We start from the raw sequence: 54,602 nt of genomic DNA on the forward strand, positions 1-54,602 counted from the left end.
CGCGCCGGTGCCGTCGGCGGCTGGCGCCTGGCGCGGACGGTGATGACGCATCTGATCGCCACCGGCGCGGTGGCGGCCGGGGACGACCTGATCCACACGATGGCGGGGGGCGGCATCCTGGCCAAGCTGTCGCGCCGTTTCGGCGAAGGTTTGGTGAACGGCGCGCTGACCGCCCGCGTGGGCATCGCCGCGATGGAGGTCTGCCGTCCGCTGCCGTTCCTGTCCCAGCCCCGGCCCAAGGTCGGAAACCTGGTCAGCCGCGCGCTGACCGGCCTGTTTTCGAACGATGACGCCCGCTAGTCCAGCGCCAGCTTGTATCCGACATGTGACGGGACGAACCCCAGCCCGTCATAGAACCGGTGCGCATCCGTGCGCGACCGGTCCGTCGTCAGCTGCACCAACGCGCAGCCCCGTGCCCGGCATTCCGCGATGGCCCAGTCCATCATCGCCCGGCCCAGGCCCGCGCCGCGATGGCTGCGGACGACACGCACCGCCTCGATCTGGCCACGCAGCGCGCCGCCGCGCGCCAGCCCCGGGATGAAGGTCAGTTGCAGGGTGCCGACCACCCGGTCCCCGTCCTGCGCCACGGCCAGCATCTGTGCCGGATCGGCGTCGATCAGGTCGAAGGCCGCACGATACCGGGCGGCATCCGCCGGGTCCTCTCGCCCGGCGCCCAACTGATCGTCGGCCAGCAGGGCAAGGATCGCGGGCAGGTCGGCCGCGGTGGCGCGGCGGAACGCGGTCACGGGGCCTCGGCCGGCAGGTCGGGCGCGTCTTCGGTGGGGGCCATGTCGGTCGATCCCTGGTCGGCCTCGATCAGGCGATTGTCCTGCCATTCGCCCGACGCGATCTGGCCGGTGGCATAGCGCATGACGCCCTGCCCCTGGCGCTTGCCCGCGGCAAAGGTGCCCTCGTACCGGTCGCCGTTGCCATAGGTCGCGACGCCGGTGCCGTCGATCTCTCCCGCCTTCCAGCCGCCTTCATAGATGAACCCGTCGGGCGTGGTCAGGCGACCCTGGCCCTCGCGCAGCCCGTCCACGAAGCTGCCGGTATAGACCGTGCCGTCGGGATAGGTGGCCTGCCCCTCGCCGTGGCGCTGGCCGTCCTTCCAGGCACCGGAATAGACATAGCCGTCGGGATAGGACATGCGCCCCTGCCCGTCGTTGCGCGCGTTGCGAAAGCCCCCCTCATAGACCATGCCGTTGGCATAGCTGGCCTTGCCCTCGCCCTCGATCACGCCCTCGGACCACTGGCCCTCGTAGGTCGAGCCGTCGGCATAGGTGATCTTGCCGGTGCCGTCGGGCCGGTCGGCGCGCATCTGGCCCAGATAGACGGACCCGTCGGGATAGGTGATCTGGCCGCGGCCCTCCATGCGGCCTTCGGACCATTCGCCGACATAGACATAGCCGTCCGCGCCGGTGAACGTGCCTTGGCCGTGGCGGCGGTCATCGGCGAAATCGCCGTCATAGACGTCGCCGTTGGCATAGGTCGCGACACCCTTGCCCTGCCGACGCCCGCCCTGCATCTGGCCCTCGTACCGGTCGCCCGTCGGCTGGACCAGAACCCCCGACCCGGACATCTGACCCGCTGCCCAGACCCCTTCGTAGGTCAGCCCGTCCGACATCACCAGCTTGCCCTGTCCCGCGCGCTGGCCGGCCAGCATCGCGCCCTCGTAGGTGGCGCCGTCGGGATAGGTGATCTTGCCCTGCCCCTCCTTGACGCCGGCGTTCCAGTCGCCCTCGTAGCGATAGCCGTTGGCCTGGGTCAGCACGCCCTGCCCCTGATGCAGGCCGCTGACGAACTGGCCCTCGTAGACGGACCCGTTGGCATAGCGGGCGACGCCCTGCCCGGTGATCTCTCCCTCGGCCCAGGCGCCTTCGTAGGTGCCGCCGTCGGCATAGGTGATCTTGCCCTGGGCATGCGGCTTGCCGCCCGTGAACTGGCCCTCATAGACGGACCCGTTGGGAAACGCGGCGCGGCCCTGGCCCATGATCTGGCCCTCGACCCAGTCCCCCTCGTAGCGATAGCCGTTGGGCAGGACATAGCTGCCCTGGCCGTGCTGCAGCCCGTTGCGGAAGGTGCCTTCGTAGACGCCGCCATCGTCGTACTGCTTGGTGATGACCTGAGCGGCCGCAGGGCCTGCCCAGATCGCCAATGCCAAGGCCGTTCCGATTGCCGCTTTCATCGCCTGTCGCCCCTTACGGTGTTTTGCCGCAGGTTTACCCCGGAAGGCACCCATGCGCAAAGGCCGACTTTTCCTTGGCCGGGCGATCCTCTATCCAAGGGGCCACACAACCGGGGTGCCCGTGATGACCGACCGTTTCCGCCTGACCATCGGGCAGCTGAACGCCACCGTGGGCGACCTGGACGGCAATGCCGCCCGCGCGCGCGATGCCTGGGAACAGGCGCGCGATGCAGGCGCCGACATGCTGGCCCTGCCAGAGATGTTCATCACCGGATACCAGACCCAGGACCTGGTGCTGAAGCCCGCCTTCACCGCCCAGGCCGAGGATGCGATCATGGCCCTTGGCACGTCGCTGACGGGCGGCCCCGCCATCGGCATCGGCGGGCCGTGGCGCGACGGCGACCGTCTTTACAACGCGTGGTGGGTGTTCCGGGACGGGGCGCTGGTGGCGCGCGTGCTGAAGCATCACCTGCCCTACAAGCAGCTGTTCGACGAATTGCGCCTGTTCGACAGCGGCCCGATCAGCGGCCCCTATCCGGTTGGCGCGGCCCGCATCGGCAGCCCGATCTGCGAGGACAGCTGGTACCCGGACGTGGCCGAGACGCTGGCCGAGACCGGGGCCGAGATCCTGGTCGTGCCGAACGGCAGCCCCTATCACCGCGACAAGCTGGACCTGCGCATGGGCCATATGGTCGGCCGCGTGGTCGAGACGGGCCTGCCCCTGGTCTATGTGAACATGGTCGGCGGCCAGGACGACCAGATCTATGACGGGGCGAGCTTCGTTCTGAACCCCGGCGGCCACAAGGTCGTGCAGCTGCCCGCCTTCCAGGAGGCGGTGGTGCATGTCGATTTCACCCATGGCCCAGACGGCTGGCGCGCCGAACCGGGCGTGATGGCGCCCCAGCCCGACGCGTGGGAACAGGATTACCATGCGATGATGCTGGGCCTGCGCGACTATCTGCGCAAGTCGGGGTTCCGCAAGGTGCTGCTGGGCATGTCGGGGGGCATCGACAGCGCCCTGGTCGCCACCATCGCCTGCGACGCGATCGGGCCGGAAAACGTGCGCTGCGTGATGCTGCCGTCGGAATACACCTCCCAGGCCAGCCTTGAGGATGCGGCCGATTGCGCGACGCGGCTTGGCGCGCGGCTGGACACCGTGCGCATCGACGGGGCGCGCGACGCGGTGGGGGATGCGCTGGCGCATCTGATGGAGGGCACCCAGCCCGACATCACCGAGGAGAACATCCAGTCCCGCCTGCGCGGCGTGATGCTGATGGCGCTGTCCAACAAGTTCAACGAGATGCTGCTGACCACCGGCAACAAGTCCGAGGTCGCGGTGGGCTATGCCACCATCTATGGCGACATGGCGGGCGGCTATAACCCGATCAAGGACCTCTACAAGACGCGGGTGTTCGAAACCTGCCGCTGGCGGAATGCCAACCATCGCGACTGGATGATGGGCGCGCCCGGAGAGGTGATCCCCCAGCGGATCATCACCAAGCCGCCGTCGGCCGAACTGCGCCCCGATCAGCGCGACGACGACAGCCTGCCGCCCTATGAGGTACTGGACGCGATCCTGGACGGGCTGGTGGAACAGGATCTGTCGCTGGCCGACCTGGTCGCGCGGGGGTTCGATGCGGACACGGTGCGGCAGGTGGAAAAGCTGCTCTATGTCAGCGAATGGAAGCGGTATCAGGCCGCACCGGGGCCACGCATCTCGACCCGCGCCTTCTGGCTGGACCGCCGCTATCCGCTGGTGAACCGCTGGCGCGACCGGCTGTAGATTTCAGAACTCCAGCCAGGTGCCCAGCCGGACGGCCTGTTCGGACGGGCCGGACAGGGGATTGACCATGCCCAGTTCCACCTTGACCGGGCCGGGCACGTCGAAGACCAGCGACGACATCAGACGGGCGGAATATTCCTCGTCCTGGGGGTGCTCCAGCCACAGGCTGTTGATGACCATCAGCCCGTCGCGCGGACGCAGGCCCAGGGTCACGTCGGTCTTGATCACCCGTTCGGCGGTCAGGAAGCTGGCGGCAAAGGACGGGCGCATGGGCGCGCGCGGGTCCGGCGCGCTGCCGGTCATCTTGGCCAGCACCTGCGCGGTGATCCAGCCCCGGTCGAAACCGCGCCCCCAGGACAGCGCGCCCTGGACCACCGGCAGGGTAAGGTCGTTCCGCCGGATCACCCCCGCGCCCGATTGCATCGCAAAGCGGTTTGGCCCCTGACCGTCGTCCAGCGCGCGTTGCAGCCACAGGACGGCACTGGTCTCCGCCTGGTCGGCGCGGCCCAGCTCCATCCCCAGCGTGGTGCGCGGCGTCAGCCCGTATTCGGCATAGGCCGAGGCATAGCTGCTGCCCGCGCGATTGCGTTCCCCCGACAGCGACAGGAAGGTCCGCCCGGCCTCGCGCGGCCAGGGCCCGGCCTGCACCGCGGCGGGCAGCATCAGCGCCAGGAACAGGACAAGTCTGATCATCGGCCGGCCCTTTCATGCCACGGGTCGCACCAGATCTGGCACAACCCGCGCGTGCGGGCGAGAGGGAAACGATCCGTCAGGGGATCTCGATCTTGCCTACCAGGGGAACGTCGTCCTGGGGACCGACGGTGTGGCGCTCGATCATGCGGTGGACCAACGGGTCGGTGTCGCCTTTGTGCAGCGCGCGCAGGGCCACTGCGACCTCGGCATCCGACTTGGTGCGGCGCAGGTTGTGGCGGACATATTCGTCCCAGGTCGCGATGTGATAGCTTTCGCTCCACTGGTCGGGATGTTCCAGATCGCGCAGCAGCGACCAGTTGCGCGCCCCGTCCCGCCTGCGGATGTTGCGCCGCCGCTGCATCAGGCGCAGGAATTCCGGCACATCGGCTTGGTCGATGCGGTAATCGACCATCACCATGATCGGCCCCGACCGCCCCCGCAGGTCCAGCATCAGCGCGGGCTCGCGGAAGCGGTTCACCGGATCCAGATCGACCGCCCCGAATTCGGGCGCCCGCAGCCAGAACCCGATGGCAGCCCCCAGCAGCAGCACACCCCCGGCGGCCGTCAGCGCCGCATCCAGGCCCTGCGTGCCCGCCACCATGCCCCAGATCCAGGCGCCCGCCGCCATGCCGCCGAAGGTCGCCATCTGGTAAAGCGCCAGCGCGCGGGCCACGACCCAGCGCGGCGTGGACAGCTGCACCGTCACGTTGAACAGCGACAGCGCCAGCACCCAGGACGCCCCCGCAGGCAGCATCGCCGCCGCGTGCAGCCAGACCGACTGCGTCTGGCCCAGGACCAAGGCCGAGACCGCAAAGCCCGCAAAGGCCATGCGCACGACGTTCTCGTTGTTCAGCCGGGCGCGGATGCGGGGGTTCAGCAGCGCCCCGCCGATCGCGCCGACGCCATAGCATCCCAGCAGGCCGCCAAACAGCAGCGACCCCCCCTCGGGGTGGCTTTTGGCGACCAGCGGCAGCAGCGCCAGCACGGCGATGGCGGCAAAGCCGAACAGCGCGCCGCGCGACATCACCCGCAGCAGGTTGGGCGACAGCGCGACATAGCGCAGGCCCGCCCCCATCGCGGCCATGAACGGCTCTGGCGTGGTGACGCGCGGCGCCAGCTTGGGCTTCCATTGCGACATCGCCCCCAGCAGCGGCAGATAGCTGATGGCATTGACCGCAAAGGCAGCCGACGCGCCCAGCGTGGCCACGATCAGGCCGCCCGCCGCGGGCCCCACGCTGCGCATCAGGTTGAAGCCCACGGAGTTCAGGCTGACCGCCGCGGGCAGGTCCTTCCGGTCGACCAGATCGCCCATGCTGGCCTGCCAGGGCGGGTTATAGACCGCCTGCCCCGCCCCAAGCAGGAAGGTGAAGCCCAGCAGCAGCCACGGCGTCAGCCCCCCCGTCCAGGCTACCGCGGCCAGGGCCAGCGACACCACCGCCATGAAGATGAGCGCGCCCATCAGCAGCGTCTTGCGGTCAAAGATGTCGGCCAGCGCCCCCGCCCCGATCGCCAGCAGCATGATCGGCAGCGTGTTCGAGGCCTGCACCAGCGCGATAAGCGTGGCGCTGTCGGTCAGCTGGGTCATCAGCCAGGCCGCGCCCACGGCCTGCACCAGGCCGCCGAAATTCGACACCAGCGTCGCGCTCCACAGCAGGCGAAAGTCGCGATAGCCCAGCGGCGCCAGCGCGCCGGTCCGGGCGGGGACGGTGGTGGGGTCTGTCGAAGGGGTCACGGATCGGCCTTTCCAGCGGCGGGCATCGCGGTCAGCCTAGGCGGGCACCCGCGAACCCGCAACGCCGGCGCCCGCCCGATCGCCGCAAAGTTTTCGCCTGCACATGAAACCCGAAGACACGCCAAGTTGTTCATTAGGCGCATAAAGGTGATCCACCTGACGCCGTAGCGCCACAGAGATCGGGCGCAGACGCGGCACGGACCCCGTCGAGGGTGGCTCGGGGTTGACGCGGATCGGCGGGCGGCCTCATGGAAGAACATGCGAATCGCGCCCGCCTTGCGGCGCAACAGAACAGATGCTGCCTCGGAACCGCCTCTGCCGGCGCGACCGACGATGAACAAGGAACAAGCAACGATGCGCCTCGCTTCCCTTTTCGCGGCGCTGGCCCTGGGGCTGGCGGCCTGCGGTCCCTCGCAAGAGACCACGACCCCCACCGCCCAGCAGCCGGTCGAGATCCCCGAGATCTACAAGGCCCGCACCGACCGCGGCCCGGACGGAGAGCCGATTCCTATCGCAGCCGTCCGCGCTGCCTATCTGAACGACCGCAACACCCGCCAGCTGGTGTCCTATAACGGCACCGAGGCCCCCGGCACCATCGTCGTCGACCCCTATGCGCGCGTCCTCTATCACGTGCAGCCCGGCGGCCAGGCGATGCGGTACGGCGTGGCGGTGGGGCGCGCGGGCCTGACCTTCGAAGGTCGCGCCACGATCGCGCGCAAGGCGGCCTGGCCCAGCTGGCGCCCGACCGACAACATGCTGCGGACCGAACCCCAGCTTTACGGCCAGTTCGCGGGCGGCCTGCCCGGCGGCATGCAGAACCCCCTGGGGTCGCGCGCGCTGTACCTGTACCAGGGCAGCGTCGACACCTATTACCGCATCCACGGCACGCTGGACCCCTCGTCCATCGGCAAGGCCACGTCGGCGGGCTGCATCCGGATGTTCAACCAGGACGTCATCGACCTGTTCGAACAGATCCCCACGGGAACCGAGGTGATCGTCCGTTCGCAGGCCGAAAGCGTCGCGATGGAAGGCCCGATGCAGGAAACGCCCGAAGGCTATGTCGTGCCCGCCGCCGCGGTGCAACCGACGGCCGACCCGGCCGTGACCGCGCAGGTCGCATCCGCGCCGATGCAAACCGCGATGGTCGCATCCGCACCGGTCGAATCTGCCGTGCCGACGGGGTTCACCGATCCCTATGCCGCAATGACGGCGGTTCCGGCCGCGACCTCGGTCCAGCCGTCGCTGGTCAGCGATCCGTTCGCCACCGATGCGGGCTTCGTCTCGCCGGTCGAAAGCGCCGTGCCCTCGCGGTAACGGGGCGGCCACGCCTGCGAAAAGATCAGGGGGCTCCGGTTGCGACCGGGGCCCTTTCCAATTGCAAATGCGCCGATTCCTGCGCACAGTCCTGCCGAACACATCATCCGTCCGCCAAGGGTCCCGCGAATGCCGAATTATGCCAAGCGCGAACAGGAACTGCTCAACCCCGATCAACTGACGCTGGCCGAACAGAGCCGCCATCCCGCGCTTGGGGCGCTGGACGATGCGGCGTTGCTGACGCTGATCGACGCGCTGCGCGCCGCCCGCGCCGAGGCGACGACCGCCGAGGGCGACCCGGCCCCGGCCGAGATGCTGCGCGCGGCCCTGCGCCGGACCGACATGGAACGCCGCAAGCGCCGCCTTGCCGCGCCCGGCACCCCCTCCGCCGCGCCGGCGGCGGCCAAGGCGGCGGCCAAACCTGCCGGTGCCAAGCCCGCGACCGCCAAGCGCAAGCAGGCGACCGTGCCGCGCACCCCCGCCGACCGCAAGTCCGCCGAGACGCGCAAGACGGACCTGCGGACCGAACCGCACCGCATTCCCAAGCGCGGTGCAAAGGCCGCGCCCGCCCCGGCCGACGCCGTGGCAGAGCCCGCGACCACCGCGACTGCAGGCGACGACAAGGCGCAGAAATCCGCCAAGCAGGCGGCCCGCAAGGCCCAGAAGGATGCCGCCAAGGCCGTCGAGAAGGAAGCCGCCAAGGCCGCCCGCAAGGCGGAGCGCCAAGCCGCCAAGCAGGCCCAGAAGGCCGAGGCTAAAGCCGCCAAGGCCGCCGAGAAGGAGGCCGCCAAGACCGCGCGCCGCGCCGCGCGCAAGGCCGAACGTCAGGCCGAGACCCCCGAGGCCAAGGCCGCGCGCAAAAGCGCCAAGCCCGCCAAGGACAAGCCCGCAAAGGCGAAGTCGGTCGACACCAAGCCCGCCAAGAAATCCAAGTCGAAGAAGTCCAAGTGATCGTCCGCCCGCGCACCGGGCGCGGGCAGATGAACGGCCCGTCGCGATGATGACCCTTTTCAGACATCTTGGTGCCGCCGTCGTGGCGCTGTGCTGCGTGGCCGCGCCCCTGTCCGCGCGCCCCGCCATCGACGCCGCCCAGGGCCTGCCCCCGCCCCGCACGTCCGAAGACCTGCGCTGCAGCGATGACGGGCGCGACTGCATCGCGCGCGACAGCTATGCCGCGGATGTCTGCAAGCTGATCGAACGCAATGCCGCCGATCACGGCCTCGACCCGGCCTTCCTGGCGCGCCTGCTGTGGAAGGAGAGCCGGTTCGAACCTTCTGCCGTCAGCCCGGCGGGCGCGCTTGGCATCGCGCAGTTCATGCCGGGCACGGCCGATCTGTATTGGCTGGACGATCCGTTCAACCCGGCCCAGGCCATTTCCAAGGCCGCGTGGTATCTGGGCCAGCTGCGCGACCGGTTCGGCAATATCGGCCTGGCCGCCGTCGCCTATAACGGCGGAGAGAACCGCGCGGCGCGGTTCATCGCGCAGGCCACGACCCTGCCCTATGAGACGGTCGACTATGTCGAATCGATCACCGGGTTCAGCGCGCATCGCTGGCGCGACAACCCCCCGCCCCAGCAGGAGGTCAAGCTGGCCTTGGCCGACGACCAGGCCTTTCGCCCGGCCTGCGAACGGATGGCCGGCGACCGGTCGCTGCGCGAGTTCAACACCCAGCCCCCGGCGATGCCCTGGGGCGTGGTCGTGGCCAGCCATCCCAGCCAGGCGGGCGCGGCCCAGCAGGTCGCGCGGCTGAACCGCACCCTGCGTCCGATCCTGACCGACGGGGCGCGGGTGGGCTATGTCCGCAAGCGGCTGAACAGCATGCCGCGCGCCGTCTTCACCGCGCAGGTCGGCTATTCGTCGCGCGACGAGGCCACGCGGTTCTGCAACCGGTTCAAGTCGCTTGGCGGGCGCTGCATCGTGCTGAAGAACTGATCACAGAAAGCTTTGTGGGTCGATGTCCACGGACAGGCGCATGTTCGAGGGCAGCTTGACCCCCGCCAGCCAATCGGCGATCGCCGCCTGCAGCGGCGCCTGACGCGGCGCGCGGATCAGCATGCGCATGCGGTGGCGTCCCCGCACCCGCGCGATGGGCGCAGGCGCCGGCCCCCACAGTTCGGCCCCGACCTCGGCCAGGGGGGTGGCCAGACCGGCCAGATGGCGCGCGAAATCGGCAACCGTGCCCAGGTCCGGATGGGACAGGATGATCCCCGCCAGCCGGCCAAAGGGCGGCATGCCCGCCGCCTGACGGCCCGCGGCCTCGGCATCCCAGAACGTCTCGTCCTGGCCCGACAGGATGGCGCGGATCACCGCATGGTCGGGCTGGTGCGTCTGCAGAAGCGCAACCCCCGGCGCCGCCCCCGACTGCCGCCCGGCCCGCCCGGCCACCTGGCGCATCAGCTGAAAGCTGCGCTCCGCCGCGCGCAGATCGGCCCCCTGCAGGCCCAGATCGGCATCGACCACGCCGACCAGCGTCAGACGCGGAAAATTGTGTCCCTTGGCCACGATCTGCGTGCCGATGATGATGTCGGTATCGCCTTCCGATATCTGGGCGATCGTCTCCTTGAGCGCGCGGGCGGAATGGAACAGGTCCGACGACAGCACGGTGGCCTTGGCGTCGGGGAACCGTGCCGCGACCTCCTCGGCGATGCGTTCGACGCCGGGGCCGATGGGGGCCAGCTTGCCCTCGACCCCGCAGCTGGGACAGGCGGTGGGGATGGGGCGCGTCTCTCCGCATTGGTGGCAGACCAGGCGGTTCTGGAACCGGTGCTCGACCATCCGCGCATCGCATTGATGACAGCCGATCTGCTCCCCGCAGGCGCGGCAGACGGTGACCGGCGCAAACCCGCGCCGGTTCAGGAAGATCAGGGATTGCTCACCCTTGGCCAGCCGGTCGGTCACCGCCTGCGCCAGCGTCGGAGAGATCCAGCGCCCCTGCTCCATCGCCTCGGCGCGCAGGTCGATGGCGGCCATCTGCGGCAGCTCGGCCTCGCCATAGCGGGATCGCAGGTCCAGGCGTGCGTATTTCCCGGTCGCGGCGTTCACCCAGCTTTCCAAAGACGGCGTGGCCGAGGCCAGCACCACCTGCGCGCGGTTGATGGAGGCGCGCAGCACCGCCATGTCGCGGGCGCTGTAATAGACGACGTCCTCCTGCTTGTAGCTGCCGTCATGCTCCTCATCGACGACGATCAGGCCCAGATCGGCAAAGGGCAGGAACAGCGCCGAACGCGCGCCCACGACCAGCCCGACCTGACCGCGCCCGGCCATGTGCCACAGCCGGCGGCGTTCGGTGCGGGTGATGCCGCTGTGCCATTCGCCGGGCCGCGCGCCGAACCGCGCCTCGACCCGGTCCAGAAATTCGGCCGACAACGCGATTTCCGGCAACAGGACCAGTGCTTGCCGCCCCTGCGCCAGGCATTCGGCCACGGCCTCCAGATACACCTCGGTCTTGCCCGACCCGGTGACCCCGCGCAGCAGCGTGGTGCCGTAACCGCCCGCCCGGATCGCGCCGCGCAGCGTGTCGGACGCCGCCTGCTGATCGGGGGCCAGGGGTTTGCCCGGCCGCGTGGGGTCCAGCGCGGGATAGGGCAGATCGCGCGGTGCCTCGATCTCGGCCAGGGCACCGCTGGCGACCAGGCCCTTGACCACCGAGGTGCCGACCGCCGCCAGCTGCGCCAGTTCCGAGGCCGCGAAACTGGCCCCGCCGTGATCGGCCATGACCTGCAGCACGCGGGTCCGCGCCTCGGTCGCGCGGCCGGGCTGGCCGGTGCCCGGCACGATGATCCGCCGCGCGGCGGGCGGCTGGTCGATGTCGGGCGCGCGGGTGGCCATGCGCAGCATCAGCGGCAGCGGCGTCAGCGTGTATTCCGCCGCCCGTGTCAGGAAATCCAGGAACCGCGCGTCGAAGGGCTGTGCGTCCAGCACGCGGGCGACGGCGCGCAGCTTGGCCAGGTCGAAATCGCCCTTGCCCGGCCCCCAGACCAGCCCAAGCACCCGGCGCGGCCCCAGGGGCACCAGCACCAGCTGTCCCTGGCGCACGCCCTCGTCGGGCGCCAGATAGTCCAGCACGCCGACCGTCTCGGCGGTCAGCACCGCGATGCGGGCGCGGGGGGGGAAGAATTCTGGCGGGGTCATGATGGCGCGATAAAGACGGGGCCGCGCGCCGGTTGCAAGCCCCCGCATGGGTTGTGCCCCTTCCCGCCCGCCCCCATCTGCAGTATCACCCAGACAAACGCACCCTGAGGAGACGCGCCATGAAATTCTTTGTCGACACCGCCGATATCGCCGCGATCAAGGAGCTGAACGACCTGGGCATGGTCGATGGCGTCACCACCAACCCGTCGCTGATCCTGAAGTCGGGCCGTGCCATCGCCGAGGTCACGGCCGAGATCTGCGCCATGGTCGAGGGTCCCGTCAGTGCCGAGGTCGTGGCCGAGAAGGCCGGCGACATGATCGCCGAAGGCCGCCACCTGGCCAAGATCGCGCCGAACGTCTGCATCAAGGTGCCGCTGACCTGGGACGGCCTGAAGGCCTGCCGCGTGCTGTCGGACGAGGGCCACAAGCTGAACGTCACGCTGTGCTTCAGCCCGGCCCAGGCGATCCTGGCCGCCAAGGCAGGTGCGACCTTCATCAGCCCGTTCATCGGGCGCCTGGACGACATCCATCTGGACGGCATGGACCTGATCGCCGACATCCGCGAGATCTATGACAACTACGGCTACGAGACCGAGATCCTGGCGGCATCGATCCGCACGGTGAACCACATCGTGGACGCGGCCAAGATCGGCGCCGACGTGATCACCGCGCCGCCCTCGGTCATCAAGTCGATGGCGAACCACATCTTGACCGACAAGGGTCTGGCGCAGTTCAACGCGGACTGGGCCCAGACCGGCCAGAAGATCCTCTGATCCGCGCCCCCCGGAGAGACCCGCATGACCGACGCGCTGGACCCTGAAACCCGCGACCGGCTGCTGGCCGATCCGGGCGCGATCCTGGCCGACCGGGACCTGATGCGGGCCCTGGTCGCCGCACGCGAGGCCGAGGTCGGCGACAACGTCATCGACATCCGCGGCCGCGCGATGCAGGCGCTGGAGACCCGGCTGGACCGTCTGGAATCCACGCATGAAAGCGTGATCGCCGCCGCCTATGACAACCAGTCCGGCATGGCGGTGATCCACCGTGCCGTCCTGGGCCTCTTGGAGACGGCCGACCTGGCCGACTTCATCGCCGCCCTGCAGACCGACATCGCCCCCCTGCTGCGCATCGAGACGCTGCGCCTTGTGGTCGAGGACGATCCCGCCCTGGACCTGCCGCGCGATGCGGTGGCGGTCCCGCACGGCACCATCGACCGCATCCTGACCGCCGGGCGACGGGCGCCGCGTGGCGACGACATCGTGTTGCGCGCGGCCCTGGTGGTGACCCGCCCCCTGCATGGCCGCACCATCGCGTCCGAGGCGTTGCTGCCCCTGGACCTGGGTCCGGCGCGGCCGCGCACGGTGCTGCTGATGGGCAGCAGCGATCCGACGCGGTTCATGCCCGCGCATGGCACCGACCTGCTGCGGTTCTTCGGCCAGGTGTTCCGCATGGCCCTGCTGGCGCGGTTGCCCGGATGATGGCCCCGGCCACGGCCGACGCCCTGAACCGCTGGCTGGAGACCGAGGCCGCGGCCCGCGACCGGTCCGACCATACGGTGACCGCATACCGCGCCGATCTGGTCGCGTTCCTGCAGTTCATCGCGGCCCATTGGGGCGAACCCGTCCCCCCCGCGGCCCTGGCCCGCCTGCGCCAGGCCGACATGCGCGCATTCGCGGCGTCCGAACGCGGCCGGGGTCTGGGCGCGCGGTCGCTGGCGCGACGCATGTCCGGGGTGCGGTCGTTCCTGCGCTGGATCTCGGACCGCGAGGGGCTGGACCTGTCCGCCGCCCTGTCGACCCGCAGCCCGAAATACAGCCGCAGCCTGCCACGGCCGCTGACCCCCCTGCAGGCCCAGGACACGCTGGACCGCGTGGCCGATCACGCGACCCCCTGGGTGGGCGCGCGCGACCTGGCGGTGCTGACCCTGCTGTGGGGATCGGGGCTGCGCATCTCCGAGGCGCTGGCGCTGGAGGGTACGGACTGGCCCTTTCCGGAAGGGCTGATCATCCGCGGCAAGGGCGGGCGCGAACGGCAGGTGCCGGTCCTGCCGGTGGCCCGCGACGCGATCGCGGCCTATCTGCGCCTGTGCCCCTGGGGGCACCGCACCGACGCGCCGCTGTTTCGCGGCATCCGCGGCGGCCGCCTGACCGCCAGCGCGGTCGAGGGCGCGATGCGCCAGGCCCGCGCGGCCATCGGCCTGCCGGCCAGCGCGACGCCCCATGCCCTGCGCCACAGCTTTGCCACGCATCTTCTGTCCGCGGGCGGCGATCTGCGCACGATCCAGGAACTTTTGGGCCATGCCAGCCTGTCGACCACCCAGGTCTATACCGGGGTGGACGACGCGCGGCTGATGGCCGTCTATCGCGCCGCGCACCCGCGCGGTTGAACCCCGGCGCGCCCGCAGGCGTTTGCCCCATCATCCACCAACGAGGCCCCGATGACCGATCACGCCATCTTTCACCGCCCCCTGGGGGCCACCCCGCCCGCCGGCTATGACCAGGCGATCTTCGGCATGGGCTGCTATTGGGGGGTGGAGCGGTTGTTCTGGAAACAGAATGGCGTCTGGCTGACCGAGGTCGGCTTTGCCGGTGGCGACGTCCAGAACCCCACCTATGATCAGGTCAAGCGCGGCGACACCGGCCATGCCGAGGTCGTGCGCGTGATCTATGACAGCTCGCTGATCAGCTATGATCACCTGCTGCAGCTGTTCTGGGAAAACCACGACCCCACGCAGGGGGACCGGCAGGGCAACGACGTGGGCAACCAGTATCGCAGCCTGATCATGACCTTCACCGACCTGCAGGAATCGGCGGCCGAGGCGTCCAAGATCGACTATGACAACCGTCTGGCCGTGCAGGGCATGGACAAGATCACCACGCAGATCGTCCCCGCCGGCCCCTTCTGGCCCGCGCACGAGGCGCATCAGCAATATCTGGAAAAGAACCCCGACGGTTATTGCGGCCTGAAGGGTACCGGCGTACAGGCCAGCATTCCCAACCCGGATCCGATCTGATGGCCACCTATACCGCGCTGACCCACCTGCCCGGCCGCGAAGCCGCCGAAGACCTGGCGCTTGCCTGCGAGGACCTGACCCCCGAACCCGTCGGCACCGGCGTCTTCGAGATCGAGGACGGCAGCGAACGGTGGGAGGTGGGCGCCTATTTCACCGAAGCCCCTGACGAGATCGCGCTGGCGATCCTGGCCGCCGCCTATGGCGCGCAGCCCTTTGCGGTGTCCGAACTGCCCGATGTCGATTGGGTTGCCCATGTCAAACGCGAACTGACCCCCGTCCGCGCGGGCCGGTTCTTCGTGCATGGCAGCCACGATGTCGACCAGATCCCCGAAGGTGTCGAGGCGCTGTGGATCGAGGCCGCGATGGCCTTCGGCACCGGGCATCACAACACCACCAAGGGCTGCCTCGAGGCGCTGGACCGCCTGGCCTCCGACGGGTTCAAGGCGACGCGCATCGCCGATATCGGCTGCGGCACGGCGGTCTTGGCGATGGCCGCGGCACGGCTGTGGCACGTCACGGTCCTGGCCAGCGACATCGACCCGGTCGCCGTCGACACCGCCGCCGCCAACGTGATCGCCAATGGCCTGGACGGTCGCGTGGAATGCGTCGAGGCGGCGGGGTTCGACCACCCGATGCTGGAACGTGCGGCACCCTATGACCTGGTGCTGGCCAACATCCTCAAGCAGCCGCTCATCGATCTGGCGCCCGACATGGCGCGCCATGTCGCCAAGGACGGCCGCATCGTGATGTCGGGCATCCTGACCACCCAGGCGGATGAGGTCACCGCCGCGTATCAGGCCGTGGGCTTTGCCCCCGACCGGCGCGACGACATGGGCGACTGGACCACGCTGGTGATGATCCGGGGCTGACCCTGCGCCACCATCAGGACATGAAAAAACCCCCGCGAGCATTCCGCTTTCGGGGGTTCGTTCGTCAATGCTGGCAGCAAGCCTTAGAAGCCGCGCGCAACCCGCTCGATGTCGCCGCGGCACAGACCGATATCGTCCAGCTCGCGGTCCGACAGGCGGCCCAGTTCGCGACGCGTCATGCGGGTTTCCCGCCAGGACGCGATCAGCGACGTGATTTGCGCCACGACGTTGCCCACGCCTCCGACAGCCACGCTGCGGTTCGTTTCGATCGTCGACATCAGTTCACCTGTTTTCACTTTGCCCGGTCAGCGGGCACATTTCGGATAGACAGGAGATAGTTTCGGCAGCCCGCGAACGGTAGCCGCAAAACCGGCAACCCCGCTATGCGCTTTTCGCAACAGGTTGGCGTGTTTCTGTCGCAAAAAGGTCACGAAGGGACGCAAATCGAACCCCTTCGTCTGCCTGTTGGTTAACGCCAGTCGCCCAGGGCCGATTGCCACAGCGCCAGCGCGGCCACCGCCGCCGTATCGGCGCGCAGGATTCGCGGCCCCAGGCTGACCGGCGTGACGAAGGGCAGGCGCGCCAGCCGCGCGCGTTCGGTGGCGGAAAACCCGCCCTCGGGGCCGATCAGGATGGCCCAGGGGCCCTGCGGCAGCCCCGCCAGCGTCGCGGCTGGCCCGGCGCGGGATTCGTCCGCCCACAGGATGCGCCGCGCCGGGTCCCACCCGTCCAGCACGCGCGACAGCGGGGCCAGGTCGGCCACCGGGGGCACGAAGGTGCCGCCGCATTGTTCCGCGGCCTCGATCGCGTGCGCCTGCAGGCGGTCCTGGCGGATGCGGTCGGAATTGGTGTGGTCGGTCTGCACGGGCATGATGCGCGCCGCGCCCATCTCGGCCGCCTTCTCGACGATGAAGTCGGTGCGGGCCTTCTTGATGGGCGCGAAGATCAGCCACAGGTCCGGCGGGTCCTGCTGGATCGAGGTCTGCGCGACCACCGACAGGCTGCCGCCGCGCTTGCCGGCATCCAGCAGGGTCGCCTGCCATTCGCCGTCGCGCCCGTTGAAGACCGACACCGCGTCGCCCTGCCGCAGGCGCATGACGCCCGACAGGTAATGCGCCTGCGCGCCGTCCACGGGAACGGGTTGTCCTGCAACCAACGGGTGATCTATGAACAGTCTGATCTTAGCCATGATGGGCGCGACGCTATGCAAAGCCGGACAGAAAGGCCAGACGCCGTCTTTGACGCGCCCCCGGACAACTGGGTGGACCGCTTTGCGCCGGTGCGCACGCGGCCCTGGCTGCGGCTTAGCCGGGCGGACCGGCCCATCGGGACATGGCTGCTGATGCTGCCCTGCTGGTGGGGGATCGGGCTTGCGATGATGGCGGACGGGCCGCGGCTTTTCGATCTGTGGATCGCGCTGGCCTGCGCCATCGGCGCCTTCGTCATGCGCGGCGCGGGCTGCACCTGGAACGACATCACCGACCGCGACATCGATGCGCAGGTGGCGCGGACCCGGTCGCGGCCCCTGCCCTCGGGGCAGGTCAGCCTGCGCGGCGCCTATCTGTGGCTGGGGGCGCAGGGGCTGGTCGGACTGGTGATCCTGCTGACGCTGGGCCGGGCGGCGGTGTGGATGGGGGTCGCGTCGCTGGCGCTGGTGGCGATCTATCCCTTTGCCAAGCGTTTCACCTGGTGGCCGCAGTTGTTCCTGGGCTTTGCCTTCAACTGGGGCGTCATGCTGGCCTATGCCGCGCATATGGGCCGGGTCGATCCGGCGCCGGTGGTGGCCTGGCTGGGCGCGATCGCCTGGACGATCTTCTATGACACCATCTATGCCCATCAGGATGCCGATGACGACGCGCTGATCGGGGTGAAATCCACCGCCCGGCTGTTCGGTGACCGCAGCCCCGCGATTCTGGCGGGTTTTGCGCTGGTGACGGTGGCGGTTCTGGCCGTGGCCGTCGCGCTGACGGGTCGCAATCTGTTGATGGGCTGGGCCGGTGTGCTGGCCCTGGGGCTGCACCTGACGTGGCAGCTGCGGAATTTCCAGCCGGATCAGGGCGCTGTCTGCCTGCGTCTGTTCCGGTCGAACCGCGATGCTGGGCTGATTCTTGCGCTGTTTCTTGCCATTGCGGGGCTGGCATGATTGCGCCACCGCCCCCCTGTCGCTAGACGTTGCAAGCTTGCAACAGCACAAGGTTTTTCCGATGGCCCGACGCCGCCGCCTTTCGACATCCCTGGCCACCATCATCGTGTTGGCCGGCGCGGGCGGATTGTCCTGGATGGGGGCCGAGGCCGCAGCGACCTTCGTCGAGGATCGCGCCGCGCGCGATGTGACGCAGGCCCTGCAGGCCGCGGGCCATGACTGGGCGCAGGTGGCGACCGACGGGCTGCGCGTCCGCCTGACCGGCACCGCCCCGTCCGAGGTCGAGCGGTTCCGTGCGGTGACCCAGGCCGGCACCGCCGTCGACGCCACGCGCATCCTGGACGAGATGACCGTCGCCTCGGTCGAGGCGATGACGCCCCCCGATTTCAAGGTCGAGCTGCTGAAGGGCGAACAGGGCCTGTCGCTGATCGGGCTGGTTCCTGCCGCCACCGACCGCGACGCGATCCTGCGTGGACTGCGCCCGGCGGGCCAGCAGGTGACCGACCTGCTGGAGGCCGCGGACCACCCCGTCCCCGACGGCTGGACCGAGGCGCTGCGCTTCGGCCTGCAGGCCGCCCAGATGACCGCTCAGGCCAAGATCTCGATCGCGCCGGGACAGGTGCAGGTGGCGGCGTTGGCCGCCGACCGCGAGGATCAGGGCCGGCTGGAACAGGCGCTGCGCCGGGCCGCACCGCCGCAGGTCGCGCTGGACCTGCAGATCACCGCGCCGCGTCCGGTGATCGCGCCCTTCACGCTGCGGTTCGTGATGGATGATGACGGCGGCCGCTTCGACGCCTGCGCGGCCAGCGACGATGCGGGGCGCGACCGGATCGTGCAGGCGGCCCGCGATGCCGGCATGCAGAGGGTGCCGACCTGCACCCTGGGCCTGGGCGCCCCATCCGACGATTGGGCCGAGGCCGCCGCCGCCGCCATCGCCGCCGTGGGGCAACTGGGCCAGGGCCAGGTGACGCTGTCGGATGCGGACGTGGCGCTGGTGGTGCCTGCATCGGTGACGCGCCAGCGGTTCGACCAGGTCGCCGGCCGCCTGGAACAGGCGCTGCCCCCAACCTATCGGCTGCAGGCCCAGCATGAAAAGGCGGCCGCCCAGGCCGCGCCCATCGAATTCCAGGCCACGTTGCCGCCCTCGGGCAGCCTGTCGATGCGCGGACGCATCGCGGATGCGCAGATGCAGCAGGCCGTGGACAGCTTTGCGCGGTCACGCTTTGACGTGGCGCAAAGCGGTCTGCGGACCGATCCGTCGGTTCCCGGCGGCTGGACCGTCCGCGTGATCGCGGGACTGGAGGCGATGGGCGCGCTGCACGCGGGCCAGGTCCGCGTGACCCCCGACATGATCGAGCTGACGGGCGTGTCGGGCGATCCGCGCGCCAGCGACCGGGCCGCGGCGCTGCTGTCGGAACGGCTTGGCCCGGGCGCGCGCTATCGCCTGGCGATCAGCTATGACCGCCGCATGGACGAGGCCCTGGGCCTGCCCGACGGAGAGGAATGCGTCGCGCGTCTGAACATCATCATGTCCGAGAGCGAGATCGGCTTTGAGCCCAGCCGCTCGTCGATCGCCGGCGATCCGGGGCCGACGATGGAGCGGTTCGTCCGCGCCATGGCCGATTGCAGCGATTTTCAGATCGAGGCCGGCGGCCATACCGACTCTCAGGGTTCGGAGGCGTTCAACGCCGAACTGTCGCGATCGCGCGCGCAGGCCATCGTCTCGGCGATGGCCGATGCCGGGATCAGCGTGGCGAACATGTCGGCCCGCGGCTATGGCGAAAGCCGCCCCGTCGCCACCAACCAGACCGAGGAAGGCCGCGAGATCAACCGCCGGATCGAGTTCCGCCTGCTGTCGCCGCACCCTCTGGATGCCGACACCATCCCCGCCCCGGTCACCATCGCCGGCGTCACCGGCGCCGAGGTCGACCCGGACCCCGCCGAGGATCTGACCCAAGGCCCGCGCCTGCCGCCGATGCAGGGGCCGCAGCTGCCCGACCAGGCGGCGCAGATGCAGGGCCCGCAACTGCCCCACAGCCGTGCCGCGTCCGGGATGGTGCCGATGACCGTGGGCGTCGCGGAACAGTTCCAGACGCTGGACGAACGCGAGGAAAACCTTAGGGTGCCCGTGCTGACGCCCGATGACGACACCCCCCGCCCCGGCCCGCGTCCCGACAGCGTCGCAGAGCAGGCAGGCGCGCAAGACGAAGCGACAGACGAATGAACAGATCCGAATTCATAGCCGTGACCGCCCTGATTCTGTTCGGGGCCTTCGTGCTGGGCTGGATCGCCAGCTGGCTGGTCCATCGCGTCGCCCGCCCTGCCCGTGCCGACATGTCCGAGCTGGACCGCATGGCCCAGCAGCTGCACGAGGTCGAGGAAGAGCGCGACGAGGCCGTGGCCGCCCTGGCCGAACGCGAGGCGGCGCTGACCACCCGCTTGGCGGGCACGCAGGCCGAATTGCGCGATGCGATGGACGGCCTGCGCGACAGCCGCAACGAGGTCGAGGACCTGCGCGACTACATCGAGCAGGCACTGGCGCGTCGCTGACGCGCCAGCCCGCCCGGATCAGATGCCGGCGTCGATGATGGCGCGGGCCAGGACCGGCACCGTGTCGCGGTTCAGACCCGCGATGTTCAGGCGCGAATCGCCCACCATGTAGATGGCCGCATCGGTCTTCAGGCGCTGCACCTGTTCGGGCGTCGCGCCAAGGCGCGAGAACATGCCGCGGTGATGGCGGATAAAGTCGAACCGGTCGCTGCCCGACAGATCGCGCAGTTCGGCCGCCAGCTGGTCGCGCAGGCCCAGCATCGTGTTGCGGACCTCCTCCAGTTCCGCCGCCCAATCGGCGCGCAGCGCGTCGTTTATCAGGATGGTGCTGACAATGCGCGCGCCATGGTCCGGCGGGAACGAGAAGTTCTGGCGGTTCAGGAAGGCCATCGACCCCTGCGCCAGGTCGCGGCCCTTGGTGGTGTCGGCCAGCGCGATCAGGATGCCGGTGCGTTCCCGGTAGATGCCGAAGTTCTTGGAACACGACGCCGCGATCAGCACCTCGGGCAGGCTGCGGGCGACAAGGCGCGTGGCCTCGGCATCCGCGTCCAGCCCGTCACCAAAGCCCTGATAGGCCAGGTCGATCAGCGGGATCGCGCCCGATTTCTGCAGGATCGCCACGACCTCGGACCATTGCTCCAGGGTCAGGTTCGCCCCGGTCGGGTTGTGGCAGCAGCCGTGCAGCAGGACCACATCGCCCTTGCCTGCCTGCGCGATGTCCGCCTTCATGCCGTCGAAATCGACGCCGCGGGTTTCCGCGTCGAAATAGCGGTATTCGGTATAGGGCAGGCCCATGAAGGCCATGATCGACAGGTGGTTCGGCCATGTCGGATTCGACACGAAGACCCGCACACCCGGATTAGCCAGCCGCGCCAGTTCCAGCGCCTGACGGATGGCACCCGTGCCGCCCACGGAGGCGACCGAGGCCAGACGGTCGGCGGGCAGATCGCCCAGCACCATCGTGGCCAGCGCGTTGCGATAGTCGGGTTCGCCCGCCAGTCCGGTATAGGCCTTGGTGGTCTGGCTCTCCCAGATGCGCTGTTCGGCGGCCTTCACGGCGCGCATGACCGGGGTGACGCCCTGCGGGTCCTTGTAGACGCCCACGCCCAGGTCGATCTTGCCCTGTCGGGTGTCGGCCTTGAACTCCTCGATCAGCATCAGGATCTTGTCGGGGCTTTGGGCTTTCAAGTCGGTCAGCATCAGGCGTCTCCGGTTGCGATGTTCAGGTCGGCGAAGCTGCCCCATTCGGTCCAGCTGCCGTCGTAAAGCGAATGGTCGCGATGGCCCGCTCGCTCCAGCGCGAAGGACAGCACCGCCGCCGTCACGCCGCTGCCGCAGGTAGTGATGACCGGCTTGGACAGGTCGATGCCCGCCTCGGCAAAGGCCACGCGGATCGCGCCGGGGTCGATCATCGTGCCGTCGGCGTTGAACAGGCGCCCGAAGGGCAGGTTGCGCGAACCGGGGATGTGGCCGGCGCGCAGGCCGGGGCGCGGCTCGGGCACCTCGCCGCGGAACCGCTTGGGGCTGCGCGCATCGACGATCTGCGGGTCGCCCAGCTTGCTGGCCGCGGCGACCTGGGTCACGTCGCGCACCAGGCCCGCCTGGCGCTGGACGGTGATGTGGCGGTCGCGCATGACGGGGGGCATGTCCTCGGTCGGGCGGCCCTCGGCGCGCCACTTAGGCAGGCCGCCATCCAGCACGGCCACGTCGGATTTGCCCATCAGGCGGAAGGTCCACCAGACGCGAAAGGCGCTGCGCACGTCGGAATTGTCATAGATGACCACCTGATGCCCGTCGCCCACGCCCATCGCGCGCAGGCGGCTGATGAACATCTCGGGCGGGGGGGCCATGTGCGGCAGGGCGGAGCGCTTGTCGCTGATCGCGTCGATGTCGAAGAAGCGCGCGGCAGGGATGTGGCCCGCGTCGTATTCGGCCCGTGCGTCGCGGCCCGTGGCGGGCATGTGCCAGCTGGCGTCGATGATGCGCAGGTCGGGATCTGACAGATGCGCCGCCAGCCAGTCGGTCGAGACCAGTGTCTTCGGATCGTCCATCGCCGTCCCCCTTGGCTTGTGCCGCCCCGATCTACAGGCCGGGGGCCAGGGCTGCAATGGCCTATCCCTGCTTCAGCAGGCGCGCCTTTTGACGATTCCAGTCGCGGGCGGCGCTGGTTTCGCGCTTGTCGTGGTTCTTCTTGCCCTTGGCGACGGCGATCTTCAGCTTCACGATGCCGCGGTGGTTGAAATACATCACCAGCGGAACCAGCGTCATGCCCTCGCGCGCGGTGGCCTGCCACAGGCGGGCCAGCTCGCGCGATTTCACCAGCAGCTTGCGGCGGCGCCGCTCCTCGTGGCCGAAGACGCCGGCCCGCGACAGGGCCGCGATATAGCCGTTGATCAGCCACAGCTCTCCGCCCTCGACCGAGGCATAGCTTTCGGCGATGTTCGACTGGCCCACGCGCAGGGACTTGACCTCGGATCCGGTCAGCATGATCCCCACCTCGAGATCGCTCTCGATGGCATAGTCGTACCGGGCCCGCCGGTTCTCGGCGATCACCTTGTAGTTCTTGCTGTCGTCATCCTTGGCCATGGCAGGTCAGATAGGCGCGGCGGGTGCATCTGTAAAGGCATGCGTTGCGCGATGGCCGTGCCCTGCGCTAGGTCTGTCGCGGGGGGGGGACATGCTGGGTCAGATTGCGTTCGGATCGGTGCTGATGGTGATCAGCGTGCTGATGGCCGCCTTGGCCATCTGGGCGCTGGAGACGGCATTCTCACGCAATGCCCGCTGGCTGGCCCGTGCGCCCCATCGGCCCAAGCTGGCTTTGGTGATCGTCGCGACCAGCCTGGCGGTGCTGGCGATGGTCACGGCGTCGGTCTGGCTGTGGGCGGTGGCGTTCCACCAGATAGGCGTCTTCGCCACCTTCGAGGAGGCGATGTACTTCACCTTGGTCACCTTCACCACGCTTGGCTATGGCGATGTGCTGATGCCCCAGGACTGGCGCATCCTGGGCGGGCTGGCGGCGGCCAACGGGCTGTTGCACTTTGGCTTGATGACGGCATTCATGGTCGAGGCGTTGCGCCATGTCCGCGTGCGCCAGATCGAATTCACGGAAGGGTAGCCGATGCGGCATGGCGGTCAGATCTTGGTGCAGGCGCTGCGCGCCAACGGCGTCACGCGGGTGTTCTCGGTTCCGGGCGAAAGCTTCCTGGCGGCCCTGGACGGGCTGGTGGACAGCGGCATCCGCAACATCGTCTGCCGCCACGAAGGCGGCGCGGCCATGATGGCCGAGGCCACCGGCAAGCTGACCGGCAGGCCCGGCGTGGCCTTCGTCACCCGCGGACCGGGGGCCACGAACGCCAGCGCCGGCGTGCATGTCGCCCGCCAGGACAGCACCCCCATGATCCTGTTCGTGGGCCAGATCGCGCGCGGCGACCAGGACCGCGAGGCCTTTCAGGAGGTCGATTACCGCGCCATGTTCGCGCCCTTGGCGAAATGGGTGGCCCAGATCGACGCGACCGACCGCATCGCCGAATACGCGGCCCGCGCCTTTCACGTGGCGATGTCGGGCCGACCCGGTCCCGTGGTCCTGGCCCTGCCAGAGGACATGCTGTCCGCCCAGGCCGACATTCCCGACCTGGCCCCCGCCCCGGCCCCGCTGTCTTATGTCGCGCCGCAATCGGTAGAGGCCGTGGCCGACGCCCTGGCGACGGCACGGCGTCCGCTTGTCGTCGCTGGCGGCAGCCAGTGGTCGCAGGACGCGGCCGAGGACCTGGCCCGCTTTGCCGCCGCCTGGGATCTGCCTGTGGCCGTGCCCTTCCGCCGCCAGGACCGCATGGACAACCGTCTGCCCCATTACGTGGGCGACCTGGGCGTCGGCATGAACTCCGCGCTGGCCGCGGCGCTGCGCGAGGCGGACGTGATCCTGTCGCTTGGCTCGCGCTTGGGGGACACGCTGACCGGGGGCTACAGCGCGATGGACCCGGTGCGTCCCCATGCCCGCGTGATCATGGTCCATCCCGACCCCGACCAGCTGGGCACGCTGTGGCGGGCCGATCCGGGCCTGGTCGCCGATCCACGCCGCGTGGTGGCCGCGCTGGCCGACCTGCCCGCCCCCACGACGCGCTGGTCCGATTGGCGGGCCCGGCTGCGCGCGTCCTATGATGACTGGCAGACCCCGCGCCCCACGCCCGGCGCGCTGCGGCTGGAACAGGTGGTGGGCTGGCTGGCGCAGAACCTGCCGGCCAACGCGATCGTCACCAACGGCGCGGGGAACTATGCCAGCTTCCTGCACCGCTATTACCGCTGGCGCTGCCACGGCACGCAGCTGGCGCCCACGTCGGGGTCGATGGGATACGGCCTGCCCGCGGCCATCGCCGCCAGCCTGACCCATCCCGACCGGACCGTGGTCTGCCTGGCGGGGGACGGCTGCCTGCAGATGACCGTGAACGAGTTGTCGACCGCTGCCCAGTACGGCGCGACGCCCATCGTCATCGTGGCCAACAACGGCCGCTATGGCACGATCCGGATGCATCAGGAGCGCCACTATCCGGGGCGCGTGTCGGGCACCGACCTGTTCAATCCCGACCTGCCCGACCTGGTCCGCGCCTATGGCGGCCATGGCGAGCTGGTCGAGCGGGACGAGGATTTCGCCCCCGCCTTTGAACGCGCCCGCCTGTCGGGCCGCGTGTCCGTGATCGAATTGCGGCTGGACCCCGAGGCGCTGACCCCTGGCGCGACCCTGACCCAGACGCGCGACGCGGCGCTCAGGGCGCGGGCATGATCCGGGGCCCGCGCAACCGGATCACCGACGTGGCCGGGCTGCGCGTGGGCCACGCCCAGGACGACGCCCTGCGGTCCGGTGTCACCGTGCTGACCGGCGATGCGCCCTTTGCGGCCAGTGTCCACGTGATGGGCGGCGCGCCCGGGACGCGGGAAACCGACCTGCTGGCGCCCGACAAGCTGGTGGGCGGGGTCGATGCGCTGGTGCTGGCCGGCGGGTCGGCCTTCGGCCTTGCGGCCTGCGACGGGGTGATGGCGGCGCTGCACCGGGCGGGGCGCGGCTTTGCCGTGGGCCCGGCGCGGGTGCCGATCGTGCCGGGCGCGATCGTGTTCGACCTGTTGAACGGCGGCGACAAGGGATGGGACGCCAATCCCTATCCCGCGCTTGGCGCCGCGGCTTGGACCGCGGCGGGGGTGGATTGCGCGATGGGATCGGTGGGCGCGGGCACCGGTGCGCTGACCGGCACGCTGAAGGGCGGGGTCGGGTCGGCATCCGCGGTGCTGCAGGGTGGGGCCACCGTCGGCGCGCTGGTCGTGGTGAACGCGCTTGGGCAGGCGACCGTGGGCGACAGCCGCCATTTCTGGGCAGCCCCGTGGGAGCTGGAGGCCGAGTTCGGCGGCATGGGCCTGCCCGCGCGCTTTTCCGCCGCCCATGAACCCGCCCCGGCCAAGCGCCTTGGCGAGGCCACGACCATCGCCATCGTCGCGACCGATGCCGCGCTGGACAAGGCCGGGCTGCAGCGCATGGCGACCGGCGCGCATGACGGCCTGGCCCGCGCCTTGGTGCCCAGCCACACGCCGCTGGACGGCGATCTGGTCTTTGCGGTGTCCGCGGGCGCACGGCCCCTGGCGGACCCCGTCGGCGATGCGTTCGTCCTGGGCCATGCGGCGGCCTGCGTGCTGGCGCGTGCCGTGGCGCATGGCGTGCACAGCGCCGCGGCGCGGCCGGGTGACCTGCAACCCAGCTGGCAACAGCGGTTCGGATAGAAAAAGGGCGGCGCGACCAGCGCACCGCCCCCGAGAGATCGCCAAGAGGGACAGCTTAGCGATTGCAGGCCGAACGCCAAACCCCGCCCCCGGTTGCGACGCCCGCTTCACGTTTCCGTCATCGTCGGCACCGACCGGCCCCGCGGCGGCTTTGACTTTGCCGCGCCGGGCATGTTCACATGCCGCAACCGAAATGCACCCCGAGGACGCCATGACCAAGCCGACCGATCTGAAAAGCCTTCTTCGCGACCCCTCGCTGTTGGAAACCCGTGCGTTCGTGGGCGGCGAATGGGTCGACGCCGATGACGGCGCCACGTTCGAGGTCACCAACCCCGCCCGCGGCGACGTCATCGCCCATGTGGCCGATCTGGGCCGGGCCGAGACTGCCCGCGCCATCGATGCCGCCGCGGCGGCGATGAAGGACTGGGCCGCGCGCACGGCCAAGGACCGCGCCCAGGTCATGCGCAAATGGTTCGACCTGATGATGGCCAACCAGGACGACCTGGGCACCATCCTGACCGCCGAACAGGGCAAGCCCCTGGCCGAGGCCAAGGGCGAGATCGCCTATGGCGCCAGCTTCATCGAATGGTTCGGAGAGGAGGCCAAGCGCGTCTATGGCGAGACCATCCCCGGCCACCAGGCCGACAAGCGCATCAGCGTCATCCGCCAGCCCATCGGGGTCGTCGGCTCGATCACGCCCTGGAACTTTCCGAACGCGATGATCGCGCGCAAGGCCGGGCCCGCGCTGGCCGTCGGCTGCGGCTTCGTCGCGCGGCCCGCAGCCGAGACGCCCCTGTCGGCGCTGGCCATGGCAGTGCTGGGCGAACGGGCGGGCCTGCCCAAGGGCATCCTGTCGGTCGTCCCGTCGTCGCGCGCCAGCGACATCGGCAAGGAGTTCTGCGAGAACCACCTGGTCCGTAAGCTGACATTCACCGGTTCGACCGAGGTGGGTCGCGTGCTGCTGCGCCAGGCCGCCGACCAGGTGATGAAATGCAGCATGGAGCTGGGCGGCAATGCGCCCTTCATCGTCTTCGACGACGCCGATCTGGACGCCGCGGTCGAGGGCGCCATGGCGTCCAAGTTCCGCAACAACGGCCAGACCTGCGTCTGTGCCAACCGCATCTATGTCCAGGCCGGGGTCTATGACGCCTTTGCCGACAAGCTGAAGGCCGCGGTCGAGAAGCTGCGCGTGGGCGATGGGCTGACTGAGGGGACCACCACCGGCCCGCTGATCAATCAGAAGGCCGTCGACAAGGTCGAGGAGCATATCCGTGACATCACCCAGGGCGGAGGCCAGGTCCTGACCGGCGGCAAGCGCAAGGACGGCCTGTTCTTCGAGCCGACCATCGTCACCGGTGTCACCCGCGACATGAAGGTCGCGACCGAGGAGACCTTCGGCCCGCTGGCGCCGCTGTTCCGCTTCGACACCGAGGATCAGGCGGTTGCCGCCGCCAACGATACCATCTTCGGTCTGGCCGCCTATTTCTATGCCCGCGACATCGGCCGCGTCACCCGCGTCCAGGAGTCGCTGGAATACGGTATTGTCGGCGTGAACACCGGCATCATCTCGACCGAGGTGGCACCCTTCGGTGGCGTCAAGCAGTCCGGCCTGGGCCGCGAGGGCAGCCATCACGGATTGGAGGACTATCTGGAGATGAAGTATATCTGCCTCTCGGTCTGACATTTTCGAAGACGTCTTGGAACCGGGGGCCGGAGGCCACGTTGCGCTCACAGAAGGCGCCGACCGTCAGGGTCGGCCGGGACAATCAAGGAGAATGGCATGGGCTGGCTTGCAGCTATCATCGTCGGGGGCATTGCCGGTTGGCTTGCTGAAAAGTTCATGAAGTCCAACATGGGCCTCCTGATGAACATCATCCTGGGCATCGTGGGCGCGGTGCTGTTCAACTTCATCTTCGGCTCGCTTCTGGGCCTCTATGCGGCCGGTGCAAGCTTCAGCTTCGCCTATCTGCTGGCAGGCTTCGTGGGTGCATGTATCCTGATCGCCATCGCACGTGCGGTGCGCGGCCGCGCCTGACACTCAGGCGTTTGCAGAAAGGGCCGTGTCGGGGAAACCCGGCGCGGCCTTTTTCATGCGATCGTTGTTGCGGGCGGGCAGCTGCGTGTCCATCCCAAGACAAAAGGCCGGGCGATTGCCCGGCCTTTTTCATCCTCTGCGGTACCAATCAGCGGCGCGACTTGCCGTGATCGTCCTCGTCGTCACCCTCGTCATCCGTGTCGGGCAGGTTGAAGAACGTGTCCTTGTCCAGCTCCCGCTCGGGCTTGTCCTCGTCGCGCGACAGGCTGAAGTTCTCCAGCCCGGCGATCGCGCTGGGCAGGCGCGGCTCCTCGGACATGGACAGCGATGTCTCGGTGCTGACCAGCTTGCGACGCTCGTCGTCGGTCATCACGCCACCTTCGGCGGCCTTCTTCTTGGCGGCCTTCTGGACAGCCGCGTCCAGTTCGGTCTGCCGGCACAGGCCCAGGGCGACCGGGTCGATCGGCTGGATGTTCTGGCTGTTCCAGTGCGTCCGCTCGCGGATCGACGCGATCGTGGGCTTGGTCGTGCCGACCAGCTTGGCGATCTGCGCATCGGCCAGCTCCGGGTGGAACTTGACCAGCCACAGGATCGCCGCGGGACGGTCCTGCCGCTTGGACAGCGGCGTATAGCGCGGCCCGCGGCGCTTTTCCTCGCCGTCGGCGGCGGGGTTGTGCTTCAGGCGCATGCGATAGATCGGGCTCGCCTCGGCGCGCTTGATCTCTTCGGGGTCCAGCTGGTTCGAGGCGACGGGGTCATAGCCCTTGACGCCCGCGGCCACGTCGCCATCGGCGATGCCCTGGACCTCAAGCTCGTGCAGACCGCAGAAATCGCCGATCTGCTTGAAGCTGAGCGTCGTGTTGTCGACCAGCCAGACGGCGGTGGCCTTGGCCATCAGCGGCTTGCTCATGTCAGTCTCCTTCGCGTGTCTCTTGGTCCCGAACATGGGGGCGAGGGCCGGAAAAACGGCTTCGGCTTGCGCCATTCCTCGTTTTCGGGGGGAATTGGCAGGTCGTATACCGATTCCGGAGGCCGGGGAAAAGAGGATTCGCACGTTTGCCGGTGCATGCCGGCGCGGGCGTCGCTATTGTCGCAGGATGCGCATCCTGTTCCTGACCCTCGCGGTCCTGCTGCCCCCCTTGCCCCTTGCCGCCCGCGACGTCGCGGGGCAGTTCGATTATTACGTGCTGGCGCTGTCCTGGCAGCCGACCTGGTGCAGCACGACGGGCGACGACCGCGACGCCCCCGAATGCCGCGACGGCACGGCACGCGACTTTTCGGTCCACGGATTGTGGCCGCAATACGAACGCGGCTGGCCGCAGGACTGCACGACGCCCGAACGCGATCCGTCGCGCCGCGAAAGCGCCGCGATGGCCGACGTGATGGGGTCCGGCGGGCTGGCGTGGTATCAGTGGAAAAAGCACGGCCGCTGCAGCGGGCTGTCTGCCGCGGGCTATTACGACGCGACCCGGCAGGCGGCAGAGGGCATCGTCATCCCGCCGGTGCTGGATGATCTGGCCCGCGACGTCGCGGCCCCGCCCGCGGTGATCGAGGAAGCCTTCCTGGAGGCCAATCCCGACCTGGATGCCGACGGCGTCACCATCGCCTGCCGCGACGGCGCCCTGACCGAGGTGCGGATCTGCCTGACCCGCGACCTGGAACCCCGGACCTGTGCGCCCGACGCGCGCCGCGACTGCAACGCGCCCCGCCTGCTGATCGAGGCCGTGCGCTAGCCCGCGACCTTCAGGACGATCTTGCCGATATGGTCGCTGCTTTCCATCCGGCGATGGGCGTCGGCCGCGTCGGCCAGCGCAAACTCGCTGTCGATGGTGACGGCGACCGACCCGGCGGCGATCATCGGCCACAGCCGCTTGCGGATCTGGTCGGCGATCTCGGCCTTGGCGACGTCGGATTGCGGGCGCAGGGTGGACCCGGTGATCGTCAGGCGGTTCACCATGATCTGGGCAAAGTTCAGCTCGACCTTGGGGCCTTCCAGAAAGGCGATCATCACCAGCCGCCCGTCCTGGGCCAGCGTCTTGATGTTGCGGGGGATGTAGCTGCCCCCGACCATGTCCAGGATCAGGTCCGCACCACCCGCCTCGGCCAGCACCTTGGTGAAATCCTGGCTGCGATAATTGATGGCGGTGGCGCCAAGCGCGGTGATGGCCGCGCATTTGTCGTCGCTGCCTGCGGTGGCAAAGACGCGCGCGCCCAGGGCGTGGGCGATCTGGATGGCCATCATGCCGATGCCGGAGGTTCCGCCATGGACCAGAAAGCGGTCGCCCCCGGTCAGCCCACCGCGCTGGACGACGTTCGACCAGACGGTGAAGGCGGTTTCGGGCAGGCACGCCCCGTCGCGCAGCGACAGGCCCTTGGGGATGCGCAGCGCGTGATCGGCGTGGCACACCGCGTATTCCGCATATCCGCCGCCGGGCAGCAGGGCGCAGACCTGTTCGCCCTTGCGCCAGCGCGTGACACCCGCGCCAAGGCCCACGATCTCGCCCGAGGCCTCCAGCCCGGGCAGGTCGGACGCGCCCGGCGGCGGGGCATAGCTGCCCGATCGCTGCAGCACGTCGGGACGGTTCACGCCGGCATAGGCGATCTTGATCAGGATCTGGTCATGGCAGGGAACCGGCACGGGCCGGGTCGTGGCGCGCAGCTGATCGGCGGCGCCGGGGCCTGCGATCTCGATGGCGGTCATCTGGTCGGGGAACATGGAGTCGTCCTTATCGGGTCTTGCCGGGCAGCGCCCGGTCGCGGGGCGCACGGATCCAGCCCAGGGCCGCATCGGCCAGCCTGGAGGCGCCGGGCAGGCTGCGCAGGCGCGCCTTGACGGTCTCGACCGACATCACGCCGTCGATGCGGCGGTCGATGAAGGCGCGGGTGTCGGCGCGGCCCTCGGACTCGTCGCCCAGCCAAAACAGCACCGTGGCCGAGATCACCGCCGTCAGCGTCGCGCGTTTCGAATACCAGTTCACGTCCTGCGACCGATCGCCCAGGGCGGTCCAGATCACGTCCGCGGTCTCCCAGACCAGCCGCGCGGCCAGGGCGGCATTCTGCGGCAACGCCAGCGTCGCGGCCCCGGCGCGGACCAGTTCGGGGTCCGACAGCTCCAGCCGCTGCCACAGGGCCTGGGCCACGCGGTCGCGGAACCGCCCCTCCAGCGGAGTGGCGGCCAAGGCCTCGCGCAGCGCCCGGTCGGCACGGCGGTGATAGGCGGCGGCCAGTCCGGCGCCGCCCTGCGGGAAATGCACCCGGATCAGGGCCGCATCCATGCCGATGTCGCGCGCACCCGCGGTTAGCGCCCGCTCGTTCATCCCCTCGAAGGGGACATGGACCAATGCGGCATCCAGCAGCGCGTCTCGGTCGGTGTTGGTCATGCATACCTCGTCTGGACATTTGCGCCCGCCCCTGTTAGGGGGACGCTTCCTGCAATCTATCAACTCTAACCTAGGAAGGTGGTGACAACCACATGCAGGTCAATGTTCGCGACAACAACGTCGAACAGGCGCTCCGTGCTCTGAAGAAGAAACTTCAGCGCGAAGGTGTCTTCCGCGAAATGAAGCTCAAGCAGCATTTCGAGAAGCCGTCGGTCAAGAAAGCCCGTGAAAAGGCCGAGGCCGTTCGCCGCGCCCGCAAGCTGGCCCGTAAAAAGGCACAGCGCGAAGGCGCGCTGTAAGACGACGCGATCTTGTGTCATTTGAAAACCCCCGCGGCGCCATGCCGCGGGGGTTTTCTTTCGTGCTGCGTCAATCCGGGACGCGATCAGCCGTTGCTGTCCGAACCGCCGTTGGAACCGCCGTCTGATCCACCATCGGAACCGCCGTCTGATCCACCATCGGAACCGCTGTCTGATCCGCCGTCGGAACCACTGTCCGAACCGCCATCCGAACCGCCATCCGAATCACCGCCGTCGGATCCACCGTCCGTGCCGCCATCAGACGCGCCGCCGTCGGCGCCATCGTCCGAACCGCCATCCGCGGCACCGTCATCACCGGCCCCGCCATCCATGCCGTCATCACCGGCACCGTCATCCGTGGCGCCATCATCGGTCGATCCGTCATCGGTCGCGCCGCCGTCCACGGCGCCTGCCGTGCCGACGGGCGCCGCGCCGGAATCATCGCCTGCCGAGGATGTCTCGGGGTCGGCACGCGTCTCTACACCATTCACCGAGACGAGCCGCCCGTTGGCGGTGCTGTAGACCAGCTCGGTCGGCACGCCGGCGCGCTGTGCGGTCACCGTCAGGATGGGTCCCTCGCGCTGGATGTAGATGTCGGAATAGCCCTGGTCGGACAGGGTGTCGGCGATGGCCTCATAATTCTCCAGGCTTTCCAGCCGCGGATAGTCGCTTTCCGAGACGAAGCCGCCGGACGGCGATTCCTCCAGCGCGTCATCGGGGACGATGACGGTCGATTCGGGGGTCTCGATCACGGTGGTCTGTGCGATCGCGGTCGTGGCCATCAGGCTGGCTGCGGCGATCTGGCCACCGACCAGCAGGGCCTTGAACGGAGTCTTCAGCATCGTGCGTCTCCTGTTGTCTGTCTGGCGGCATAACGCGCATCCGGGCCCGCAGGGTTCCCTGAACGCCGATCAGACGGGAATCGCGGTGGTCCGGAACACCGTGCGCAGGGCAAAGCTGGAATGCATCTGGGCAACTCCCGGCAGGCGCGACAGGTGCTGACGGTGGATGCGGGCGAAGTCGTCCGTATCCTCGACCACGATCTTCAGCAGATAGTCGGCCGTGCCTGCCATCAGGTGGCATTCCAGCACGTTCGGGATGGTGCGCACGCCGCGTTCGAAGGTGTCCAAGACCTCGTCCGCCTGACCCGACAGGGTGATCTCGACGAAGACCGTCGTCTGGCGGCGCAGGGCGCGCGCATCCAGCAGCGCGACATAGCCCGAGATGACACCGGCCTCCTCCAGCCGCTGAACGCGCCTGTGGCAGGCGGACGGGGACAGATGCACCCGCATCGCCAGCTCGGCATTGCTGATTCGTCCCTCGGTCTGGAGCAGGGACAGGATTCGTCGGTCTATTGCGTCAAGATCGGCCATGCCGGCAGAATCTTCGAAGACCGGTCCCGATGCCAGCGGTTTCTTCGCCGATCATCCGTCTATCGGGGGAATGTTCGCAGCACCTTGCGGGCCGAACGGGGCATCATCGGACCACAGCTCTGGGAGGAGAGACCATGAAGATCGGATGCCCCACCGAAATCAAGCCGCAGGAATTCCGCGTCGGCCTGACCCCCGCTGCCGCCGCCGAGGCCGTGCTGCGCGGCCATGACGTGCTGGTCCAGTCCGGCGCGGGCCTGGGCGCGGGATTCGCGGACCAGAACTACGTCGATGCCGGCGCCACGATCGCCCCCGACGCGGCGACGGTGTTCGCCGAGGCCGAACTGATCATCAAGGTCAAGGAGCCGCAGGCCGCCGAACGCAAGATGCTGGCCCGTGGCCAGATCCTGTTCACCTATCTGCACCTGGCGCCCGATCCGGACCAGACCCGCGACCTGCTGGACAGCGGCGTGACCGCCATCGCCTATGAGACGGTGACCGACGCGCGCGGCGGCCTGCCCCTGCTGGCCCCGATGTCCGAGGTCGCCGGTCGCCTCGCCCCGCAGGTCGGCGCATGGGCGCTGCAAAAGGCCAATGGCGGCCGCGGCATGCTGATGGGCGGCGTGCCCGGCGTGCGGCCTGCGAATGTCGTGGTGATCGGCGGCGGCGTGGTGGGCACCGCGGCGGCGCGCGTGGCGGTCGGCATGGGGGCCAACGTGACGGTCATGGACCGGTCGGTGCCGCGCCTGTCCTATCTGGACGACATCTTCATGGGCCGCCTGACCACCCAGTTCGCCAGCGCCGCGGCCACGGCCGAGGCGATCCGCACGGCCGACATGGTGATCGGCGCAGTCCTGATCCCCGGCGCCGCCGCACCAAAGCTGATCAGCCGCGACCAGCTGTCGACCATGCCGCAGGGCGCCGTTCTGGTCGACGTGGCGATCGATCAGGGCGGTTGCTTCGAGACGTCGCGCGCCACCACGCACCAGGACCCCATCTATGACGTCGACGGGATCGTGCATTACTGCGTGGCGAACATGCCGGGCGCGGTGGCCCGCACCAGCACGCAGGCGCTTGGCAACGTGACCATGCCGCATCTGCTGGCCTTGGCCGACAAGGGCTGGCGCCGCGCGCTGACCGATGACGCGCATCTGCGCGCCGGGCTGTCGGTCCACGAGGGCCAGCTGACCTCGCCCCCGGTGGGCGAGGCCCTGGGCCTGGACGCCGTCACCCCGGCATCGGTGCTGGGGCTGTAGGCGTCAGGCGGGGCTGGCGCGGTCGGCCAGCAGGTCGCGGATCTGCGCCAGCAGCTCTTCTTGGGTGGGGCCGGCCGGGGGGGTCTCCTTGGCCTCCTCCTTGCGCATCGCGGCGCGCTGCAGGCGGTTCACGCCCTTGACCAGCAGGAACACCGCCCAGGCCACGATCAGGAAGTTCAGCACCGCCATCGCGAAGGCGCCATAGGCAAAGATCGCCGCCCCGGAATCGCGGGCGGCGGCCAGGCTGGCCCCGTCGGCCACGTTGCCGGACAGGACGACGTACTTGTCGGTGAAATCGATCCCGCCGGTCATCAACCCCAGGATCGGGTTGATCAGGTCGACGACCAGCGAATTGACGATGCCCGTGAAGGCCGCGCCGATGATGATGCCCACGGCAAGGTCGATGACGTTGCCGCGGGCGATGAAAGTCTTGAATTCCTGAATCATGACACACTGTCCCCGTGCTGCGCGTCAATTCCGCGCCCGCCGATCCTGCGACCATGCCGGACGAAAATCAATCGCGTGCGTGCAGGGCCCGCGCGGGGCCCTGCGGGGCGATGCGTCACTGGGCCGGGGCGGCCTCGGCCAGCTTGGTGTCGATGATTTCCTTCATGCTGTCCCAGGGCTGGTTCGACACCTTCTCTCCGCCGATGATGAAGGTCGGGGTGGCCTCGACCTCGTCGGCGGTGGCGTTCGTCTGGAACGTGGCGATCAGCTGTTCGACCTTGGCGGTGTCCTCCCAGCAGGCGGTCATCTGTTCCTCGGTCATCCCGGCCTTCAGGCCGATGCGGCGCAGGTTCGTCGCGATCTCGTCGCCCGAACCGCCGGCCAGCCACTGTTCCTGTTCGTCGAACAGCATCCCGGACACGGGGAAGAACTTGTCGTCGCCACCGCAGCGCGCCAGGATTCCGGCCCACAGGCCCGGTTGGTCGAAATAGACGTCGCGCTGCACGAAGCGGACCTTGCCGGTGTCGATGTATTCCGCCTTGAGCTGCGGATAGACGTTGGCGTGGAAATTCGCGCAATGCCCGCAGGTGAAGCTGGCGTATTCGACGATGGTCAGGGGCGCGTCCTCGGCGCCCTGAGCGATGTCGGGCAGGGTTTCGGGGGTCGCGGCGGCGTCCTGCGCAAAGGCGGGGGCGGCCAGGGTCATCGCGACGGCGGTTGCGGCAAATCGCAGAAACATGGAAAGTCCTTTCAGGTCGTGCATGTCATGTCAGGTCCGGCGGCTGGCGACGTTCATCGCCAGTTGCGCCATGGCCTGGGCAAGGGTCGGATCGGAAAACTGCTGCCCCACCCCCCGGGCCTGCGCCACGATCGCGGGATCGGGCGCGCGGTCCGGGCGGGGCGCATGGGAAAAGGCCGCCTGCCCTTCGGCAAAGCCGGTTGCGGCGGTCTGCGTCAGGGTGATGCGGCTGACGGCGTTATAGCCGTAGCAGGCGTTGACGCGGTCGCGCAGCCGGGGCAGCTGCATCTCGACCATGGGCGCCATGGGGCCGGTGGTCAGCAGCGTCAGCGTGGCACCAAAGCCTGTGCGGGCGTGACTGATGCGGACCGGACGGGTGACGGGGGCCAGCTGCGGGCCCGCGATCTCGGCCCAGTTGGTCAGCAGGCGGGTGACCGCAAATCCCCGCCCCTCGGCCGCCTTCTGGACGCGGTCGGCCAGCAGGGTGGCCGCCGCCTGAAAGCCGCGGCTGCGACGACGGATCCTGGTCTTTGGGGCGTCGGACGGGTGGGCCATGGGCGCCTTTGCTGCTATCACCCGGCCATTCTTAGCCAGCCATCCCCCCGGATGAAAGCGCGCCCTTTTGCAAAGGCCCACATAATTGCGTGAAAGCAAGGTGATCGCCCCCGACCTGCTGGACTGGTACGACCGCCATGCCCGCAGCCTGCCCTGGCGGGTGCCCCCCGGCGGCGGCCCTGCCGACCCCTATCGCGTCTGGCTGTCCGAGGTGATGCTGCAGCAGACTACCGTCGCGGCGGTCAAGGCGTATTTCCTGCGGTTCACCGCGCTGTGGCCGACGGTCCAGGACCTTGCGGCGGCCGATGACGCGCAGGTGATGGCCGAATGGGCAGGATTGGGATACTACGCCCGCGCCCGAAACCTGCTGGCCTGCGCCCGTGTGGTGGCGGCGCGGGGCGGCTTTCCCGACACGCGCGACGGGTTGTCCGCGCTGCCGGGGATCGGGGCCTATACATCGGCCGCGATCGCCTCGATCGCTTTCGACCGGGTGGAAACCGTGGTGGACGGCAATGTCGAACGCGTGGTGTCGCGGCTGTTCGCAGTCCAGACACCCCTGCCCCGCGCGAAACCGGAACTGGTGGCGCTGGCCGACGGGCTGACACCGCAGTCCCGCCCGGGCGATTACGCGCAGGCGATGATGGACCTAGGCGCGACCATCTGCACGCCCCGCAGCCCCGCCTGCGTCATCTGCCCCGTCCAGGCCCAGTGCGACGCCCGCGCCCAGGGGATCGCGGCCGAACTGCCCCGCAAGACCCCCAAGGCCGCCAAGCCCACGCGTCAGGGCGTGGTCTGGCTGGCGCGCCAGGGCGATGCGCTTGTGCTGGAACACCGCCCGCCCAAGGGGCTGCTGGGCGGCACGCTGGCCTTTCCGTCGGCCCAATGGGACGGGCGCGACATGCCCCCACCTGGCCCCGCCGACTGGCGCGACCTTGGCGCCGTGCGCCATGTCTTCACGCATTTCACGCTGGATCTGACCGTGCTGCTGGGCGATTTGACGGGCAATCCCACGCGCGGGGAACTGGTCCCCCTGCGGCAGATCGACCGCGACGCCCTGCCGGGGCTGATGCGCAAGGCCTGGGATATGGCGCAGCCGCATCTTCAGGGGTAGCATCGCGGCATGAGCCATGCCCCCCTGCCCGCCGCGGCGCCCTTCTGGCTGTCCGTCGCCCTGATCCCCCTGGTCGCGCTGGCGGCCTGGGGGGGCGGGATGTGGTGGCTGATCGTGCCGATCTATGCCTGGTACCTGACCACGGTACTGGACCGCGTGCTGGGCCTGAACGAGGCCAATCCCGACCCGGACACTGCCACCGACCAGCTGTTCTGGCACCGCGCCGTGACGCTGATCTGGTTCCCGCTGCAGGCGGCCACGATCCTGGCCTGCCTGTGGGTTGCGGGGCGCACGGACCACCTGTCGGGGTGGGAATCGCTTGGGCTGTTCTTTGCCATCGGTGTCATGTCGGGCAGCGTCGGCATCGTCTATGCGCATGAACTGCTGCACCAGAAGACGCCGGCCGAACGCTGGCTGGGTGATCTGCTGCTGGCGTCGGTTCTTTATTCGCATTTCCGCACCGAGCATCTGCTGGTGCATCACAGCTGGGTATCGACCCCGCGCGACGTTGTCTCGGCCCGCTACAACGAAAGCTTCCACCGCTTCTTTGCCCGCGTCCTGATCGACGGCCCCCGCAGCGCGTGGCGGGCCGAGACGCGGCTCCTGGCCCGCGCGGGCCGCAGCCCTTGGGACCGCCGCAACCCCTTCTGGCGTTACGGCGTGCTGCAGGGGGCGATGCTGGGGCTGGCCATGGCCGTGGGCGGCTGGACCGGGCTGGGGCTGTTCCTGTTCCAGGCGCTGATCGCCGTCTGGCAGCTGGAGCTGACGAATTACGTCGAACATTACGGGCTGTCGCGCAAGCATCTGGGGGACGGCCGCTATGAACCCGTCCGCCCGCGCCACAGCTGGAACGCCAGCCACACCGCGACCAACTGGCTGCTGATCAACCTGCAGCGCCATTCCGACCATCATACAAAGCCCGACCGCCGCTTTCCGCTGCTGCAGACCTATGGTGCGGACGAGGCGCCGCAGCTGCCGATGGGCTATCCGGCGATGACGCTGCTGGCGATGGTCCCGCCGCTGTGGCGGCGGCGCATGAACCCCCGCGTGCGCGCCTGGCGGCGCCAGTTCTATCCAGAGATCACCGACTGGACCGACTATAACCGCGGCACCCTGCCCCTGCCCCGCAACGCGCTGTAGCGCGCATGCCGCAGGGGCCGGCAAATATCGCTAAAAGGCTGCGCAGCTTGTTCCGGGCGCAACCTTGCATTGTGTGCACAAAATGGAAAAATGTCCCAAGCCGTAACAGGGACCGACCGGAATGAACGACGATTCGATGCTGATGCACAGCGATGCGCAGCCCTATCACTTCGCCGCGGGCGACAGTCTGGGCTATCTTCTGTACCGCAGCGTGGCCCGTCCCGGCATGCAACGCGACGACCTGGAACGCATCCTGCATCATGCGCGCGACCGCAACCGGGCGGCGGGGCTGACCGGATGCCTGCACCACGAGGACGGGCTGTTCTTCCAATGGGTCGAGGGGCCGCGCTTTCGCCTGTTCCGGCTGATCGACGTGCTGCGCGAGGATGACCGCCACCTGAACTTCACGGTGCTGGACCAGGGCCCGCTGCAACAGCGCCTGTTCAGCGATTGGGAGATGCGGTTTTCCGACCGCGAGGCCGCATCGCTGCTGGAATGGCTGGCCGAACGGCGCGACCGTGCCGGGTCCGACCAGGACGACGCCGAAAGCATCGCGGCCTTCATGCGGTCGATGAACGGCTGACGGATGAAAATTCCCCGCCATGCGGACATGGCGGGGCAAGGTGGTTCCGGCCGCGCGCATGGCGCGGGGGGAACGGGCGAAGGGTGAAGCTCAGTTGGGCCGGGGGGCGTCGCCCTCCATCTCGGCACGGATCTGCTGGCGCAGAATGTCCAGCGGGATCATCTTGCCCTCGCGCCGGAAATGCCAATAGGTCCAGCCGTTGCAGCTGGGCGCGCCTTCCAGCGCGGCGCCGACCTGGTGGATCGATCCCTTGACGTCGTTGCCGATCAGTGACCCATCGGCGCGGACCTTGGCCTTGTGGCGGTTACCGATCGAGAACAACTCCTCTCCGGGGCGCAGCATGCCGCGTTCGATGACCTGCCCAAAGGGGATGCGCACCTCGGCGCGCTTGGCGCGGGTGGTGGCGATGGCGTCGGCATCCAGCCGGCGGACGCGCGACAGGCGGCGGCCCGCGACCTCGCGATAGGCCTCCTCGCGCTCGATCCCGATATAGTCGCGGCCCAGCATCTTGGCGACCGCACCGGTGGTGCCGGTGCCGAAGAACGGGTCCAGCACCACGTCGCCGGGGTTGGTCGTGCCCAGGATCACCCGGTGCAGCAGCGATTCCGGCTTTTGCGTCGGATGGGCCTTGTCGCCGGCCGCGTCCTTCAGCCGCTCGCCGCCGTTGCAGATCGGCAGCACCCAGTCGCTGCGCATCTGGACGCCCTCGTTCAGCGACTTCAGCGCCTCGTAGTTGAACGTGTATTTCGAGCTTTCCGACTTTGCCGCCCAGATCAGCGTCTCATGCGCGTTGGTCAGGCGCTTGCCGCGAAAGTTCGGCATCGGGTTCGACTTGCGCCAGATCACGTCGTTCATGATCCAGAACTGCTGGTTCTGCAGTTCGGCGCCGACGCGGAAGATGTTGTGATAGCTGCCGATCACCCAGATCGCGCCGTTCGGCTTCAGCAGGCGGCGGGCGGCGGCAAGCCAGTCGCGGGTGAAGGCATCATAGGTGGCAAAGCTGGAAAACTGGTCCCAGTGATCGTCCACCGCATCGACCAGGCTGTTGTCGGGGCGATGCAGGTCGCCCTTCAGCTGCAAGTTATAGGGCGGATCGGCAAAGATCAGGTCCACGCTGCCCGCGGGCAGGCTGTTCATGATCTCGATGCAATCCCCACCCAGAATCTGGTTCAGCGGTAATGGCCGCGCGGAATCCGCGCGCTGGTCCTTGGTTTTCGTCATGCTCTGCCTTCGGGAAATGCCGGCTTTTGCCGGTCTGGTATGTCCCCAAAGATGATTTAGATGCGAATCGCCGTCAATTTCTTTTTCGAATCAGTCACTTACCAAAGGGGCTTTACACAAGATGTTGTGGACTGGCCTGAACGACCGCCTATGATGTGGGGTTATCCCCAGATCTAGCAGGGCGCGTTTGTGGCCTGGCGTGGGGTATCCGGCATTCACGTCCCAGCCATATCCGGGGTGCTGTTGCGCCAAATCCACCATGATGCGATCGCGCAACACCTTGGCCACGATCGAGGCCGCAGCGATCGACAGGCAGCGCGCATCGCCCTTGACCACCGCCTGCGCAGGCAGGGTCAGATCGCGGGGCAGCATGTTGCCGTCGATCAGCACGTGGCAGGGCGGCTGGCGCAGCCCGGCCAGGGCGCGGCACATCGCGACATGGCTGGCGCGCAGGATGTTCAGGGCGTCGATCTCGACCGGATCGACATGGGCCACGGACCAGTCGCAATGCGCCATGATCCAGGCGGCCAGCGCGTCGCGCCGCGCGGCGGTCAGCTTCTTGCTGTCGTTCAGGCCGTCAGGGATGTTCTGCGGGTCCAGCACCACGGCCGCCGCGGTGACGGGGCCGGCCAGCGGCCCGCGCCCGGCCTCGTCCACGCCCGCCACGCGACGCGCGCCCCCGGCCATGGCCAGGGTCTCGACGCTGTAATCGGGGGTCATGCGGTGATCCGCACCGCGGGGATGGTCACTTCCTCTAGGTTCGTGCCGGGCCCCTCGCGGTCCACGACCAGGAAATCGGCCGGCTGGTCCAAGGGCGTCAGCACGCCGTGCCAGGTTCCCGCATGCAGGTTCACGCCGGTATGCGCCGGGACCAGGAACGCCCGCAGGGCGCCGGGTCGGCCGTCGTCATCGGGTGCGACCACCGACAGCCACGGCCGGTCGCCAAGCGGCATGAACGCCTGCGACCCAAGCGAGTGACGTTCCAGCAGCGTGCAGTCATAGGGCAGGCTGACGGCCTGGCTGCGAAAAAGGGAAATGATCGCCTCTCCGCCGCCGCGTTCGACGGTGGCCAGGGCATGGTGGCGTTCGCAGCGGCCCGCATTGATCATGCGGTCGGGCGTCGCGCGCGGGGTCAGCACCTCGCCGAAGGGGGCGAAGGCGGCGGCGGTCAGGGGTTCGATGCGGATCGTGCTCATGGCGGTGTTCTAGCGCGCCGCAGCCAGCCCGTCGAGGATCAGACGCATCATGTCCGCCCGTGCGGCGGGGTCGCGCAGATGCGCGGCCTCGGCGCGCGCGGCACGGGACATGGCACGGCAGGCGTCGGGATGGGCGCAGGCCCAGGCCAGCTTGTCCTCCAGGTCGGTCAGGTGGCGCGCGACGGGGATGAAATGCTCCCAAGGCCGGAAGCGCCCCGAATAGAACACCTGCCAGCCGTCATCCTCGGCCAGCAGCACGCCGTTCTGATCCAGCCCGGAGATGAAGTTCGACCCGTGGTCATACCCCGACAGGCACAGCTGATAGCGATAGGCCCGAAAGTCGCGCGGCCCCATGCGCGGGCGGCAATAGGGCGCGATCAGCGGGTCGTCGGCGTGCTGCCGGAAACCGTGCGCCATGACGATGCCCACATCGAAATCGGGATGATCGTGAAACCGGCGGACAAAGGCCATGCGGTTGGTGCGGCACAGGCCCTGCCATGCGGCCTCGCGATCCGCGGGGGTGGCGGCTTGGGCCAACCGCTGCAGCCAGACATGGCTGGCGGGGCCAGGCTTGACCCCATCGCGCATTTCCGACCCCGAGATCATGCCGCGCCACACCAGCCGGTCCTGCTTGTCGCCCCAGGGGATATCGTCGTCGTGCGCGGCGGGATCGAACCCCGGCAGGCCGATCGCGTGCTGGTCCGGCAGGGGCCACAGGACCGCGTTCACCGCCCCCGCCCGGCGGTTGTGGCACAGGACCGGACGATCCAGGGGCGCGCCCTGGGGGCTGCCGAACCAGCGGCTGTCCTCCATGTCGATCCAGACCGGATCGCGGCGGTCCAGCGCCAGGATGTCGTTGATCACCCCCTCGGCCCGGATCAGCTTGAAGGGACGCCCCTCGCGCGCCAGGGCCAGAGGGCGGTGGCCGGGGGGTGTCAGAAGGGTGAACTGCCGCGGCGCGCCCGCAGCGTCGGTCACCGCGCCGCTGCCCGACAGGGTGCCATCCCAACGGCAGGCAAATCCCGACAGCCCCTGCGCGCCGCCTGCCGCACCGCGGTCCAGGCCCGCAAGACAGAAGCGCGCGACATCCTGCGCCCAGCCCGGCGGTGCCTTGGGCATCGGCGGCGGGTCCACGACGGGGTCCGGGACGGGCCAGCGGTCGGGCCAGTGGTCGGGCAGCCCCCGGTCCAGCGCCAGCATCGGCCGCAGCCGTGCAGCCAGATCCGCGGGGGTGCTGTCGGTCAGGTCCAGCGTGATCAGCCGCCTGTCTTCCGCGAACAGGGCGCGCGTCGCATCCAGATGCGCTTGCATCCCTTCGGGCCAGCGATGGCGGGGCGGGATGGTCAGCAGGAACAGCGCGTCGGGCAGACGGTCGCGCAGAAAGGCGATGCAGCGCCAGGCCTGCAATGTCGGGCGCCAATGGGGCCGGTCGCGGTACAGCCCCGTGATCAGCCGCGCGTTGGGCCAGCCGCGCAGGGGCTGCGTCCCCTGCCCCATCGCATAGACGATGTCCGCAGCCAGGCGCCCGCCGTCATGGCAGACCGCGCGATGGCCGTTGGCCTGAAACATCCGCACCAGCGCCGCATCGATGGGGCCGTCGGGGCCGACATGGATGACGACCGGGTGGCCCATCTCAGCCCAGGCTGCGGCGCGGCAGCAGGATCGTCAGCAACCCCAGCACCGGCAGGACCGAACACAGCAGGAAGACCGACCGGATCCCCTGCGCATCCGCCAGCACCCCAAGCGCCGCGGCCGAGATCCCGCCCATGCCGAACGAGAAGCCGAAGAACAGCCCCGCGATCATGCCGGTGCGGCCCGGCACCAGCTCCTGCGCAAAGACCACGATGGCCGGAAAGGCCGATGCCAGCACCAGCCCGATCAGCACGGCCAGCACGCCCGTCGGCACCAGCCCCACATGCGGCAGCGCCAGCGTCAGCGGCAGCGCGCCCAGGATCGACACCCAGATCACCGTCAGCGGCCCGACCCTGTCGCCGATGATCCCGCCCAGCATGACGCCCGCCGCCATGCCCGCCAGGAACAGGAACAGCATGATCTGTGCGCCCTGGGTCGACAGGCCGAACTTGTCGATCGTGAAAAAGGTGAAGTAGCTGCTCATCGAGGCGCTGTAGATGTTCTTGGTGAAGACCAGCACCGCCAGCACCGCGATGGCGCGGATCACCGTCGCGCGCGGCAGGCGCAGGGTACGGTCGGGGGTGGCGGTGCTGGCGCGGCGCCGATCCTCGGCCCAGCTGCCGACCTGCCACAGGATCGCGGCACCCAGGGCGGCCGCGACTGCGAACCAGGCCACGGCCGGACGGCCCAGCGGCACCACGATGAACGCGGCCAGCAGCGGCCCCAGCGCCTGCCCGCCATTGCCGCCCAGCTGGAACAGCGACTGCGCGGTGCCGAACCGCCCCCCCGACGCGGTCCGCGCCACGCGCGAGCTTTCAGGATGGAACACAGCCGATCCGATGCCGATCAGCATCGCCCCCGACAAAAGCCAGGCATAGCCCTCGGCCATGCCCAGCATCAGCACGCCGCACAGCGTCGAGGCCATGCCGAAGGGCAGCGACCGCGGCTGCGGGTGGCGGTCGGTGGCCATCCCGATCAGCGGCTGCAGCAGCGACGCGGTGACCTGGAAGGCCAGCGTCATCACGCCGATCTGGGCATAGGACAGGTCGAACTCGACCTGCAGCAGCGGATAGATGGCCGCCAGCATCGACTGCATCACGTCGTTGATCATGTGGCACAGGCTGATCGCCATCAGCACGCCCCAGGATGTCAGCGTCGCGGGTCCGGGTGTCACCGAGGGATGGGTGGTCGAGCGCATCGAAAATCCGCCATCATGCTTGCACGATCTGCATTTATCAGACATCCTGCGAAAGGAAAGCGTCGCGCGCCCGTCCGCCCGGGGTTTTTCCCCGGCCCGCGGCCAGCCGGGATGTCGCATGGCGAATTGGACAGCTTCCATTCTTGTGCGTATCATTTATCAAATCGGGACAGGTATATGTCACGAGTTCTTCAAAATGGCCAAGTTGTCCCAAGGTTCGTCCGTTACGATCCGCTCTTCCGGCGTCGACGCCGAACGGCGGCGACTCAACACATGGCAGGCGATCCGCGCGGATGTGCTGGGCCGGATCAGATCGGGCGAATGGCCGCCGGGCAGCCTGATCCCCACCGAACAGATGCTGTCGATCGAGATGGGCTGCGCGCGCGCCACGGTGAACCGTGCCCTGCGTGAGTTGGCAGACAGCGGCATCATCCAGCGCCGCCGCAAGGTGGGCACCCGCGTGACAGCCACCACGTCCCGCCGCACGACCCTGTCGCTGCCGGTCCTGCGCGACGAGATCGAATCGCTTGGGGCGCGCTATGCCTATCAGATGACCGAATGCCTGCCCTGCAACCCCAGCCCCGCCGCCATGCAGGCGCTGCAGGTCGATGCCGACGACATGATGCTGCTGGTCAAGTCGCGCTATCTGGCCGACGACCGCCCGCATTGCTGCGAGGCGATCTGGCTGAACCCCCGCGCGCTGGCCCTGCCCGATTTCCACCTGTTCGCGCATGAACCGCCGCAGGAATGGCTGGCCCGCAGCCTGCCCGTCACGCAAAGCCGCTTTTCGATCCTGGCCGAAGGGGCCAGCGGGTCCTGCGCGGTGAACCTGACCATCGATCCGGGCACGCCGGTGATGACGATCGAGCGGGTCAACACGCTGGATTCGCTGCCTGTGTCGTTTGCCCGCCAGTTCTATCCGCCGATGCACCGCCTGGTGTTGGACGACTAAAGACCCAACAGGTCCGCGAAATGCGCGACAAGGCGGTGCTTGAGCACCTTGCCCGTCGCCGCCGCGGGCAGCGCGCCCGTCAGGATGATCCGCGTGGGCCGCTTGTAGGCCGACAGCCGCGCCGCCGCATGGGCCGCCAGCGCATCGGCCGTCACCGCATCCGGCGAAATCAGCTGACAGAAGGCCAGGATATCCTCGTCGCCCCCCTCGCGCGCGCGGCCGATCACGGCGGTCTGCAACACGGCGGGGTGGTCGTTCAGCGCGGCCTCGACCTCGGGCGGATAGACGTTGAAGCCGCCGCGGATGATCAGCTCCTTGCAGCGGCCGACGATGTGCAGCCGCCCCTGCGCGTCGATCCGGCCCAGATCGCCGGTGCGCATCCAGCCGTCCCGCAGCACCTGCGCCGTACCCTCCGCATTGCGGAAATAGCCGCGCATGATGTGCGGACCCCGCGTCAGCACCTCTCCGGTGCCGGGTTCGCGGCCGATCGTCTCGTCCAGCGCGATCTGGACCCCCGGCAGCGGGTGGCCCGCCGACGGGTCCGGGTCGCCGATGGCGCTGTTCGTGACGGTCACCCCCGCCGTGGTCTCGGTCATGCCGTAACCGTTCTGCAGCGCGATGCCATAGAACGCCTCGGCCCGCCGCTTCCAGTCGGGGTCCAGGGGCGCCGCGCCGCTGCTGACATAGCGCAGGGGGCGGGCCAGACGCTCCAGCCCCTGGGCGCGCGCCTCGGCCATGATGGCCGCGTGCATCTGCGGAACGGCGGGCAGGACGGTCACGTCCGATTGCAGCGCGGCCAGCGTCTGCGCGGCGGAAAAGCGCGGCTCCAGCCGGATATGCGCGCCCGTGGCCAGCCCCGCGGCCAGCATCGAGGTCAGCCCGAAGACATGCGTCAGCGGCAGAACGCCCCAGATGACGTCATCCGCCTGCATCCCCCGCAACCGGGCCGAGCTTTCCCCGCCAAAGATCAGGTTCCCGTGGGTCAGCATCACCCCCTTGGGCGTGCCCGTCGTGCCGGTGGTGTAGAGGATCACCGCCGTCATCGCGTTTTGCGGCTCGACCTGCTCCGGCACGGCGTCGAACGGCCCCGCGACATGCAGTGCCGCCCCGGCCAGCGTGACGGCGCGTGCATCGCCAGCATGGACACGCGCGGGTTCGCTGACATCGGACAGGAACAGGGTCAGGCGCGGTTCGGTATGGGCCGCGATCTTGGCCAGCTCCGGCGCGGTCATGCGCGCGTTCACGGGCACCAGCACCGCGTCCATGCGGCTGGCGGCCAGCAGCAGGACCGGCACCGGGGCCGCATTCTCGGCCACCACCAGCAGCCGGTCGCCGGGGCACAGGCCCATCGCCGCCAGATCCGCCTGCGTCCGCCGGACCAGATCGTCCAGCGCGGCATAGGTCAGGGTGCGTCCTGTCCCGTCGGTCAGGGCCGGACGGTCGGGATGGGCCGCGCGGGCGGCGTCGAACAGCTGGTGGATACGGGTCATGAATCCTCGCGAAGGCGGCGGAAATCGGGGGGGCGCTTGGCCAGGAAGGCGGTGATGCCCTCGGCCGCCTCGCGCGAGGCCAAGGCCGTGGCCATCGCATCGCGTTCGGCGGTCAGCTGCGCCTCCAGCAGGGTGGCGCGGGCGCCGGTCAGCAGATGCTTGATCGCGGCCTGCGCCTCGGCGGGCCCTGCGGCCAGGCGGTCGGCCAGGGCCATGGCGGCCATGATGGCCTCTCCGGGCTCGGTCAGTTCCTGGATGACGCCCAGAGCGTGCAGGCGTTCGGCGCCCACGGGCTGACCGGTCAGAGCCATGGCCGCGGCCATCTGCGGCGGCAGGCAGGCGGTCAGCGCCGCGGTCAGCCCGCCATCGGGCACCAGCCCGGCATTCACATAGGCCGCCGTATAGCGCGCATCGCGGGCTGACACGATCATGTCGCAGGCCAAAGCCAGTGACAGGCCCGCGCCGGCGGCGCCCCCCTCGACCACGGCGATGACCGGGCGGGGGCAGGCCACGACCGCGCGCATCAGGTCATTCAGCGCGTCGATGCGGGCGCGGCGCTGATCCTCGGACATCTCCTGCGCCTTGATCAGCATGGTCAGATCGCCGCCCGCGCAGAAGAAATCGCCTTCGCCCATGATCAGCACGGCGCCGATGCGGGGGTTGTCGGTCGCCAGCTCCAGCGCGCGGTGCAGGCCCTTGTAGAAATCGGGCGTCAGTGCGTTGCGGCGGGCGGCGTTGCGGTTCTCGACCACCAGGCGGTCGCCCAGGTCGCTGATTTCGCAATGCGGATTGGTGAGGTCGGTCATGGGGCGGCCCTTGTCTTGCGGAAGACGCCGGTCGCGGTGGCGATCAGCGTGCCGTCCTCATGCCGCAAGGCGCCCTCGATGAACAGGGTGGCGCGCCCGCCGCCCGTCACACGGCCCGTGGCGGTCACGCGCCCCGGATGGCCCGGGGCCAGATAATTCACCGTCAGCGACAGCGTGGTGAAGGGATGGCGGCCCGTGGCATCGACCGTCAGGCTGCCCGTGGCCCCCATCGCGCTGTCCAGAAGGGTCGCGGCCAGCCCGCCATGCAGGATGCCCTGACGGTTCAGATGGCGGTCGTCCAGATCCAGCCAGCAGACCGCCCCCGCCCGGCAGCCCACGTCCAGGACATAGCCGATCAGGGACTGGGTGCCGGTTTCGCCGTGGATCAGGGTCATGCGAAGGCGGGCTCGCCGCGCGCGAAGCGCTCCAGGTGGAAATCCGCGTCGCCCATGGCTGTGTCGGCGGCCAGCAGGCGGCGGATCATGCCGCCAAGCGCGTATTCCTCGGTCATGCCAATGCCGCCATGCAGCTGCACCGATTCTTCGGCCACCAGCCGCGCGACCCGGCCCAGGGTGACCTTGCAGGCCTGCAGGTGCCGGGCGCGCAGCGGCGCCTCGGCATCCAGATGGCCCGCGAAATTGGTGACGGCGGACCGCGCCTGTTCGACCTCGACGGACAGGTCGGCGGCGCGATGCGCTAAGGCCTGGAACGCGATCAGCGGCTGGCCGAACTGCTTGCGGGTGCGCAGATAGTCCAGCGTCAGATCGACCGCCGCGCTCAGCGTGCCCAAGGCATAGGCCGCATGGGCCAGGACGCCGCGCGCCAGCACCACGTCGAAATCGGCCAAGGCCCCAAGCCGCGTGGCGGGGGTGGCGTCAAAGATCAGGTCGGCGCCGCGCTGATCGTCCATCAGCGGATAGGGGCGGACGGTCAGCCCCGTCGCGTCGGGCGCGACCAACCACAGCGCATCGGCGGTGGTGACGACGATCGCCGCCGCGCCTTCGGCCCCCGCCACCATGGTCTTGCGCCCGGTCAGGCGGTCGCCATCGACACTGATCGCCACGCCACGGTCGTAACGCGTGCCGGGTTCGGCATCGGCAAACGCGATCGTGGCCCCGTCGTCAGCAGGCTGGCCCGCCTGCGCCAGGGCCGCGGCCCCGATCATCGTGCCGATCAGCGGCAGGGACGCGCCCGCCCGGCCCAGGGCCTCGAAAATCAGCGCCACGGCGGCGCCCGATCCGTCGAAACCGCCCTCGGCCTCGGTCAGCAGGGCCTGGGGGACGCCGGCCTCCTGCAGGGCGGGCATCAGCGCCTCGCCGGAATGGCGGGCCAGGATGCCGCGCAGGCTGTCCTGCAGCATGCGGTGGTCGTCGGAAAGCTGAAAGTCCATGGGCTTATCCTTTCGCCAGCGCGCCGGAAATGATGCTGCGCTGGACCTCGTTTGAGCCGCCATAGATCGACAGCTTGCGGTTGTTCAGCCAGGTGGCGCTGGCGGCCAGGGCCTCGTCGGCACCCTCGGGGCCTTCGTTCCCCTCAAGCGTCAGGGCCATGGCCTGCCCGCCATAGGCGCGCCGGGTCAGCGCATCCAGGCGCTGGCGGATCTGGGTGCCCTTGATCTTGAGCATGCTGCTCTCGATGCCGGGCGCCTGGCCCTGGGCCGCCGCCGACAGCATGCGCAGGTTGGTGGTGGACATGGCCATCAACTCGATCTCGACCCCCGCCATCTCGGCGGCGAACAGCGGATCGTCGGACAGGGGCTGGCCGCGATGACGCTGCGCCTTGGCCACACGTTTCAGGTTGTCCAGCGCGGCGGTGGCAAAGCCCACGCCCGCGATGTTCGTGCGTTCATGCGTCAGCAGGTACTTGGCATAGGTCCAGCCCTGGTTCTCCTCGCCGACCAGATTGGCGGCGGGCACGCGGACATTGTCGAACCAGACCTCGTTCACCTCGGCCGTGCTGTCCAGCAGGACGATGGGGCGCACGGTGACGCCCGGCGTCTCCATGTCAATGAGCAGGAAGCTGATGCCCTCCTGCTTCTTGCCCGTCGCATTGGTGCGCACCAGGCAGAAGATCATGTTGGCGTGCTGGCCAAGCGTGGTCCAGGTCTTCTGGCCGTTGACGACATAATGGTCGCCATCGCGCACGGCCTCGCAGCGCAGGCTGGCCAGGTCCGACCCGGCGCCGGGTTCGGAATAGCCCTGGCACCACCAGTCGTCGCCGTTCAGGATGCGGGGCAGCCAATAGTCCTGCTGCGCCTTGCTGCCGAACTTCTGCAGGACCGGCCCCAGCATGGCGATGCCGAAGGGCACGATGCGCGGCGCATGGGCGCGGGCCGATTCCTCCTCGAAGATGTGGCGCTGGATCGCGGTCCAGCCCGCGCCGCCGAACTCGCGGGGCCAGTTCCCGGCCAGCCAGCCGCGCGATTGGAGTTTCGCGTGCCAGCCCTCCATTTCGGCCTTGGTCAGGTCGTGATGGAGCCGCACCTTGCGGGCAAGCGCGGGGTCCAGCTCGGCCTTCAGAAAGGCGCGGATGTCGTCGCGGAAGGCGGTTTCCTCGGGGGTAAAGCTCATGTCCATCAGAAGATCTCCAGAAGTCCGGCGGCGCCCTGGCCACCGCCCACGCACATGGTGACGACGCCCCATTTGGCGCCCCGGCGGCGGCCTTCGCGCAGCAGATGGCCCGCGGTGCGCGCGCCGGTCATGCCGAAGGGATGGCCGATGGAAATGGCCCCGCCGTTCACGTTGTATTTCGCCGGGTCGATGCCAAGCGTGTCGCGGCTGTACAGGCACTGGCTGGCGAAGGCCTCGTTCAGCTCCCACAGGTCGATGTCGTCCACCGTCAGCCCGTGGCGCTCCAGCAGGCGCGGCACGGCAAAGACCGGGCCGATGCCCATCTCGTCGGGCGCGCAGCCCGCGACGGCAAAGCCGCGGAAGGCGCCAAGCGGCTCCAGGTTCAGCGACGCCGCCAGGTCGGCCTCCATGACCAGCAGCGCCGCGGCCCCGTCGGACAGCTGGGACGCGTTGCCCGCCGTGATGAACTGGCCCGCGCCGCGCACCGGCTCCAGCTTGGCCAGCGCCTCCAGCGTGGTGCCGGGGCGGTTGCCCTCGTCGGCGGCGATGGTGACCTCGCGGTCGGCGGTCTCGCCGGTCGCCTTGTCGGTGACGGACATGGTGACCGTCATCGGGATGATCTCGTCGTCGAAAATGCCGGCGGCCTGCGCCGCGGCCGTGCGGGCCTGGGATTCGACGGCATAGGCATCCTGCGCCTCGCGGCTGACGCCATAGCGGGCTGCCACGATGTCGGCGGTCTCGATCATGGTCATGTAGAGGTCGGGGCGGTTCGCCTCGATCCAGGCCTCGCGCGAATGGCGCACGGGCGGCTGGACCATCGAGATGCTCTCGACCCCGCCGACCAGCACGGCGCGCGCCCCCTCATGGGCGACCATCTGCGCGCCCTGCGCCAGCGCCTGCAGGCCCGAGGCGCAGAAGCGGTTGACCGTGGCGCCCGCGATGCTGTCGGGCAGGCCCGCGCGGATCACCGCCTGACGGGCGATGTTGCCGCCCGTCGCGGCCTCGGGATAGCCGCAGCCCCAGATGCTGTCCTCGATCAGCGCGGGGTCGATGCCCGCACGCTCGACCACGGCGCGGGCGGTGGCGCCGGCCAGCACGGCCCCGTGGGTCTGGTTGAAGGCGCCGCGTTTCGCGCGCCCGATGGCGGTGCGGGCGGTCGAGACGATCACGGGCTGTTTCATGCGGAGGTTCCTTGGTTCAGGTCGGCAAAGCCGCGGCCGTCGGCCACCAGTTCGGCCAGAAGCGGCGCGGGCTGCCAGAAATGGTCGTCGTCTTCGGCAAAGCGGCGGATGTCGGCCAGGATGCGGTCCAGCCCGTGGGCGTCGGCCCAGTGCATCGGCCCGCCCCGCCAGCGCGGAAAGCCGTATCCGTTCAGCATCACCACATCGACGTCCAGCGGTCGCAGCGCGGTGCCGTCGGCCACCGTGCGGGCAGCCTCGTTCACCATCGCGGCCATGGTGCGGGCGACGATCTCCTCGTCGTCGAAGGTGCGGGGCGTGATGCCCAGATCGGACCGCACCGCGTCCAGGATCGCGGGCAGGTCCGGGTTTGGCTGCGGCTTGCCGTCGGCATAGACGTAATAGCCGCGCCCCGTCTTGCGGCCCAGATCGCCCTGTTCGTACAGGCGGTCGGCAAAGACCGGAACACGGTCGCGCGGATGGCGGTCGGCCGCCTTGCGCTGGCGGGTCATCGCGCCGATGTCCAGGCCCGCCAAGTCACTGACCGCATAGGGGCCCATGGCGAACCCGAAATCGGTCAGCGCGCGGTCGACCTGCTGGGGCGACGCACCGTCCAGCACCATCGCATCGACCGCCGCGCGGTAATGCGACAGGATGCGGTTGCCGATGAAACCGTCGCAGACGCCCGCGCGCACGGCGATCTTGCCAAGGCGCTTGGCCAGGGCAAAGCCGGTGGCCACGACCTCGGGGGCGGTGCGGTCTGCGACCACGACCTCCAGCAGGCGCATGACATGGGCCGGAGAGAAGAAATGCAGGCCGATCACGTCGCGCGGGCGGCGTGTCGCGTCGGCGATGCGGTCCACGTCCAGATAGGACGTGTTAGTCGCCAGCACCGCATCGGGCTTTGCTACGCGGTCGATGGTGGCAAAGACCTGTTCCTTGACCTCCATCGATTCGAACACCGCCTCGACGATCAGGTCGGCCTGACCAAGGGCCGCGTAATCCGTGTCAGTGCGGAATGCCCCGGACAGGATCGCATCCCGGCGCGCCGCGGCCAGCTTGCCGCGGCTGACGGCCCCCGCCAGCAGGTCGCCGACCGTCGCCTGCGCGCGGGCGGTCGCCTGGTCGTCGCGTTCGATCAGGGTCACGTCCAGCCCGGCCAGCAGGCAGGACACCGCGATGCCCGCGCCCATCGTGCCGCCGCCGATCACGCCGATCCGGTCCAGGGGGCGCGGTGCCACGCCCTTGATCTGCGGCAGATGGGCCACGGCGCGTTCGGAAAAGAAGGCATGGATCAGCGCGGCGCGCTGCGGGCTGTCCATCAGCGCCATAAAGCTCGCGCGCTCAATCGCCATGCCCTGGTCGAAGGGCCGCGCCAGGCCATCGGTCACCACGTCCACCGCCGTCGCCTGCGCGATCTGGCCGGGCAGCTTGCGCGCCAGGGTGGCCTTCAGCGCCTGCGCGGCATCCGGGTCGGGGGCGGGTGCGGGCAGATCGCGCGTCCGGCGCGGCGGCTGGCCCGCCAGCGTTTCGGCCAGCGCCATCGCGTCCGCGGTCAGATCGCCCTGCGACAGCGCGTCGATCAGTCCCAGGTCCAGCGCCTGCGCGGCGGGAACCTGGCGGGCGCTGGTAATGATGTCCAGGGCGGCGGCGGTGCCGATCAGGCGCGGCAGGCGTTGCGTGCCGCCCGCACCGGGCAGCAGCCCCAGGGTCACCTCGGGGAGGCCCATGCGGGTGCCGGGGGCCGCGATCCGCGCATGACACCCAAGGGCCAGTTCCAGCCCCCCGCCCAGGGCGGTGCCATGCAGCGCCGCGACGACGGGCTTGTCCAGGGACTCGATGGCGGCGATCACGTCGGGCAGGATCGGGGCCTGCGAAGGCTTGCCGAATTCCGAGATGTCGGCACCTGCGACCCAGGTGCGGCCGGCGCACAGGATCACGGCAGCGTCTGCGCCTGTGTCCGCGGCAAAGTCGCGCGCCGCGTCCATCAGGCCCTGCCGCACGGCATGGCCCGTGGCGTTGACCGGCGGATTGTCGATGGTGATCAGGCCGATGCGGCCTTGGCGGGCATAGGATACGGACATCTGGGAAAACCTCTCAGTCATTCGGGCTGCCGGGCCAGGCGGGCACGCCGTCGGCACCGACCAGCCGTTGCAGGCGGGCGACCGTTTCGCGCAGCACGGGGCCGACATGAGCATGGATGCGGTCATCGGGCAGCACGTCGTCCAGCGCCCCGCAGGAGAACATCACCGGGCCGGCCAGCCGCGCCGACCGGAACGGCACCGACACCGCCGAGATGTTGGACGAATAGCGCAGCCCCTGGCGCACCACGGTATAGCCCTTGGCGATCAGCTGGCCGCGCGCCTCCAGCCGCAGATCCTCCAGCGTGCCGCCGTCCAGCGGCGGTTCGGGATGATCGGCCAGCAGGCCCGCGAATTCCTCGCGCGTGGTGGCGCCCAGCAGGGCCAGGCCCGACGACGATCCGGCGATGGGCAGGCGGTGGCCCACCTCCAGCCAGATCGACGCCGCGCGCTGCGGCCGCCAGGTGCGCATCAGGGCGACCTTGTCGCGGTCGCGCACCGCGAACAGGACCAGCGTGCCGGTCTGGTCGGCCAGGGCCTGCATCATGCCCTGCGCCGAATCCAGGAAGGCCAGCGATGCCGCCGCCACATGCCCCATCGCCAGCAGCGTCGGGCCGGGACGATAGCGGTCGTTGCGCTGCGGCTGCGTCAGGTAGCCCAAGCAGCCAAGCGTGTAGGTCAGCCGCGACACGGTCGATTTCGGCAGGCCGGTGCGTTCCGCGATCTGCGCGTTGCTCAGCCCGTCATCATCGGTCCGGAACGCCCGCAGCACCGACAGCCCGCGCGCCAGCGCGGTGGCAAAGTTGCGGTCGTCCTCATAATCGGGGCGCGTGTCCGGGGCCGGGGTCATCACATGGACCCCGGAATCAGCAGCGACAGGATGGGGAACAGGATCAGCAGCAGCAGGACCAGCATGTCCACGGCCAGGAACCGCGTGACGCCGGCAAAGATCTTGTCGATCCCCACCGACTTGGTGACGTTGCTGACGACGAAGACGTTCAGGCCCACGGGCGGCGTGATCAGCCCGATCTCCAGCAGCTTGACGACGATGACGCCGAACCAGATCAGGTTCAGGCCGTAACCCTCGATCAGCGGCACCATGAAGGGCAGCGTCAGGACCATGATCCCGATCGGGTCCAGGAACATGCCCAGCACCAGATAGATCACCACGACGACCAGCATCAGC

Annotated in this window: 57 protein-coding genes (1 of these 57 running past the window's edge); 25 read left to right on the forward strand and 32 right to left on the reverse strand. The window is 69.2% G+C overall.

The genetic code is table 11. The annotated features are described in order from the left end of the window. The coding region (locus TW83_RS01070; protein WP_045980925.1) for a YcjF family protein at positions 1-300 on the forward strand (300 nt) is incomplete at its 5' end. Here TW83_RS01070 and TW83_RS01075 read toward each other — a convergent pair. Both TW83_RS01075 and TW83_RS01080 read right to left on the reverse strand, forming a co-directional pair. Further along, positions 297-746: a GNAT family N-acetyltransferase gene (locus TW83_RS01075; protein ID WP_045980926.1), complete on the reverse strand. Its 450-nt coding sequence runs from the start codon at positions 744-746 to the stop codon at positions 297-299. The genes TW83_RS01070 and TW83_RS01075 overlap by 4 nt on opposite strands. Further along, the gene (locus tag TW83_RS01080; RefSeq protein ID WP_045980927.1) at positions 743-2,185 is read right to left on the reverse strand and encodes a 2-isopropylmalate synthase; all 1,443 of its coding nucleotides are present in this window, start codon (positions 2,183-2,185) and stop codon (positions 743-745) included. Before TW83_RS01080 ends, TW83_RS01075 begins: the two co-directional genes overlap by 4 nt. Before the next feature lie 124 nt (positions 2,186-2,309). On the opposite strand from TW83_RS01080, the gene TW83_RS01085 reads away from it, so the two are divergent. Further along, positions 2,310-3,968: an NAD+ synthase gene (locus TW83_RS01085; protein ID WP_045980928.1), complete on the forward strand. Its 1,659-nt coding sequence runs from the start codon at positions 2,310-2,312 to the stop codon at positions 3,966-3,968. Between the two features lie 3 nt (positions 3,969-3,971). Here TW83_RS01085 and TW83_RS01090 read toward each other — a convergent pair whose 3' ends face one another. Further along, a complete protein-coding gene (locus tag TW83_RS01090; RefSeq protein WP_045980929.1) occupies positions 3,972-4,661 on the reverse strand; it encodes a hypothetical protein in 690 nt (229 codons plus the stop codon). Between the two features lie 76 nt (positions 4,662-4,737). Continuing rightward, positions 4,738-6,345, reverse strand: coding sequence for an MFS transporter (locus tag TW83_RS01095; protein WP_255352764.1), 1,608 nt, complete (start codon positions 6,343-6,345; stop codon positions 4,738-4,740). Positions 6,346-6,747: 402 nt separating this feature from the next. Here TW83_RS01095 and TW83_RS01100 point away from each other — a divergent pair, with 402 nt between their 5' ends. The 3 genes from TW83_RS01100 (at position 6,748) to TW83_RS01110 (ending at position 9,640) form a co-directional block, all read left to right on the forward strand. Beyond that, positions 6,748-7,707: a L,D-transpeptidase gene (locus tag TW83_RS01100; protein WP_071209457.1), complete on the forward strand. Its 960-nt coding sequence runs from the start codon at positions 6,748-6,750 to the stop codon at positions 7,705-7,707. Between the two features lie 129 nt (positions 7,708-7,836). Next, the gene (locus tag TW83_RS01105; RefSeq protein ID WP_052714543.1) at positions 7,837-8,658 is read left to right on the forward strand and encodes a hypothetical protein; all 822 of its coding nucleotides are present in this window, start codon (positions 7,837-7,839) and stop codon (positions 8,656-8,658) included. A gap of 49 nt (positions 8,659-8,707) precedes the next feature. Further along, entirely contained in the window at positions 8,708-9,640 is a 933-nt protein-coding gene (locus tag TW83_RS01110; RefSeq protein ID WP_045981002.1) for a lytic transglycosylase domain-containing protein, read from the forward strand. Here TW83_RS01110 and TW83_RS01115 read toward each other — a convergent pair whose 3' ends face one another. Beyond that, positions 9,641-11,839 (reverse strand): primosomal protein N', encoded by a 2,199-nt coding sequence (locus TW83_RS01115; RefSeq protein WP_045981003.1) that lies wholly within the window; start codon positions 11,837-11,839, stop codon positions 9,641-9,643. It lies immediately after the preceding gene. Positions 11,840-11,958: 119 nt separating this feature from the next. Between TW83_RS01115 and fsa the strand changes: the two genes are divergently transcribed. Genes fsa through TW83_RS01140 form a run of 5 tightly spaced genes read left to right on the forward strand, consistent with a single transcriptional unit; the run spans position 11,959 to position 15,721 of the window. Beyond that, positions 11,959-12,612, forward strand: coding sequence for a fructose-6-phosphate aldolase (fsa, locus tag TW83_RS01120; RefSeq protein WP_045980931.1), 654 nt, complete (start codon positions 11,959-11,961; stop codon positions 12,610-12,612). A gap of 24 nt (positions 12,613-12,636) precedes the next feature. Continuing rightward, positions 12,637-13,317: a DUF484 family protein gene (locus tag TW83_RS01125; protein ID WP_045980932.1), complete on the forward strand. Its 681-nt coding sequence runs from the start codon at positions 12,637-12,639 to the stop codon at positions 13,315-13,317. Beyond that, complete coding sequence (locus tag TW83_RS01130; protein WP_045980933.1) at positions 13,314-14,225, forward strand: tyrosine recombinase XerC; 912 nt, start codon at positions 13,314-13,316, stop codon at positions 14,223-14,225. Before TW83_RS01125 ends, TW83_RS01130 begins: the two co-directional genes overlap by 4 nt. Before the next feature lie 51 nt (positions 14,226-14,276). After that, positions 14,277-14,852, forward strand: a complete 576-nt coding sequence (gene msrA, locus TW83_RS01135; RefSeq protein WP_084697183.1) for a peptide-methionine (S)-S-oxide reductase MsrA — start codon at positions 14,277-14,279, stop codon at positions 14,850-14,852. Next, the gene (locus tag TW83_RS01140) at positions 14,852-15,721 is read left to right on the forward strand and encodes a 50S ribosomal protein L11 methyltransferase (RefSeq protein ID WP_045980934.1); all 870 of its coding nucleotides are present in this window, start codon (positions 14,852-14,854) and stop codon (positions 15,719-15,721) included. The genes msrA and TW83_RS01140 overlap by 1 nt, the downstream gene beginning before the upstream one ends. 83 nt (positions 15,722-15,804) lie before the next feature. Here the strand turns inward: TW83_RS01140 and TW83_RS01145 are convergent, their stop codons facing one another. Both TW83_RS01145 and TW83_RS01150 read right to left on the reverse strand, forming a co-directional pair. After that, entirely contained in the window at positions 15,805-15,999 is a 195-nt protein-coding gene (locus TW83_RS01145; RefSeq protein WP_042250734.1) for a DUF1127 domain-containing protein, read from the reverse strand. Between the two features lie 191 nt (positions 16,000-16,190). Continuing rightward, positions 16,191-16,910 (reverse strand): 16S rRNA (uracil(1498)-N(3))-methyltransferase, encoded by a 720-nt coding sequence (locus tag TW83_RS01150; RefSeq protein ID WP_045981005.1) that lies wholly within the window; start codon positions 16,908-16,910, stop codon positions 16,191-16,193. A gap of 15 nt (positions 16,911-16,925) precedes the next feature. On the opposite strand from TW83_RS01150, the gene ubiA reads away from it, so the two are divergent. The 3 genes from ubiA to TW83_RS01165 all read left to right on the forward strand — a co-directional run bounded on the left by ubiA (position 16,926) and on the right by TW83_RS01165 (position 20,414). Next, entirely contained in the window at positions 16,926-17,864 is a 939-nt protein-coding gene (ubiA, locus tag TW83_RS01155) for a 4-hydroxybenzoate octaprenyltransferase (protein ID WP_045980935.1), read from the forward strand. Positions 17,865-17,925: 61 nt separating this feature from the next. Next, the gene (locus TW83_RS01160) at positions 17,926-20,088 is read left to right on the forward strand and encodes an OmpA family protein (protein WP_052714544.1); all 2,163 of its coding nucleotides are present in this window, start codon (positions 17,926-17,928) and stop codon (positions 20,086-20,088) included. Then, positions 20,085-20,414 (forward strand): hypothetical protein, encoded by a 330-nt coding sequence (locus tag TW83_RS01165; protein WP_045980936.1) that lies wholly within the window; start codon positions 20,085-20,087, stop codon positions 20,412-20,414. The genes TW83_RS01160 and TW83_RS01165 overlap by 4 nt, the downstream gene beginning before the upstream one ends. An 18-nt stretch (positions 20,415-20,432) precedes the next feature. Here TW83_RS01165 and TW83_RS01170 read toward each other — a convergent pair whose 3' ends face one another. The 3 genes from TW83_RS01170 to smpB all read right to left on the reverse strand — a co-directional run bounded on the left by TW83_RS01170 (position 20,433) and on the right by smpB (position 23,000). Then, the gene (locus tag TW83_RS01170; RefSeq protein ID WP_045980937.1) at positions 20,433-21,614 is read right to left on the reverse strand and encodes an amino acid aminotransferase; all 1,182 of its coding nucleotides are present in this window, start codon (positions 21,612-21,614) and stop codon (positions 20,433-20,435) included. Further along, positions 21,614-22,465: a 3-mercaptopyruvate sulfurtransferase gene (gene sseA / locus TW83_RS01175; protein ID WP_045980938.1), complete on the reverse strand. Its 852-nt coding sequence runs from the start codon at positions 22,463-22,465 to the stop codon at positions 21,614-21,616. Before sseA ends, TW83_RS01170 begins: the two co-directional genes overlap by 1 nt. Positions 22,466-22,526: 61 nt before the next feature. Further along, on the reverse strand, positions 22,527-23,000 hold the full coding sequence (gene smpB, locus TW83_RS01180) for an SsrA-binding protein SmpB (RefSeq protein WP_045980939.1): 474 nt from the start codon (positions 22,998-23,000) through the stop codon (positions 22,527-22,529). Positions 23,001-23,091: 91 nt separating this feature from the next. Here smpB and TW83_RS01185 point away from each other — a divergent pair, with 91 nt between their 5' ends. The 5 genes from TW83_RS01185 to TW83_RS01205 all read left to right on the forward strand — a co-directional run bounded on the left by TW83_RS01185 (position 23,092) and on the right by TW83_RS01205 (position 28,212). Further along, positions 23,092-23,529 carry an ion channel gene (locus tag TW83_RS01185; RefSeq protein ID WP_045980940.1) on the forward strand — a complete coding sequence of 146 codons (438 nt, stop codon included), beginning with the start codon at positions 23,092-23,094 and terminating at the stop codon, positions 23,527-23,529. 3 nt (positions 23,530-23,532) lie between these two features. After that, on the forward strand, positions 23,533-25,191 hold the full coding sequence (locus tag TW83_RS01190) for a thiamine pyrophosphate-binding protein (protein ID WP_045980941.1): 1,659 nt from the start codon (positions 23,533-23,535) through the stop codon (positions 25,189-25,191). Further along, positions 25,188-26,177 carry a P1 family peptidase gene (locus TW83_RS01195; protein WP_045980942.1) on the forward strand — a complete coding sequence of 330 codons (990 nt, stop codon included), beginning with the start codon at positions 25,188-25,190 and terminating at the stop codon, positions 26,175-26,177. Before TW83_RS01190 ends, TW83_RS01195 begins: the two co-directional genes overlap by 4 nt. 211 nt (positions 26,178-26,388) lie before the next feature. Next, entirely contained in the window at positions 26,389-27,858 is a 1,470-nt protein-coding gene (locus tag TW83_RS01200; protein ID WP_045981007.1) for an NAD-dependent succinate-semialdehyde dehydrogenase, read from the forward strand. A gap of 99 nt (positions 27,859-27,957) precedes the next feature. Next, the gene (locus tag TW83_RS01205; protein ID WP_198143153.1) at positions 27,958-28,212 is read left to right on the forward strand and encodes a GlsB/YeaQ/YmgE family stress response membrane protein; all 255 of its coding nucleotides are present in this window, start codon (positions 27,958-27,960) and stop codon (positions 28,210-28,212) included. Between the two features lie 148 nt (positions 28,213-28,360). Here the strand turns inward: TW83_RS01205 and TW83_RS01210 are convergent, their stop codons facing one another. Further along, positions 28,361-29,122, reverse strand: coding sequence for a cell cycle transcriptional regulator TrcR (locus tag TW83_RS01210; protein ID WP_045980944.1), 762 nt, complete (start codon positions 29,120-29,122; stop codon positions 28,361-28,363). Between the two features lie 187 nt (positions 29,123-29,309). On the opposite strand from TW83_RS01210, the gene TW83_RS01215 reads away from it, so the two are divergent. Beyond that, a complete protein-coding gene (locus TW83_RS01215; RefSeq protein ID WP_045980945.1) occupies positions 29,310-29,945 on the forward strand; it encodes a ribonuclease T2 in 636 nt (211 codons plus the stop codon). On the opposite strand, the gene TW83_RS01220 is transcribed toward TW83_RS01215, so the two are convergent. Both TW83_RS01220 and TW83_RS01225 read right to left on the reverse strand, forming a co-directional pair. After that, complete coding sequence (locus TW83_RS01220) at positions 29,942-30,928, reverse strand: NAD(P)H-quinone oxidoreductase (protein ID WP_045980946.1); 987 nt, start codon at positions 30,926-30,928, stop codon at positions 29,942-29,944. The two genes, TW83_RS01215 and TW83_RS01220, sit on opposite strands and share 4 nt — an antisense overlap. 10 nt (positions 30,929-30,938) lie before the next feature. Further along, on the reverse strand, positions 30,939-31,592 hold the full coding sequence (locus TW83_RS01225) for a COQ9 family protein (RefSeq protein ID WP_045980947.1): 654 nt from the start codon (positions 31,590-31,592) through the stop codon (positions 30,939-30,941). A gap of 92 nt (positions 31,593-31,684) precedes the next feature. Between TW83_RS01225 and rpsU the strand changes: the two genes are divergently transcribed. Further along, positions 31,685-31,891 carry a 30S ribosomal protein S21 gene (gene rpsU / locus TW83_RS19685; protein ID WP_081994671.1) on the forward strand — a complete coding sequence of 69 codons (207 nt, stop codon included), beginning with the start codon at positions 31,685-31,687 and terminating at the stop codon, positions 31,889-31,891. 86 nt (positions 31,892-31,977) lie between these two features. Here the strand turns inward: rpsU and TW83_RS21755 are convergent, their stop codons facing one another. Both TW83_RS21755 and TW83_RS01240 read right to left on the reverse strand, forming a co-directional pair. After that, the gene (locus tag TW83_RS21755) at positions 31,978-32,733 is read right to left on the reverse strand and encodes a hypothetical protein (protein ID WP_204245705.1); all 756 of its coding nucleotides are present in this window, start codon (positions 32,731-32,733) and stop codon (positions 31,978-31,980) included. A 69-nt stretch (positions 32,734-32,802) separates the two neighbouring features. Further along, the gene (locus tag TW83_RS01240) at positions 32,803-33,264 is read right to left on the reverse strand and encodes an Lrp/AsnC family transcriptional regulator (protein ID WP_045980949.1); all 462 of its coding nucleotides are present in this window, start codon (positions 33,262-33,264) and stop codon (positions 32,803-32,805) included. A 134-nt stretch (positions 33,265-33,398) separates the two neighbouring features. Between TW83_RS01240 and ald the strand changes: the two genes are divergently transcribed. After that, positions 33,399-34,517 (forward strand): alanine dehydrogenase, encoded by a 1,119-nt coding sequence (gene ald / locus TW83_RS01245; RefSeq protein ID WP_045980950.1) that lies wholly within the window; start codon positions 33,399-33,401, stop codon positions 34,515-34,517. A gap of 3 nt (positions 34,518-34,520) precedes the next feature. Here the strand turns inward: ald and mscL are convergent, their stop codons facing one another. The 3 genes from mscL to TW83_RS01260 all read right to left on the reverse strand — a co-directional run bounded on the left by mscL (position 34,521) and on the right by TW83_RS01260 (position 36,258). Beyond that, entirely contained in the window at positions 34,521-34,964 is a 444-nt protein-coding gene (gene mscL / locus TW83_RS01250; RefSeq protein WP_045980951.1) for a large conductance mechanosensitive channel protein MscL, read from the reverse strand. 115 nt (positions 34,965-35,079) lie between these two features. Next, the gene (locus tag TW83_RS01255; RefSeq protein ID WP_052714547.1) at positions 35,080-35,703 is read right to left on the reverse strand and encodes a DsbA family protein; all 624 of its coding nucleotides are present in this window, start codon (positions 35,701-35,703) and stop codon (positions 35,080-35,082) included. A 30-nt stretch (positions 35,704-35,733) separates the two neighbouring features. Then, positions 35,734-36,258, reverse strand: coding sequence for a DUF721 domain-containing protein (locus tag TW83_RS01260; RefSeq protein WP_045980953.1), 525 nt, complete (start codon positions 36,256-36,258; stop codon positions 35,734-35,736). An 85-nt stretch (positions 36,259-36,343) separates the two neighbouring features. Between TW83_RS01260 and mutY the strand changes: the two genes are divergently transcribed. The 3 genes from mutY (at position 36,344) to TW83_RS01275 (ending at position 39,092) form a co-directional block, all read left to right on the forward strand. After that, positions 36,344-37,369 (forward strand): A/G-specific adenine glycosylase, encoded by a 1,026-nt coding sequence (gene mutY, locus TW83_RS01265; protein ID WP_045980954.1) that lies wholly within the window; start codon positions 36,344-36,346, stop codon positions 37,367-37,369. A gap of 9 nt (positions 37,370-37,378) precedes the next feature. Beyond that, the gene (locus TW83_RS01270) at positions 37,379-38,509 is read left to right on the forward strand and encodes an alkane 1-monooxygenase (protein ID WP_045980955.1); all 1,131 of its coding nucleotides are present in this window, start codon (positions 37,379-37,381) and stop codon (positions 38,507-38,509) included. 121 nt (positions 38,510-38,630) lie between these two features. Then, positions 38,631-39,092, forward strand: a complete 462-nt coding sequence (locus TW83_RS01275; protein ID WP_052714550.1) for a BLUF domain-containing protein — start codon at positions 38,631-38,633, stop codon at positions 39,090-39,092. Positions 39,093-39,182: 90 nt separating this feature from the next. On the opposite strand, the gene TW83_RS01280 is transcribed toward TW83_RS01275, so the two are convergent. The 5 genes from TW83_RS01280 to TW83_RS01300 form a co-directional block, all read right to left on the reverse strand. Continuing rightward, complete coding sequence (locus TW83_RS01280; protein WP_045980956.1) at positions 39,183-40,313, reverse strand: site-specific DNA-methyltransferase; 1,131 nt, start codon at positions 40,311-40,313, stop codon at positions 39,183-39,185. A gap of 90 nt (positions 40,314-40,403) precedes the next feature. Continuing rightward, positions 40,404-41,033: a ribonuclease HII gene (locus TW83_RS01285; protein WP_045980957.1), complete on the reverse strand. Its 630-nt coding sequence runs from the start codon at positions 41,031-41,033 to the stop codon at positions 40,404-40,406. Then, entirely contained in the window at positions 41,030-41,509 is a 480-nt protein-coding gene (locus TW83_RS01290; protein ID WP_045980958.1) for an ureidoglycolate lyase, read from the reverse strand. The genes TW83_RS01285 and TW83_RS01290 overlap by 4 nt, the downstream gene beginning before the upstream one ends. A 9-nt stretch (positions 41,510-41,518) precedes the next feature. Further along, entirely contained in the window at positions 41,519-43,141 is a 1,623-nt protein-coding gene (locus TW83_RS01295) for a glycosyl transferase family 90 (protein WP_045980959.1), read from the reverse strand. Between the two features lies 1 nt (position 43,142). Further along, positions 43,143-44,339 carry an MFS transporter gene (locus tag TW83_RS01300; protein WP_045980960.1) on the reverse strand — a complete coding sequence of 399 codons (1,197 nt, stop codon included), beginning with the start codon at positions 44,337-44,339 and terminating at the stop codon, positions 43,143-43,145. Positions 44,340-44,535: 196 nt separating this feature from the next. Here TW83_RS01300 and TW83_RS01305 point away from each other — a divergent pair, with 196 nt between their 5' ends. Continuing rightward, on the forward strand, positions 44,536-45,291 hold the full coding sequence (locus TW83_RS01305) for a GntR family transcriptional regulator (protein ID WP_052714552.1): 756 nt from the start codon (positions 44,536-44,538) through the stop codon (positions 45,289-45,291). Here the strand turns inward: TW83_RS01305 and TW83_RS01310 are convergent. The 9 genes in view from TW83_RS01310 to TW83_RS01350 are tightly spaced (at most 13 nt apart) and all read right to left on the reverse strand, a layout consistent with a single transcriptional unit that may run on beyond the window. Then, positions 45,288-46,781, reverse strand: a complete 1,494-nt coding sequence (locus TW83_RS01310) for an AMP-binding protein (RefSeq protein ID WP_045980961.1) — start codon at positions 46,779-46,781, stop codon at positions 45,288-45,290. The two genes, TW83_RS01305 and TW83_RS01310, sit on opposite strands and share 4 nt — an antisense overlap. Further along, entirely contained in the window at positions 46,778-47,587 is an 810-nt protein-coding gene (locus tag TW83_RS01315) for an enoyl-CoA hydratase family protein (RefSeq protein ID WP_045980962.1), read from the reverse strand. Before TW83_RS01315 ends, TW83_RS01310 begins: the two co-directional genes overlap by 4 nt. After that, complete coding sequence (locus TW83_RS01320; RefSeq protein WP_045980963.1) at positions 47,584-47,982, reverse strand: PaaI family thioesterase; 399 nt, start codon at positions 47,980-47,982, stop codon at positions 47,584-47,586. The genes TW83_RS01315 and TW83_RS01320 overlap by 4 nt, the downstream gene beginning before the upstream one ends. Continuing rightward, positions 47,979-48,977 carry an acyl-CoA dehydrogenase gene (locus TW83_RS01325; protein ID WP_045980964.1) on the reverse strand — a complete coding sequence of 333 codons (999 nt, stop codon included), beginning with the start codon at positions 48,975-48,977 and terminating at the stop codon, positions 47,979-47,981. Before TW83_RS01325 ends, TW83_RS01320 begins: the two co-directional genes overlap by 4 nt. Positions 48,978-48,981: 4 nt before the next feature. Continuing rightward, entirely contained in the window at positions 48,982-50,163 is a 1,182-nt protein-coding gene (locus TW83_RS01330) for an acyl-CoA dehydrogenase family protein (protein WP_045980965.1), read from the reverse strand. Continuing rightward, the gene (locus tag TW83_RS01335; RefSeq protein WP_045980966.1) at positions 50,163-51,338 is read right to left on the reverse strand and encodes an acetyl-CoA C-acyltransferase; all 1,176 of its coding nucleotides are present in this window, start codon (positions 51,336-51,338) and stop codon (positions 50,163-50,165) included. Before TW83_RS01335 ends, TW83_RS01330 begins: the two co-directional genes overlap by 1 nt. Next, positions 51,335-53,419: a 3-hydroxyacyl-CoA dehydrogenase NAD-binding domain-containing protein gene (locus tag TW83_RS01340; protein WP_239441262.1), complete on the reverse strand. Its 2,085-nt coding sequence runs from the start codon at positions 53,417-53,419 to the stop codon at positions 51,335-51,337. Before TW83_RS01340 ends, TW83_RS01335 begins: the two co-directional genes overlap by 4 nt. 13 nt (positions 53,420-53,432) lie before the next feature. Further along, positions 53,433-54,266 (reverse strand): IclR family transcriptional regulator, encoded by an 834-nt coding sequence (locus TW83_RS01345; RefSeq protein WP_045980968.1) that lies wholly within the window; start codon positions 54,264-54,266, stop codon positions 53,433-53,435. Beyond that, a protein-coding gene (locus TW83_RS01350; protein ID WP_045980969.1) for a TRAP transporter large permease crosses the window boundary here: on the reverse strand, positions 54,266-54,602 show its 3' portion. It continues 992 nt past the right edge of the window; only the last 337 of its 1,329 coding nucleotides appear in the window; its start codon lies off the right edge, out of view — the gene reads right to left on this strand; the stop codon is at positions 54,266-54,268. Before TW83_RS01350 ends, TW83_RS01345 begins: the two co-directional genes overlap by 1 nt.

This window comes from Paracoccus sp. S4493, assembly GCF_000967735.1.
Classification (GTDB): Bacteria; Pseudomonadota; Alphaproteobacteria; order Rhodobacterales; family Rhodobacteraceae; genus Paracoccus; species Paracoccus marcusii.

Excerpts from the sequence above, each read along its gene's own strand:
- TW83_RS01290 (WP_045980958.1), bottom strand. The coding sequence starts at position 41,509 with ATGAGCACGATCCGCATCGAACCCCTGACCGCCGCCGCCTTCGCCCCC.
- TW83_RS01300 (WP_045980960.1), bottom strand. The coding sequence starts at position 44,339 with ATGCGCTCGACCACCCATCCCTCGGTGACACCCGGACCCGCGACGCTG.
- TW83_RS01080 (WP_045980927.1), bottom strand. The coding sequence starts at position 2,185 with ATGAAAGCGGCAATCGGAACGGCCTTGGCATTGGCGATCTGGGCAGGC.
- TW83_RS01150 (WP_045981005.1), bottom strand. The coding sequence starts at position 16,910 with ATGGCTAAGATCAGACTGTTCATAGATCACCCGTTGGTTGCAGGACAA.
- TW83_RS01195 (WP_045980942.1), top strand. The coding sequence starts at position 25,188 with ATGATCCGGGGCCCGCGCAACCGGATCACCGACGTGGCCGGGCTGCGC.
- TW83_RS01170 (WP_045980937.1), bottom strand. The coding sequence starts at position 21,614 with ATGCTGACCGACTTGAAAGCCCAAAGCCCCGACAAGATCCTGATGCTG.
- TW83_RS01325 (WP_045980964.1), bottom strand. The coding sequence starts at position 48,977 with ATGGACTTTCAGCTTTCCGACGACCACCGCATGCTGCAGGACAGCCTG.
- TW83_RS01320 (WP_045980963.1), bottom strand. The coding sequence starts at position 47,982 with ATGACCCTGATCCACGGCGAAACCGGCACCCAGTCCCTGATCGGCTAT.
- TW83_RS01315 (WP_045980962.1), bottom strand. The coding sequence starts at position 47,587 with ATGACCGACCTCACCAATCCGCATTGCGAAATCAGCGACCTGGGCGAC.
- TW83_RS01225 (WP_045980947.1), bottom strand. The coding sequence starts at position 31,592 with ATGACCAACACCGACCGAGACGCGCTGCTGGATGCCGCATTGGTCCAT.
- ubiA (WP_045980935.1), top strand. The coding sequence starts at position 16,926 with ATGCAAAGCCGGACAGAAAGGCCAGACGCCGTCTTTGACGCGCCCCCG.
- TW83_RS01090 (WP_045980929.1), bottom strand. The coding sequence starts at position 4,661 with ATGATCAGACTTGTCCTGTTCCTGGCGCTGATGCTGCCCGCCGCGGTG.
- rpsU (WP_081994671.1), top strand. The coding sequence starts at position 31,685 with ATGCAGGTCAATGTTCGCGACAACAACGTCGAACAGGCGCTCCGTGCT.
- TW83_RS01255 (WP_052714547.1), bottom strand. The coding sequence starts at position 35,703 with ATGTTTCTGCGATTTGCCGCAACCGCCGTCGCGATGACCCTGGCCGCC.
- TW83_RS01275 (WP_052714550.1), top strand. The coding sequence starts at position 38,631 with ATGAACGACGATTCGATGCTGATGCACAGCGATGCGCAGCCCTATCAC.
- TW83_RS01305 (WP_052714552.1), top strand. The coding sequence starts at position 44,536 with ATGGCCAAGTTGTCCCAAGGTTCGTCCGTTACGATCCGCTCTTCCGGC.
- TW83_RS01280 (WP_045980956.1), bottom strand. The coding sequence starts at position 40,313 with ATGACGAAAACCAAGGACCAGCGCGCGGATTCCGCGCGGCCATTACCG.
- TW83_RS01115 (WP_045981003.1), bottom strand. The coding sequence starts at position 11,839 with ATGACCCCGCCAGAATTCTTCCCCCCCCGCGCCCGCATCGCGGTGCTG.
- TW83_RS01285 (WP_045980957.1), bottom strand. The coding sequence starts at position 41,033 with ATGACCCCCGATTACAGCGTCGAGACCCTGGCCATGGCCGGGGGCGCG.
- ald (WP_045980950.1), top strand. The coding sequence starts at position 33,399 with ATGAAGATCGGATGCCCCACCGAAATCAAGCCGCAGGAATTCCGCGTC.
- TW83_RS01105 (WP_052714543.1), top strand. The coding sequence starts at position 7,837 with ATGCCGAATTATGCCAAGCGCGAACAGGAACTGCTCAACCCCGATCAA.
- TW83_RS01330 (WP_045980965.1), bottom strand. The coding sequence starts at position 50,163 with ATGGACATGAGCTTTACCCCCGAGGAAACCGCCTTCCGCGACGACATC.
- TW83_RS01190 (WP_045980941.1), top strand. The coding sequence starts at position 23,533 with ATGCGGCATGGCGGTCAGATCTTGGTGCAGGCGCTGCGCGCCAACGGC.
- TW83_RS01345 (WP_045980968.1), bottom strand. The coding sequence starts at position 54,266 with ATGACCCCGGCCCCGGACACGCGCCCCGATTATGAGGACGACCGCAAC.
- TW83_RS01270 (WP_045980955.1), top strand. The coding sequence starts at position 37,379 with ATGAGCCATGCCCCCCTGCCCGCCGCGGCGCCCTTCTGGCTGTCCGTC.
- TW83_RS01340 (WP_239441262.1), bottom strand. The coding sequence starts at position 53,419 with ATGTCCGTATCCTATGCCCGCCAAGGCCGCATCGGCCTGATCACCATC.
- TW83_RS01110 (WP_045981002.1), top strand. The coding sequence starts at position 8,708 with ATGACCCTTTTCAGACATCTTGGTGCCGCCGTCGTGGCGCTGTGCTGC.
- TW83_RS01125 (WP_045980932.1), top strand. The coding sequence starts at position 12,637 with ATGACCGACGCGCTGGACCCTGAAACCCGCGACCGGCTGCTGGCCGAT.
- smpB (WP_045980939.1), bottom strand. The coding sequence starts at position 23,000 with ATGGCCAAGGATGACGACAGCAAGAACTACAAGGTGATCGCCGAGAAC.
- TW83_RS21755 (WP_204245705.1), bottom strand. The coding sequence starts at position 32,733 with ATGCTGAAGACTCCGTTCAAGGCCCTGCTGGTCGGTGGCCAGATCGCC.
- TW83_RS01240 (WP_045980949.1), bottom strand. The coding sequence starts at position 33,264 with ATGGCCGATCTTGACGCAATAGACCGACGAATCCTGTCCCTGCTCCAG.
- TW83_RS01210 (WP_045980944.1), bottom strand. The coding sequence starts at position 29,122 with ATGAGCAAGCCGCTGATGGCCAAGGCCACCGCCGTCTGGCTGGTCGAC.
- TW83_RS01165 (WP_045980936.1), top strand. The coding sequence starts at position 20,085 with ATGAACAGATCCGAATTCATAGCCGTGACCGCCCTGATTCTGTTCGGG.
- TW83_RS01220 (WP_045980946.1), bottom strand. The coding sequence starts at position 30,928 with ATGTTCCCCGACCAGATGACCGCCATCGAGATCGCAGGCCCCGGCGCC.
- msrA (WP_084697183.1), top strand. The coding sequence starts at position 14,277 with ATGACCGATCACGCCATCTTTCACCGCCCCCTGGGGGCCACCCCGCCC.
- TW83_RS01295 (WP_045980959.1), bottom strand. The coding sequence starts at position 43,141 with ATGGGCCACCCGGTCGTCATCCATGTCGGCCCCGACGGCCCCATCGAT.
- TW83_RS01310 (WP_045980961.1), bottom strand. The coding sequence starts at position 46,781 with ATGACCCGTATCCACCAGCTGTTCGACGCCGCCCGCGCGGCCCATCCC.
- TW83_RS01130 (WP_045980933.1), top strand. The coding sequence starts at position 13,314 with ATGATGGCCCCGGCCACGGCCGACGCCCTGAACCGCTGGCTGGAGACC.
- TW83_RS01145 (WP_042250734.1), bottom strand. The coding sequence starts at position 15,999 with ATGTCGACGATCGAAACGAACCGCAGCGTGGCTGTCGGAGGCGTGGGC.
- TW83_RS01205 (WP_198143153.1), top strand. The coding sequence starts at position 27,958 with ATGGGCTGGCTTGCAGCTATCATCGTCGGGGGCATTGCCGGTTGGCTT.
- TW83_RS01085 (WP_045980928.1), top strand. The coding sequence starts at position 2,310 with ATGACCGACCGTTTCCGCCTGACCATCGGGCAGCTGAACGCCACCGTG.
- TW83_RS01335 (WP_045980966.1), bottom strand. The coding sequence starts at position 51,338 with ATGAAACAGCCCGTGATCGTCTCGACCGCCCGCACCGCCATCGGGCGC.
- TW83_RS01185 (WP_045980940.1), top strand. The coding sequence starts at position 23,092 with ATGCTGGGTCAGATTGCGTTCGGATCGGTGCTGATGGTGATCAGCGTG.
- sseA (WP_045980938.1), bottom strand. The coding sequence starts at position 22,465 with ATGGACGATCCGAAGACACTGGTCTCGACCGACTGGCTGGCGGCGCAT.
- TW83_RS01260 (WP_045980953.1), bottom strand. The coding sequence starts at position 36,258 with ATGGCCCACCCGTCCGACGCCCCAAAGACCAGGATCCGTCGTCGCAGC.
- TW83_RS01200 (WP_045981007.1), top strand. The coding sequence starts at position 26,389 with ATGACCAAGCCGACCGATCTGAAAAGCCTTCTTCGCGACCCCTCGCTG.
- mscL (WP_045980951.1), bottom strand. The coding sequence starts at position 34,964 with ATGATTCAGGAATTCAAGACTTTCATCGCCCGCGGCAACGTCATCGAC.
- fsa (WP_045980931.1), top strand. The coding sequence starts at position 11,959 with ATGAAATTCTTTGTCGACACCGCCGATATCGCCGCGATCAAGGAGCTG.
- TW83_RS01140 (WP_045980934.1), top strand. The coding sequence starts at position 14,852 with ATGGCCACCTATACCGCGCTGACCCACCTGCCCGGCCGCGAAGCCGCC.
- TW83_RS01100 (WP_071209457.1), top strand. The coding sequence starts at position 6,748 with ATGCGCCTCGCTTCCCTTTTCGCGGCGCTGGCCCTGGGGCTGGCGGCC.
- TW83_RS01160 (WP_052714544.1), top strand. The coding sequence starts at position 17,926 with ATGGCCCGACGCCGCCGCCTTTCGACATCCCTGGCCACCATCATCGTG.
- TW83_RS01215 (WP_045980945.1), top strand. The coding sequence starts at position 29,310 with ATGCGCATCCTGTTCCTGACCCTCGCGGTCCTGCTGCCCCCCTTGCCC.